Here is a 56,341-nt window from a genome sequence, read left to right as displayed (position 1 = left end):
CGGTGGTCATGCCGTCGGGCCAGCCCCAATCGTCCGGGAAGCGCAGGAACGGCCGCTTGCCCGAGAGCGTCCCGTCCGCGGCGAGGTCGAAGGCGTAGACCGTCCGGGCGGCGCTGTCGCTGTGGTAGAGGATCCGGCCGTCGAGGCTGAAGGTCGGCCCGTTGGCGACCCCGTATTCGCCGTCCACCCGCTGCCAGGTCAGGTCCGGGTCGAGCCGGTGCAGGGAGCCCGAGACCGCCGTCTCGGCCTGATGCATGCTCCCGGCCCAGATCCGGCCGGCGAAATCGACCTTGGCGTCGTTCAGCCGGTTGTCCGGGTAGTCCGGCTCGGGATCGCCGATCGGCACGATGATATCGGCCTCGAAGTCGTAGGTCGCGAATCCGCTCTTCAGCCCGACGATGAAGTCCCGCCGGCCGGCCCGGGGGATGATCCAGCCCAACGGCTCCGGGAAGGGCCGCCGGCCGGTCGCGCCGTCGGCGAGGTCGAGCCAGTTCAGGGCCGGGGCCTCGATGTCGACCCAGAACAGCGTGCCCCGCTCCGGCACCCAGATCGGGCCCTCGCCCAGCCGGTCGCGCCCCATTGGGGTTCCGGGACGGGTGACGATGCGGATCCCTGCATCCATGGCTTCGCCCTCCGGTCAGGCCGCGCGCGGGGCCCGGCAGCCCCACAGCGCGTAGAACAGCACGTAGAGTTCGCAGGCCACGGTGATCAGGAAGGAATGCTGCAGGCCGAACCGGTCCGCCGCCCAGCCCTGCACCACCACCAGGGAGCCGCCCGCGATCGCCATGATCAGCAGCCCCGCCCCCTTCTCGGTGAGCGGCCCGAGGCCGCGGATGCCGAGGGTGAAGATCGTCGGGAACATGATCGCGTGGAACAGCCCCACCGCGATCAGGGCCCACAGCGCCACGGCTCCGGTGGCGAAGGCCGCCACCAGCATCACCGCACCGGCGCCGATCGCCGCCCCGGCGAGCACCGCCTCGGCCGGGCGGCTCTGCATCAGGTAGCTGCCGACGAAGCGGCCGATCATCATCCCGCCCCAGAGCAGGAACAGGTAGCGCGCGGCCTGGGTGTGGGTCAGGTCGCCGATCTCGGGCTGCGACACGAAGCTGATGAACAGGTTCGACACCCCGATCTCGGCGATCAGGTAGATGAAGATCGCCGGCACGCCGAAGACGAGGTTGCGGTGGCGCCAGAGTGACCCGCCCGCGGGCGCGGCCCGTGCGGCCCGTGCGGCCGATGCGCCGCCGATCGCCGGCAGCGGGAACCGGGCGATCACCACGGCGAGCCCAATCAGCACCGCCGCCACGATCAGGTAGGGCAGCTGCACCGACTGCGCGTCGGCCAGCCGCTCGGCGGGCGTCAGGACGGTGCCCGCCGCGGCGTTGCCCGAGGTGGAGCGGCCGAGGATCAGGGTGCCGCCGAACAGCGGCGCCAGGGTGGCCCCCAGGGAGTTGAACGCCTGGACGAGGTTGAGCCGCGCCGAGGCGCTCTCGGCCGGGCCGATCACCGCCACGTAGGGGTTGGCGGCGACCTGCAGCAGGGTGATGCCGCTCGCGATCACGAACAGGGCCGACAGGGTGATCGCGTAGGAGACCTCCCGGGAGGCCAGCACCATCCCGAAGGTGCCGGCCGCCATGATGCCGAGGCCGATCACCAGGGCGCGCTGGTAGCCGACCCGGGCGATCAGCTTCGCCGCCGGGATCGAGGCCACGAAATACGCGATGAACCAGACCGACTCGATCAGCGTGGTCTGCGTGTAGTCGAGATCGAACACGCTGCGCAGGTGCGGCAGCAGCGTGTTGTTGATCACCGTGATGAAGCCCCACATGAAGAACAGGCTGGCGAGCAGCGACAGGGCCGGGCGGTAGTTGCCCCGCTCCTGCGCGCCGGCCGCGTCCGTCCGGTCCGCTGCCGGTCCGACGCTCGCGATCGGTGCTGCCATCGTGCGTTCCCTCTCCCGATCGGGTTAGATGTGGAGCCCGTGTTGCCCCTTTCATTTGTATGAGTATATACTAGATTCGCAGAGGTCAACCGCGGCCTCCCGCACGCGCTGGCGTATGTTCGGCACGTGCGAGGGACACATAGATGCGACGGTCGACACAGGCTTCGAGGCACGCGGCTGATGACGGAGCGCGACAGGCCCCCTCTCCCGTGCGGGAGAGGGTTGGGGTGAGGGATGCGACCTCTCCGGATGAGGCATGCCATCGCCCTGCGGTGACAGCGCGCCTTTTCCGGAACGGCCTGATCCCTCACCCTGTCCCTCTCCCGCACGGGAGAGGGGACCCGCGCCTTTTCAAGCTGGCGGGCAAGCCCGCCGAGACCTCAGGTCTGTGTCGCCCGTAGTACCCATGAAAGGAGAGGGAACGATGCGCGGCGTGGGACCTGTGACGCTCTGCGCCGGTGCGCTGATCCCGGCCCTGGCCCAGGCGGCCGAGCCGGTCCGGACCGTGTTCGGCACCTTGCCCGACGGCCGCACGGTCGAGGAGGTGACGCTGACCAACGGCCGCGGCGTCACGGCGCGGATCCTGTCCTGGGGCGCGCTCCTGCGGACCCTCGACGTGCCGGACCGGGCCGGCGCGACCGCGGATGTGGTGCTCGGCTACGGCGACCTCGCCGACTACCTCGCCAAGCCCAATTATTTCGGCGCGAGCATCGGCCGCTACGCCAACCGCATCCGGGCCGGCCGCTTCAGCCTCGACGGGCGGACCTACCGGCTGGCCACCAACGACGGGCCGAACGCCCTGCACGGCGGCGCGGCCGGCTTCGACAAGCGGCTCTGGACGATCACCGCCGTGACCGGCGGGGCCGCCCCGGCGGTGAGCCTGCGCTACGTCAGCCCGGACGCTGAGGCGGGCTATCCCGGCACGCTGACGGCGACCGCGACCTACCGGCTGGACGAGACCGGCGCGCTCACCGTCACCTACGAGGCGACCACCGACCGGCCGACCATCGTCAACCTGACCAACCACAGCTTCTTCAACCTCGCGGGCGAGGGCTCCGGCCGCTCGATCCTCGATCACGTCCTGACCATCCCGGCCGAGCGCTACACGCCGGTCGACGCCACCCTGATTCCGACCGGGGAGCACCGTCCGGTGGCGGGCACGCCCTTCGACTTCCGCACCCCCACCGCGATCGGCGCGCGCATCCGCGACGGGCGGGACGAACAGATCGTCCGCGGCCGCGGCTACGACCACAACTGGGTCGTGACCGACGCGCCCACGGCCGAGCCGCACCCCGTGGCGCGGGTCGAGGATCCGGAATCGGGCCGAATACTGGAGATTGCCAGCAACCAGCCGGGGGTGCAGTTTTACGCGGGCAACTTCCTCGATGCGACCGCGGTGGGTAAATCCGGCCTCGCCTACCGCCAGTCGGATGCCTTCGCGCTGGAGCCGGAGCTCTTCCCCGACACGCCGAACCAGCCGGCCTTCGGCTCCGCCCGCCTCGATCCCGGCCAGACCTACCGGAACGTGATCACCTACCGCTTCTCGACCAGCCCCGCCCATCGGACCGACAAATGACCGATTCCAAGACCGCCCGTCCCGAGACTGCCCGCCCGCTGCGCTCCCGCGCCTGGTTCGACAACCCCGACAATATCGACATGACGGCGCTCTATCTGGAGCGCTACCTGAATTTCGGCCTCAGCCTGGAGGAGCTGCGCTCGGGCAAGCCGATCATCGGCATCGCCCAGACCGGCTCCGACCTGTCGCCGTGCAACCGCCACCACCTCGTCCTGGCGGAGCGGATCCGCGAGGGCATCCGCGAGGCCGGCGGCATCGTGCTCGAATTCCCGGTCCACCCGATCCAGGAGACCGGCAAGCGGCCGACCGCAGGGCTCGACCGGAACCTCGCCTATCTCGGCCTCGTGGAGCTGCTCTACGGCTACCCGCTCGACGGGGTGGTGCTGACCACGGGCTGCGACAAGACCACCCCGGCCTGCCTGATGGCGGCCGCCACCGTGAACATCCCGGCCATCGCCCTCTCGGTGGGGCCGATGCTCAACGGCTGGTTCAAGGGCCAGCGCACCGGCTCGGGCACGATCGTCTGGAAGGCCCGCGAGATGCTGGCGGCGGGCGAGATCGACCATGACGGCTTCATCAAGCTCGTCACCTCGTCGGCGCCCTCGACCGGCTTCTGCAACACGATGGGCACGGCGACCACGATGAACACGCTGGCGGAGGCGCTCGGCATGATGCTGCCGGGCTCGGCGGCGATCCCGGCCCCCTACCGCGACCGGCAGGAGGTCGCCTACCGGACCGGCAAGCGCATCGTCGAGATGGTGGCGGAGGACCTGAAGCCCTCCGAGATCCTGACCCGCGACGCCTTCCTCAACGCCATCGTGGTCAACTCGGCGATCGGCGGCTCGACCAACGCGCCGATCCACCTCGCCGCCATCGCCCGGCACATGGGCGTCGAGCTCGACATCGCGGATTGGCAGACCTACGGGCTCGACGTGCCGCTGCTCGTCAACCTGCAGCCGGCCGGCGCCTATCTCGGCGAGGATTACTACCGCGCCGGCAGCCTGCCCGCCGTGGTGGCCCAGCTCATGAGCCGCGGCCTGATCCGCGAGGGCGCGCTGACGGTGAACGGCCGCACGATCGGCGACAATTGCCGGGCTGCGACCATCGAGGACGAGGACGTGATCCGGCCGATCGACAAGCCCCTGAAGGAGGCGGCCGGCTTCCTCGTGCTGCGCGGCAACCTGTTCGAGGCCGCGGTGATGAAGACCAGCGTGATCGGCGCGGAATTCCGCGACCGCTACCTGTCGAACCCCGAGGATCCGGACGCCTTCGAGGGCCCGGTCGTGGTGTTCGACGGGCCGGAGGATTACCACCACCGGATCGACGACCCGAGCCTCGGCATCACCGACGAGACCCTGCTGGTGATGCGGGGGGCCGGGCCGGTGGGCTATCCCGGCGCGGCCGAGGTGGTGAACATGCGCCCGCCCGCCGACCTGATCAAGGCGGGCGTGCACGCGCTGCCGTGCCTGGGCGACGGGCGGCAATCCGGCACCTCGGCCTCGCCCTCGATCCTCAACGCCTCGCCGGAGGCGGCGGCCGGCGGCGGCCTCGCGCTGCTGCGCACCGGCGACCGGGTGCGGGTCGACCTGCGCCGGGGCACCGCCGACATGCTGGTGGACGCGGACGAGCTGGAGCGCCGCCGGAAGGCCCTGGAGGCGGCGGGCGGCTACGCCTATCCGGCCTCGCAGACCCCCTGGCAGGCGATGCAGCGCGCCACCGTCGGGCAGATGCACACCGGCGCGATCCTGGAGGGGGCCGAGCGCTTCCAGCGCATCGCGCAGACCAGCGGCCTGCCGCGCGACAACCACTGATTGGATTCGAAAGGTCCGAGACCTTTCGCGGGTGCAGGGCGGAGCCCGCTGGGTTCGGCAAGGCCCGACATCGGGGCTCCGCCCCCGATACCCCCGCCAGAGGGCTCGCCCTCTGGACACCCGAATTCTCAGGGCCGCAGCGCCATCTCGGTGTCGGCCAGGGCGAGGCGGACCAGTTCGGTCATGGTCCGGCGGGCGGCCTCCGGATCGCCCGCCACGATCGCCTCGTAGAGGGCGCGGTGATCGGGCATCGGGTCCCGGGGCATGCCCTGGCGGCGGTGCTTGAAGATCGTCGTCCACGTGACGGCCGCCGCGACGGAACTCGACAGGGCGATCAGCGGGCCGTTGCGGGCGGCCTCCAGGATCGCGGTGTGAAACGCCTGATCGGCGGCCCGGCCGTCATCGGTGCTGAGGCCGTGGCGGCCCATCTCCTCCAGCGCATGGCCCATCCGGGCGAGGTCGAGGCCCGAGCGCCGCTCGGCCGCGAGCGCCGCCGCGGCCGGCTCCACGATCATCCGCAGCTCGAACAGGTCGCGGATGAAGGTCTCGCTCGGCTCCGATTCGAAGGTCCAGGCCAGGATGTCCGGATCGAGCAGGTTCCAGCGGCTGCGCTGGCTCACCCGCGTCCCGGTGCGCGGGCGACTCTCCACGAGTCCCTTGGCGCTCAGGATCCGAATCGCCTCGCGATAGGCCGTTCGGGAAACCTTGAGTTGCTCCGAGAACTCGATTTCCCCGGGCAGCACGTCGCCCGGCGCGTAGCGCCCCCCCAGGATCGCCACCCCCAGATCGCGCGCCACCGAGCCGTGGATGCGACGCGAGCCTGACGCAAGCGGGAGCCTGATATCCTCGTGTCCGCGATCCTGTCTCACCCACGACCTCCAGTCCGAGCCACGGGACGGGCCAGGATCCGAAGATCGTACCCGGAAGTTGTATGAGCGCAAGCACCAACACCCATAAGCGATCTGGATGAGGCGCTTGCGGCTTAGATCGAAACGATCTACCTTATTTGTATGAGTAAACAACTTCACGGCAATGCGGCAATCGGCGGCACCGCCCTGATCGGCGAAGCGGATGTGACCACGTCGGAGACGTTCCGGGCCGTCGATGCGGCGACCGGCGCGGCCCTGGATCCGGCCTTCGCCTCCGCGGGCGCCGGGGAGGTCGAGGCCGCCTGCGCGCTGGCGGAGGCGGCGTTCCCGGGCTTCTCGGAGACCGATCCCGAAACGCGGGCAGGCTTCCTCGAAGCGGCGGCCGCGGCCATCGCGGATCTCGGCCCGATCCTGATCGAGCGGGCGATGGCCGAGACCGGGCTGCCGCAGGCACGGCTGGAGGGCGAGCGCGGCCGGACGATCGGGCAGCTGCGCCTGTTCGCGAACCTCGTCCGCTCGGGCGCGTGGGTGCAGGCGACGATCGATCCGGCGCAGCACAAGCGCCAGCCGCTGCCCCGGCCGGACCTGCGCCGGCGCCACGTCGCCCTCGGCCCGGTGGCGGTGTTCGGGGCGTCCAACTTCCCGCTGGCCTTCTCGGTGGCGGGGGGCGACACCGCCTCGGCGCTGGCGGCGGGCTGCCCGGTGGTGGTGAAGGGGCACCCGGCCCATCCCGGCACCGGGGAGCTGGTGGCCCGGGCCGTGCGGTCCGCAGTCGCCGCGAGCGGCCTGCCCGCGGGCGTGTTCTCCTACCTGCCGGGGCCGTCGAACGAACTCGGCACCGCCCTGGTTGCGGATCCGCGGATCAAGGCCGTGAGCTTCACCGGATCCCGCGGCGGCGGGCTGGCGCTGATGCGCGTGGCGGCCGCCCGGCCCGAGCCGATCCCGGTCTACGCCGAGATGAGCGCGGTGAATCCCGTCCTGCTCCTGCCCACGGCCCTGCGGGCCCGGGGCGCGGCCCTGGCGGCGGGCTTCGTCCAGTCGCTGACGCTGGGGGCGGGGCAGTTCTGCACCAATCCGGGCCTGCTGATCGGGATCGCCGGCCCCGAACTCGACGCCTTCGCGGAGGCCGCCGGGGCGGCGATCCGCGAGAGCGCGCCGCACACGATGCTCACGGCCGAGATCCGCGCCCGGTTCGCGGGGGCCGTCGCCGCGATGGCGGAGCGCCCGGGGGTGACGGTGGCGGCCCGCGGCGACAAGGCCGGGCCGGGGGGCGCGCCCGCCGCGCTGCTGCGCACGGAGGCGCGCCACCTGCTGGCCGACCCGTCGCTGACCGAGGAGATGTTCGGCCCCGCGGGGATCCTGGTGGCGGCCGCCGACGCGGCGGAGGTCACCCGGGTGATCGCATCCCTCGGGGGGCAGCTCACCGCGACGCTGCACCTCGATCCGGAGGACGAGCCGCTAGCCGCCGAACTGGTGCCGCTGCTGGCGCGCAAGGCCGGCCGCGTCCTCGCCAACGGCTGGCCCACCGGCGTGGAGGTCTGCCCCGCGATGGTGCATGGCGGCCCGTTCCCGGCGACCTCGGACGGCCGCACCACCTCGGTCGGCACCCTGGCGATCGAGCGGTTCCTGCGCCCGGTCTGCTACCAGGACCTGCCCGAGGCGCTGCTGCCGCCGCCCCTGCGCCCGGACAATCCCTGGCATCTCGCGCGCCGGATCGACGGCATCCTCGAACCGCAATCCGGCCCCTGACGGGCCGCCGCGCGGCTCGCATCGGCCGCGCATCGGGACGGCCCGCAGAGGCCGCCCATGGGGGAACACACGATGGCACGATTGCTCCTACAAGTCGCGAGTCCGAACCGGGGACAGGGCTCCCGCAGCGTCTTCGAACCGGCCTGCGCGGTGCCCGTGGCGGGCGACGATTTGTCTGTCCTGACGGACCGCGCCGCGGCCGTCACGCGTGCCCCGGCGGTCGCCTCGGCCGCCGGCGTCGCCGCGCGGGGGGTCTGAGATGATGGCTCCGATCCGCATCGGGCTGGTGGGCGTCGGCAAGATCGCCCGGGACCAGCATCTGCCGGTGATCGGCGCCTCGCCGGACTACACCCTGGTGGCCGTGGCGAGCCGTCAGGGCGGGCACGCGGGCGTCCCCAATTACCGGACGCTGTCCGAGATGCTGGCGGGGCAGGGCGATCTCCAGGCGGTCGCCCTGTGCCAGCCGCCGCAGGCGCGGTTCGAGGCCGCCCTGGCGGCGATCGAGGCGGGGCTGCACGTCTTCCTGGAGAAGCCCCCGGGGGCGACCCTGGCCGAGGTCGGGCTGCTCACGGACGCCGCGCGCCGGCGGGCGGTGAGCCTGTTCGCGAGCTGGCATTCCCGGTTCGCCCCCGGGGTCGAGCCCGCGCGCAGCTGGCTGTCCACGCGCCGGATCCGGTCGGTCTCGATCGCCTGGATGGAGGACGTGCGGCACTGGCATCCCGGCCAGGACTGGATCTGGGAAGCCGGCGGGATGGGCGTGTTCGATCCGGGGATCAACGCCCTGTCGATCGCGACCCACATCCTGCCGCCCTTCTTCCTGACCGGCGCGACCCTGGAGGTTCCGGAGAACCGGCAGGCGCCGATCGCCGCCGACCTGCGCTTCACGGACGCCGCCGGCACCCCGATCCACGCCGTGTTCGACTGGCGCCAGACCGGTCCGCAGACCTGGGACATCCGCGTCGAGACCGAGGACGGGACCCTGGTCCTGTCCAAGGGCGGCGCGGTCCTGACCCTCGACGGTCGCGACCAGACGCTGCCGCCGGAGGCCGAGTATCGCGGCCTCTACGACCGATTCGCCGCCCTGGTCCGCTCCGGCGCCAGCGACGTCGACCTGAATCCACTGATCCACGCCGCCGACGCTTTCCTGCGCGGCGAGCGCCGCAGCGTGGCGGCCTTCACGGACTGACCGGGGAGGCCCCCTGCGGGACACGAACGCGACAGAGCCCGACAGGGCCGCGCGGTTAAGGGGGAGTCATCATGGCAAGGAAGCAGACTCGGTGGGCAGCGTTCGCGCTGTGCGCCGCAACGATGACGGCTGGCGTGAGCGCAGCCGAGGCTCAGGTCGCCGCCACGGCGCCGGACGGGGGGCCGAGCCTGGTCAATCCGGGTCCGAAGGCGAGCCCGGCCCGCAAGGCCCAGTACAAGGCGAACCGCGCCCGGCGGCGGACGATCCGTGAGGCCCGGAGCGCCGCGGGCGCGAGCAGCGCGGCGGCGTCGAGCATCGTGCAGGGCGTGACCGCGTCCGCGCCGTCGCTGCCGCCCGGTGCCCTCGACCTCGGCAACGGCGTCACCATGATGCTGAACTACACGGGCGAGTTCGCCACCAACCCGTCCGGCGGCCGGCGCCAGGGCTCGGCCTATGCCGGCCAGGTGTTCTTCGGCCTCGACGCCGATCTGGGCCGACTCGCCGGGATCGACGGCGGCTCGGTGCACACCATCGTGACCCAGCGCCACGGCCGCAACCTGTCGCAGGACTACATCGGCAGCACCACCAGCGTGCAGGAGATCTGGGGCGGCGGCCAGACGGCGCATCTCACGTCGGTGTCCTACGAGCAGAAGCTGTTCGACAACCGCCTCGACATCGAGGTCGGCCGGCTGCTCGCCAACCCGAACTTCCTGGCCTCGCCGTTCTACTGCAACTTCCAGAACAACGGCATCTGCGGGGCGCCGAAGGGCGCGTTCAAGATGACGAACATCACGTGGTGGCCGATCGCCACCTGGGGTGCCCACGCCAAGGCCTGGGTCACCGACAAGGTGTTCGTGCATGCCGGCGTCTACGAGGTGAATCCGCGCGATCAGCAGGACGACCAGAACGGAATCGACTGGTCGACCCGCGGCGCCACCGGCGTCGTGGTGCCGGTCGAGGTCGGCTATTCGACCAATTTCGGCAACGACCCGCTGCCGCGCAACTACGGCATCGGCGCGATCATCGATCGGTCGGACTACACGGATCCGGTGCAGGACGTCCGGCGGGGTTCCTACCTGCTCAGCGGCCTCGATCCGCTGACCCGGTTCGGCCGGTCGGCGATCTACGCCCGGTTCGACCAGATGGTGTGGCGTCCGGATCCGACCGGCGTGCAGGGCCTGACCCTGTTCGGGGCCTTCCTCGCCGGGACCGGCGGGCGGCAGTTCGAGGATTACTTCCTGAACGGCGGCGCCGTGCTCACCGGCACCTTCGCGGGCCGGCCCTACGACACGCTCGGCTTCGGCTTCTCGTGGGAGCACTTCTCGCCGCTGGGCACCGCCAACCTCCGGGCGGCGCGCGCCAAGGTCGGCCTGGGCTATGGCGGGGTCTCGTCGTCGCAGACCATCCTGGAGGTGAACTACGGCATCCAGCTGACCCCGGCGATCCGCCTGATGCCGAACCTGCAATACGTCATCACCCCGCAGCTGCAGGAGCGCTACTTCGCTCAGCCGAAGCGGGTGCCCGACGCCTTCGTGGTCGGCGCGAAGCTGTCGGTGGACCTGTTCACCCTGGCGGGCTTCGCCAAGGGACCCGGGAGCCTCTGAGGCATCAGCCTCCAGGCGGGCCGGCCGTCGTCGGCCCGCGGATCACCGGACGACACGGCCGCGCGGGTCTTCCGCGCGGCCGTGCGCGTTTCGGGCCGGCCGGCGCCGCGCACGAAAAGGGGCCAGCCGCGACGGCTGGCCCCTGGTCATTCGATCTCCGCTGCGACGCGGGGACTCCGGCGGGCCTTACTCGGCCGCGGTCATCTCGGCGGTGAAGTGGCCGCACCAGTCGCTCGTGGAGACCACCGGCCACAGGCCCTTGGACTCCGGCTCCGGCTGGCTGACCGGCGGATTGAACCGGCACAGGCCGGCATCGGCCTGGGGCGCCGCACCGTTGCCGGTGTGCTCGTCGAAGAACTTGCAGCTCTCGCAATGGGCGTTGGCCATGTCGCGTATCTCCCGATGACGATCGGCGCCGTGCCGCTCTGTTGCGAATTAGAACAGCTATAATCTGGAAGTCAAGACTGGTATCCGGCCGCGCATCCGGAAGCCCCCGCGACACGGCCGCGGCCGGTCGCAAGCGCGGCTCATTCGACCGCCCAGGCCATTCGACCGCCGAGCCCATTCGACCGCCGAGCCCATTCGACCGCCGAGCCCATTCGGCCGGGCCCAGGGTGCCCCCGCCGGGGACCATTCCCGAATCCAGCGCGATTCGTCCCCCGGCGCCGGCTTTCCAAGAACAATCAAACTCTGAGCCGCGCGATCTGGAGATTTCATCCGTCAAAGACGGGCCATTCCGGCACCGAATCCCGATCGCTGCGGATCAACGCGCTTCTCAGGGAGGACAGATCTTCACTGTCGATGCCCGGAAATGGAGAGAACGATTTTTCCGTCCCTCATGAATAAGGAAAAGCGTTTTATTGACCTGCGGCGGGAGGGTCATCAATTCTAGACCCCGTCGGGAGATCGGGCAGGGCGCCCGTCCGTTTCGACCCGCGTCCCAGCCCCCCGTGGCCTCCGAACAAGGCACCTGAAGCATGACACGACCGAGACTCGTCGGGCTGAGCGCGAACGTGCAGCGACCGTCCAAGACCCGCACCCTGGTCGATACGGTGCTGCGCGAGGCCAGCGCACGGGCCGCCCGCGACACCCGCCCGGATACCCATATCCTGGACACCCATATCCTGGACTTCGTCGATGCCGGCCCCGGCCTCGGCGCCGCCTGGACCCGCGACCAGCTCCCGCCGGCCGCCCGGGCGGTGCTCGACGCCATCGAGGCGGCGGACGGGCTCGTCGTCGGCTCGCCGGTCTACAAGGGCGCCTATACCGGCCTGTTCAAGCATCTGTTCGACCTCGTCGATCCGCAGGCGCTGGCCGGCAAGCCGGTGGCCATCGTGGCGACCGGCGGCGGGGCGCGGCACGCGCTCGTGGTGGAACACGCCTTCCGGCCGCTGTTCGGCTTCTTCGGCGCACTCCAGATCCCCACCGCGGTCTACGCCTCGGACGCGGATTTCCACGCGGGCGTGCTGGTCGCGGACGGCGTGCGCGCCCGGGCCGCGGAGGCGGGCGGGCAGATCTCCGCGCTGCTGGCCCATCGCGCGGCCCAGGCCGGGGCTGAAGACGCAGCTCCGGTCGCCCTCGCGGCCGCCGAGTAGGCCGCGATGCTCGACCGCCGCGCCCTGCTTGCCGCCCTGGCGGCCCTTCCGGCAACCCTCGCGGTCCGGAGTACCCACGCGGCCGAGCCGGGCCTCCTCCGGATCGGCTATCAGAAGAACGGCATCCTGGTCGTCGCCAAGCAGCAGGGGATCATCGAGCGCCGGCTGGAGCCCCTCGGCCACACGGTGCGCTGGATCGAGTTCTCGTTCGGGCCGCCGCTGCTCGAAGCCCTGTCGCTCGACGGGATCGATTTCGGGCAGACCGGCGACGCGCCGCCGATCTTCGCGCAGGCCGCGCGATCGAGCCTCCTCTATGCGGCCGCCCAGGAGGCGGGCGGGTCCGGCGCCGGGATCCTGCTGCCGAAGGGCTCGGGGATCCGCAGCCTCGCCGATCTCCGGGGCAAGCGCGTCGCCTTCGCCAAGGCGTCGAGCGCCCACAACCTGACCATCGCGGCCCTGGAGAAGGCCGGCCTGACCTACGCCGACATCGAGCCGGTGACCCTGGCGCCCGCCGACGCCGCGGCGGCCTTTTCCCGGGGCAGCATCGATGCCTGGACGATCTGGGACCCGTACTTCGCCATCGCGGAGGCGGGGGAGGGGGTGCGCGTCCTGGCCTCCGCCACCGAGATCGCCCCGCAGACCAACTTCTTCCTGGCGAGCCGCCCCTTCGCGGAGGGCCGGGCTGCCGTACTCGCCGCCACCATCGACGCCCTCGCCGAGGTGGCGGCGTGGTGCACGCAGAATCGTGGCGCGGTCGCCGAACTCCTGTCGCAGGGCACCGGCGTGCCGCTCCCCGCGACCCGCCGCGCGGTGGACCGGACCGAGTACGTGATCGGGCCGATGACCGAGCGGGTGATCGCCGCGCAGCAGCAGGTCGCCGACCGGTTCCACGCCCTGAAGCTGATCCCGAAGCCGGTCCGGATCGCCGACGCGGTCTGGGCAGCCCCCGCCCGCAACGGCTGAGCCGCATGACCGACCGAACGCCCCGCGCCCTGGCCCTGCCGTCCCCGGCCGGCCCCGCCCCGAACCGCCGGCTGCTCCTGTCGACCGGGCTCGGCCTCGCGGCCGCCGTGCTGCTGCGCCCCGCGCGCGCCGCAGGCAGCATCCGGATCGGCTATCAGAAATACGGCTCCCTCGTGCTGCTGAAGGGCCGCGGCACCCTGGAGACGGCGCTCCAGCCGCTGGGCACCACCGTCACGTGGTCGGAATTCCCGTCCGGGCCGCCGCTGATGGAGGCGCTCAACGCCGGCGCGGTCGATTTCGGCTCGGCCGGCGAGGCGCCGCCGATCTTCGCGCAAGGCGTGAGCGCGGAGCTGCGCTACGTCGCCACCGAGCCGCCAGCTCCCCGGGGCGAGGCGATCCTCGTGCCGAAGGACAGCCCGATCCGTAGCGTCGCCGAGCTGCGCGGCAGGACCATCGCGCTCAACAAGGGCTCGAATGTCCATTACCTGCTGGTCCGCGCCCTGGAGCAGGCCGGCATCCCGTATGACGCGGTGAAGCTCGCCTTCCTGGCCCCGGCCGATGCCAACGCCGCCTTCGTGCGCGGCTCCGTCGATGCCTGGGCGATCTGGGACCCGTTCCTGGCCGCCGCCGAGCGCGCCACCGGCGCCCGGCTCCTCACGGATGGGCAGGGCATCGCCCCCAACCGCCAGTTCTACCTGTCCCGGCGCGGCTTCACGGATGCGAGCCCGGAGGTGGTCTCGACCGTCCTGAAGGCGATCGGGGAGGTCGATGCCTGGGCCGCGGGCCATGCCGAATCCGCGGCGGCGGAACTCGCCCCCTCGGTCGGCATCCCCGCCCCGATCCTGAGCGTCGCGCTCGGCCGCCTGTCCTACGGCGTCGCGCCCCTCGACGCGACGGTGATCGCCGACCAGCAGAAGGTCGCGGACGCCTTCCACGGCCTCGGCCTCCTGCCGAAACCGATCCGGGTCGCCGACGCGGTCTGGACGCCGCCCGAGCGCCGGGCCGAGGCCCAGGGAGCCAACCGCTGATGCCCACATCCAAGTTCGACCGTTTGCGCGACACGGCAATCCCGTGGCTGCTGCCGGCCGCGATCCTCCTCGGCTGGCAGGCCGCGGTCTCGGCCGGCCTCGTGTCGAACCGGTTCATGCCGGCGCCCCTCGACGTGGCCCGGGCCGGTTGGGAGGCCGGGCGGACCGGGGAGCTCTGGACCAATCTCGGGGTCAGCACCCTGCGGGCCCTGGCGGGGTTCGTGATCGGCGGCGGCATCGGCTTCGCGCTGGGCCTCGCCAACGGCCTGTCGCGCCTGTCGGAGCGGCTGACCGACACCTCGGTGCAGATGGTGCGCAACGTGCCCCACCTGTCGCTGATCCCGCTGGTGATCCTGTGGTTCGGCATCGGCGAGGAGGCCAAGCTGTTCCTCGTGGCGCTCGGCGTGTTCTTCCCGATCTACGCCAACACCCTGCACGGCATCCGCTCGGTGGATCCGGGCCTCGTAGAGATGGGCCGGGTCTACGGCATGTCCCGCACGGAGCTGTTCACCCGGGTGGTGCTGCCCGGCGCCCTGCCGTCGATCTTCGTGGGCCTGCGCTACGCGCTCGGCATCATGTGGCTGACGCTGATCGTTGCCGAGACGATCTCGGCCTCGTCCGGGCTCGGCTACATGGCCATGCAGGCCCGCGAGTTCATGCTGGTCGACGTCGTGGTGCTGGCGATCCTGATCTACGCGGCGCTGGGCAAGCTCGCCGACGCCCTGACCCGCCAGCTCGAGCGCGCCTGCCTCGCCTGGAACCCCGCCTACAGGAGCGCCTGATGCTGCTCGACGCCGCCCGCCGCGAGGTTTTGTCCGACACGCGCCCCGAGTCCCGCGAGGCGGGCGCCGCGGCGAGCCCGCGTGCCCCCGCCGAGCCGGGCCAGCGCGGGGTCGCCGTCACAATCCGCGACCTGCACAAGAGCTTCGACGGCCACGCCGTCATCGAAGGCCTGAACCTGTTCCTGCCGGCCGGCGGCTTCACCGCGGTGGTCGGCCGGTCCGGCTGCGGCAAGAGCACCCTGCTGCGCCTGATCCTCGGCCTGGAGGCCCCGACCGGCGGCCAGATCGACCTGGACGGGACGGCCGGCAGCCCCCGCCGCTCCGAGCCGCCGCGGCGGATCATGTTCCAGGAGCCGCGGCTGCTGCCCTGGGCGCGGGTCGTCGACAACGTCGCGGTCGGCCTGTCGGGCCAGGGCAGCCGGGCCGCGCGCCGGGAGCGGGCGCTGGCCGCGCTCGCCGAGGTCGGGCTCGCCGACAAGGCGGGGCAATGGCCCGCGACGCTCTCGGGCGGCCAGCGCCAGCGGGTGGCGCTCGCCCGGGCGCTGGTGAGCCGGCCGGGCCTGCTCGCCCTCGACGAGCCCCTCGGGGCGCTGGACGCCCTGACCCGCATCGGCATGCAGGATCTGATCGAGCGGATCTGGCGGACCCAAGGGTTCACCGCGCTGCTCGTCACGCACGACGTCGCCGAGGCGGTGGCGCTCGCCGACCGGATCCTCGTGGTCGAGCAAGGCCGCATCGCCCTCGACCTGCGGGTCGACGTGCCCCGCCCGCGCCGGCGCGGGGACCCGGACCTCGCGCGCCTCGAAGGCCGCATCCTCGATCACCTGCTCGCCGGGTCCGAGACGCCGACATGACCGGGTTTCCAAAGGGCGAGCCCTTTGGCGGGTGCAGGGCGGAGCCCGCTGGGTTCGGGCGAAACCCGATGTCGGGGCTCCGCCCCGACACCCCGCAAAAGGCCTCGGCCTTTTGAAACCTGACCTTCGATCAGCAAGGACAACCCCGATGACTGCACCGCAAGATGGGCGCGCCGACGTCCTCTGGTTCCTGCCGACCCATGGCGACGGCCGCTATCTCGGCGCCCAGGAGGGCGCCCGAGAGGTCTCGCTCGATTATCTCCGGCAGATCGCGCAGGGCGCGGACGACCTCGGCTATTACGGCGTGCTGCTGCCGACCGGGCGCTCCTGCGAGGATTCCTGGATCGTCGCCTCGGCGCTCGCGCCGCTGACCAAGCGGCTGCGCTTCCTCGTGGCGGTCCGGCCGGGCCTGATGGAGCCCTCCGCGGCGGCCCGCATGACCGCGACCCTCGACCGGATCTCGAACGGGCGCCTGCTGATCAACGTCGTCACCGGCGGCGACCCGGTGGAGCTCGCCGGCGACGGCGTGTTCCTGTCCCACGACGAGCGCTACGCCGTCACCGACGAGTTCCTGACGATCTGGCGCGGCCTGCTCGCGGGCGAGACCGTGACCTTCGCGGGTAAGCACCTGCGCGCCGAGAACGGCCGGCTGATCTACCCGCCGGTGCAGAAGCCCTATCCGCCGCTCTACTTCGGCGGGTCGTCGGCGCCCGGCATCGCGGTGGCGGCCCAGCATTGCGACGTCTACCTCACCTGGGGCGAGCCCCCGGCCCAGGTCGCCGAGAAGATCGCCTCGGCCCGCCGCGCCGCGGAGGAACGGGGAAAGACCTTCTCGTACGGCATCCGCCTGCACGTGATCGCCCGGGAGACGGAGGCGCAAGCCTGGGAGGCGGCCGAGCGGCTGATCTCCAAGCTCGACGACGCCACCATCGCCAAGGCGCAGGAGACGTTGAAGCGGCAGGATTCCGTGGGCCAGAGCCGGATGATGGCGCTCCACGGCGGCCGCCGCGACAAGCTGGTAGTCTCGCCGAACCTCTGGGCCGGCGTCGGCCTCGTGCGCGGCGGGGCCGGGACGGCGCTCGTCGGCTCGGCCGATCAGGTCGCCGACCGGATGAAGGAGTATATCGACCTTGGGATCGACCGGTTCATCCTCTCGGGCTACCCGCACCTGGAGGAGGCCTACCGCTTCGCCGAGCTGGTCTTCCCGAAGCTGCCGCTGCGCGCCACCACGGGCCGCCCGGCGACGAACGCCCGCAACGACGGCCCGTTCGGTGAGATCATCGCCAACGACCTCGTGCCGGCCAAGCGCGTTGGGGCGCATTGAGGAGCAGATCGGTCTGTCCTCCAGTATTGGACATGGCTGATCTGCATTCGCGCCATCCGGCTGTCATGGTGACGCCATCCTTGGCGTCCATCCGCCCCGTCCATCGCCGCGCGCCGTACGCGCGCGGCCGGGACGCGTGAAGGATGTCCATGACTTCGACCAAGACGGCTCTGCTGGCTCTCGCCCTGTGCTTCGGCCCTGCCGCGGCCTTCGCGGAGCAATCCCCCGCCCGGGAAGCCCTCAAGCAGCACTGCACCGGCGATTACATGGATTACTGCAGCGCCTACGCGCCGGGCGGCCCGGAGGTCGAGGCCTGCTTCAAGGCCAACCTGAAGAAGCTCTCCGCGGGCTGCTCGGCGGCGATCACCGCCTACAAGAAGGAGCAGCGGGCGACCAAGCGGGTCAGCGAGGCGCGCTGAGCGCCCGGCCCGTCCGGCCTCTCCACCCGTGCGCCGCTCGGCGTACGGGCGTACCGATGCTCCTGTCGCTCTGGCCGCCGGAGCCTCAAAAAACCCCTTACGCGTCCGGCCCGACGATCTCCGCCAGCGCCGCCTCGACCCGGCCGCGGAAGAAATCCGCGTTGGGCATGTCGGCGGTCATCGCGGCGGCCCGGGCCGTGGCCTGCCGCAGGATCTCGGCACGGAGCGCCGGATCGGAACGCTCCATCATCTCCAGCATGATGCGCACCACGAGCTCGGTCGCGATCGACCGGGCCGGGTGGTCGTAAGTGGGCTTCGGTTCGTCCATCGGGGCTGTTCGCTCTCAGGAATGGATCGGCGCGTCGTGCCGGTGGAACGCGCGCACGCGCTGCCAGACCGCCGTGTCGTAGTTCGAGGGCGTCTCGACCTCGCCGGTGAGCCACTTGAACAGGTCGCGGTCCGGCACCTCGATCAGCGCCTCGAACTGGTCGAGCTCCGCCTCCGACAGATCGCCGATCTCGGCATCGGCGAATCGGCCCATGATCAGGTCCATCTCGCGGATGCCCCGGTGCCAGGCGCGATACAGGAGGCGACGGCGGCGCGGATCGAGATCGGCGCTCGTGCGGGTGGTGCCGGACATTTTTTTCAAGACTTCCGGTCGGAGGAATGGGCGGGCGTTCACGCCAAGATAGGCGGTTGGCTGCCCTGGATCCAGGATCCGCACGGTACACGACACAAGCTCGGCCAGTGTTGGACCGGCACTCCAACCCTTCACCTCAGGATGAGGTGGAGGATTGGATGCAATCGCGCGCCGTCGTGTCCTGTGCAGGATCCGACGCCGGAGGCAACCGAAGCGCGACCGTCGAAAAGAAAAAGAAATTGCCTCCGCCGGTCGCTCGGTTATTCCGAATGCCAACGCCCCGGGACGGGGCGGCAAGCGGGAGTCCAACGATGCCGAAGGCGATCCGGGTCTACGAGTACGGCGGCCCCGAGGTGATGCGCTTCGAGGATGTGCCCCTGGCCGAGCCCGGTCCCGGGCAGATCCGCGTGAAGCAGGCGGCGATCGGCGTCAACTTCATCGACATCTACTTCCGCACCGGCGCCTACAAGTCGCCGCACCTGCCCTACACCCCCGGCAAGGAGGGCGCCGGCACCGTCACGGCGGTCGGCGAGGGCGTGACCCAGTTCAAGCCCGGCGACCGGGTCGCCTACGGCTCGGTGGCGGATGGCTGCTACGCCGAGGAGCCGGTGATCCCGGCCGCCGCGGCCGTGCCGATCCCCGACGGCGTCGACGAGAAGACCGCCGCCGCCATGATGCTCAAGGGCCTGACCGCCGAGTACCTGCTGCACCGGACCTACGCGGTGAAGCCCGGCGACACGATCCTGTGGCACGCGGCGGCCGGCGGCGTCGGCCTGATCGCCTGCCAATGGGCCAAGTACCTCGGCGCCACGGTGATCGGCACCGCCGGCAGCCCCGAGAAGGCCGAGCTCGCCAAGCAGAACGGCTGCGACCACGTCATCCTCTACCGGGAGGAGGACGTCGCCAAGCGGGTCCGCGAGATCACCGGCGGCAAGGGCGTCCCGGTGGTCTATGACGGCGTCGGGCAGGCGACCCTGATGGGCTCGCTCGACAGCCTCGCGCCGATGGGGCTGCTGGCGAGCTTCGGCTCGGCCTCCGGGCCGATCACCGGCCTCGACCTGGGGCTGCTGGCGCCGCGCGGCTCGCTCTACGTGACCCGCCCGACGCTCGCGACCTTCTCGTCGAACCGCGCCACCCTGGAGGAGGCGGCCGCCCGCCTGTTCAAGGTGGTGCGCGACGGCGCGGTGAAGATCGCGGTGAACGCCACCTACCCGCTCGCCGAGGCGCAGCAGGTCCACCGCGACCTCGCGGGCCGGGAGACCACCGGCTCGATCGTGATGCTGCCGTGACGTCCACGCCGTGACACCGGGCGCCGCGGACCTGCTCCTCGTCATCGACGTGCAGGTCGACTTCCTTCCGGGCGGGGCGCTCCCCGTCCCGGGGGGCGACGCGGTGGTCGGGCCGGTCAACGCGCTGCAGGACCGCTTCCGCCATGTGGCCCTGACTCAGGACTGGCACCCGGCCGACCACGTCTCCTTCGCCGACACTCACGCCGGGCGGGCGCCCTTCGAGACCGTGGCGCTGCCCTATGGCGATCAGGTGCTGTGGCCCCGGCACTGCGTCCAGGGCCTCCCCGGGGCGGGTTTCGCGCCGGGGCTGGCCACCGACCGGGCTAGCCTCGTGATCCGCAAGGGGCTGAACCCGCGGGTCGACAGCTACTCGGCCTTCCTGGAGGCCGACCGGACCACCCGTACGGGGCTCGCCGGGGCGCTGCGGGAGCGCGGCATCACCCGGCTCGTCCTGTGCGGCCTCGCCACGGATTTCTGCGTCGCCTGGAGCGCCCTCGACGCCCGCGCGGCGGGCTTCGACGTCTGCGTGGCGGCGGATGCGGTGCGGGGGATCGACGTGGACGGATCGCTCGCGCAGGCCTGGGCGCGGATGGAGGCGGCGGGCGTGCGCCGGGTCGCGGCGGCCGAGATCGGCTGACCCGCGCTCGCACGACCCGGGAGGCGAACCGCCGCACGGCCAGCGGGAGACTGTCCCGGCTCCGACGCGTTGGCCCGGCTCCAGCATCCGACAGGAGCCAGCATGTCGAACAAGCATCCCAAGACCGAGACCCCCACGGATGCCGACCTCAAGGGCAATCCCGGGATCGGAACCTCGAAGGGCATGAGCGGCGCCGACCCCGCGGATCTGCAGGCCGATTCGACCTTCGAGGGCGACGTGGACAACGAGACGAAGCTCGACGGCGGCATCGACCCGAACCACCGCCCGCGCAAGAACGCCTGAGATCTGCCAACTTCACGTTGGCCCGGATGCCGCGTCGGCGCCCGGGCCGGCGGTTCCGTTCAGCGGACCGGGGTGCGGGCCGGCGCCTTCCGCCCATGCGGCTCCGGCACGGCGGTCGGGGCGGGGATGGCGCCGGTGACGATCCGCTCCTCGTCACCGGGGGTCGGCACGTAGAGGCGGCCGGGGCTCGCGGTGTAGCCCCTGAGCAGCGCCGTCTCGGAGGCGCCGAAGGCGGAATTGCCATCCGCGAGGGCGGCGCCGGCCGAGAGGGTCAGAGCCAGGGCGGAGGCGGCGGTCAGGAAAGCAGGCTTCGACATGCGGGCGGGTCCTTGTGCGCGACGGTTTCCGATCCGGCGGCGCCCGTGCGTTCGGTGCCGCATGCCGTATCGGCAATCTGGGGTGGCCCTGCCGGGCGGAAAGTGCGGCACCGCACAATAGGCGCCGCGTCGCAGCATAAGATTTCTAACCTAAAATTGATCTACCGATTAAAGCTCTAACCCGAGTTGCATCGGCCCCGTTTCTTCCCCCTGTGCGAAGCCCGACAACGACACCCCGACCAGCCGGGCGCTGCGCCGCAGGGGAAACAGGCCGGCGAGCAGATCGAGGCCGATTCGCTCCAGGCTCGCCCGGTCGGGCACGGGGGCCACGAGCGACTTCGCCCGGGTGACCTGGGCGAAATCCGAGAACTTGAGCTTCAAAGTCACGGTCCGGCCGCGCATGCCCTTGGCGGCGGCCCCGGCCCAGACCTTGTCGAACAGGGGCACGAGCCGCGCCGCCAAAACCTCGAAGGCGGCGGTGTCGTCCGAGAAGGTGGTCTCGGCGCCGATCGACTTGCGCACCCGGTGGGCGCGCACCGGCCGCGCGTCGATCCCGCGGGCGACGGCGTGGTAGTAGGCGCCGGCCGAGCCAAACGTGTCGCGCAGGCGGTCCGGCGTCCAGGCGCGCAGATCCGCCCCGGTGTGGATCCCGAGCCGCTTCATCTTGGCCTCGGTCACCGGGCCGACCCCGTGGAAACGGCCGATCGGCAGCTCTGCCACGAAGTCCGGCCCCATGGCGGGGGTGATGACGAACAGGGCGTTCGGCTTCCTGTGGTCGGACGCCACCTTGGCGAGGAACTTGTTGTACGAGACCCCGGCCGAGGCGATGAGCCCGGTGCGTTCCAGGATCTCGGCCCGGATCGCCTTGGCGACCGCGGTGGCGGTGGGCAGACCCAGATGATTCTCGGTGACGTCGAGATAAGCCTCGTCGAGGGCCACCGGCTCGATGACGTCGGTGTGCCGGGCGAAGACCGCGCGGATCTCTTCGGAAATCGACCGATAGACCTCGAAGCGCGGTTTCACGAACAGCAGGTCCGGGCAGAGCCGCCGCGCGGTCGCTGACGGCATGGCCGAGCGGACGCCGAATTTCCGGGCCTCGTAGCTCGCGGCCGCCACCACGCCCCGCTCCCGCGAGCCCCCCACGGCCAGGGGCTTGCCGCGCAGGGCCGGGTCGTCACGCTGCTCCACGGAGGCGTAGAACGCGTCCATGTCGATGTGGATGATTTTTCGGAGCGCGACCTCCGGATCCATCGCCGCCTCGGGGCCTGACCAAGGTTCCTGATCTGTTCTGAAAGACCTTGCTGGGCGGGCGCGGTCAAGCTGCGCCGGGCGCGGCGTCAACAGGGATATCCCACCCACTCCCCTCATCCTGAGGTGACCGCGAAGCGGGCCTCGAAGGAGCCCTCCGGCCAGCCGCGCGATTTCTGGAGGGCTCCTTCGAGGCCTCCGCTCCGCTGCGGCACCTCAGGATGAGGGCGCGGGTCGGAGGTTCTGTTCAACCGCCCGCGGCGGCGTCCCGCCTCAGGCCAAGCTGCCGTAGAGGTCGTAGGCCTCGGCCCGGTCGATCTTCACGGTGACGATGTCGCCGACCCGCACCGGGCGCCGGAAGGCGGCGTGGACATTGCCGTCGATCTCCGGCGCGTCGGCCTTGGACCGGCCCCGCGCGACCCCGCCCTCGACGGCATCGACGATGATGGGCAGCCGCTTGCCGACCTTGGCGCGCTGCAGCCGGAGCGCGATCCCGTTCTGGGTCTCCATGAACCGGCGCTTGCGCTCGGCCTTCACCGCGGGCGGGACGAGATCACCCAGCGCGTTGGCGGTGGCGCCCGCCACCGGCTCGTACTCGAAGCAGCCGACCCGATCGAGCTTGGCCTCCTGCAGCCACGCCAGCAGCTCCTCGAACTCGGCCTCGGTCTCGCCGGGGAAGCCGACGATGAAGGTCGAGCGGATCGCGAGGTCCGGGCAGATCTGCCGCCAGCTCCGGATCCGGTCGAGCTGGCGCTCCTGGTTGCCGGGGCGGCGCATCCGCTTGAGCACCGAGGGGCTCGCATGCTGGAGCGGCATGTCGAGATAGGGGAGCACCTTGCCCTCGGCCATCAGCGGGATGACCTCGTCCACGTGCGGGTAGGGGTAGACGTAGTGCAGCCGAACCCAGGCCCCGAGCTCGCCGAGTTCCTTGGTGAGGTCGTAGAACTTCGCCCGGACCTGCCGGTCACGCCACGGGCTCTCACTGTAGCGGATATCGACCCCGTAGGCGCTGGTGTCCTGGCTGACGACCAGAAGCTCCTTCACGCCGGCCTTCACCAGCTTCTCGGCCTCGCGCAGCACGTCGGCGGCGGGGCGGCTGACGAGGTTCCCGCGCAATGACGGGATGATGCAGAAGCTGCAGCGGTTGCTGCAGCCCTCCGAGATCTTCAGGTAGGCGTAATGGCGCGGGGTGAGCTTGATCCCCTGCGGCGGCACGAGGTCGAGGAACGGGTCGTGGGCCGGCGGCACCGCCTCGTGGACGGCCGCCACCACCGACTCGTAGGCCTGCGGCCCGGTCACCGCCAACAGGTCGGGATACTTCTCGCGGATCTCTTCGGGCTGCGCGCCCATGCAGCCGGTGACGATGACCCGGCCGTTCTCCGCCATGGCCTCGCCGATGGCCGAGAGCGACTCCGCCTTGGCGGAATCGAGGAAGCCGCAGGTGTTGACGATCACCACGTCGGCGCCGTCGTGCCGCCGGGCCAGCTCGTAGCCCTCGGCGCGCAGGTGCGTGAGGATCCGCTCGGAATCGACCAGGGCCTTCGGGCAGCCCAGCGACACGAACGAGATTTTCGGGGCCGAGGCCTTGAGGTCGGGAGCCTTGGGAGCCGGCGTGGCAGGGGCGGGCGTGGCGGTCATGGGCGCATTCGATGGGTCGGACGCCGCCCGCGCGTATGGCCGGTAAGTCAACCACACGGCGCGCGAGGACGAGAATTCGGGATCGCGCTCCTATAGCGGTTCCGGTCCGTCGGCGCGAGGCCGGCCGCCGCAGGGGTGGCCGGCCCCAGGCGCGAGGCTTCGCACGAGCGAAAAACTTGGCTGTTTGCCAGATACTTGCCGGCGGATCCTCAGGCCGCGCATGAGGCGGCGAGGCAACCGCCCTGCGCGTCGGACACGGCCCGTCCGCACCCAGCGGTGGTTCCTGCGTGGAACTGCCGCTTCCCCCGCGGCATCGCCTGTGCGACGGCAACAGATGACGCACAGCCAGAGGATAGCGGGCCCGAACCCGGTCATGTGGACCCGAGAGATTCCCTTCATCGATCCCGTCGCGGCCGCCGCCCGGCTGCGGTCCCTGCCGGGGCTCGCCTTCCTCGACAGCGCCATGCGGCACGACCCGCTCGGGCGGCACTCGATCGTGGCCGCCGACCCGTTCGCGCGCTTCCGCTTCCGCGATGGTCTGGCAACCCTGAACGGCACTTCCGTTCCGGGCGGCCCGTTCGCAGCCCTGCGCGCCTGCCTCGCCCCCTACCGGATCGCGCCCGACCCCGAAAACCCCTTCCCGGGCGGGGCGATCGGCTATCTCGCCTACGATCTCGGCGCGGCCCTGGAGCGGGTCGCGGCGCCGGCCCGGCGGGCGGGGCTGACCGACGACATCGCCCTGAACCTCTACGACACGGCCCTGGTGATCGACCACGCCGCCGGGACGGCCCGGCTCGTCGCCACCGGCTTCCCAGCCCTTGAGCCCGCCGCCCGGCAGGCCCGCGCGGAGGCGCGGCTGGCTGCCTTCGCCGACCGCCTCGGCACCGAACCGGCCGAGCCCCCAGGCCAACCCGGAAACGAATTCACGTGGCGCTCGAACTTCGACCGGCAAAGCTATGAGAACGCTGTCGAAAGGGTCCGCGCCTATATTCGCGCCGGCGACATCTACCAAGCCAACATCGCCCAGCGCTTCATCACCGACCTGCCGGCGGATTTCGATCCGTTCGCCCTCTACCGGCGCCTGCGCGCCACCAATCCGGCGACCTTCGGGGCCTATCTGGAGTGGGAGGGGCTGAGCGTCGCCTCGTCCTCGCCCGAGCGCTTCATTCGCCTCGACGGCCGGCACGTGGAGACGCGCCCGATCAAGGGCACCGCCCGCCGCCTCGACGACCCGGAGGCCGACCGCGTGGTCGCCGAAGCGCTCCAGGCCAACGTCAAGGAGCGGGCCGAGAACGTGATGATCGTCGACCTGCTGCGCAACGACCTGTCGCGGGTCTGCAAGCCCGGCAGCGTCGCCGTGCCCACCCTCTGCGGCCTGGAGACCTACGCCAACGTCCACCATCTGGTGTCGGTGGTGACCGGACAACTCCGCGACGGGCTCGACGCCCTCGACCTCCTGGAAGGGACCTTTCCGGGCGGCTCGATCACGGGCGCTCCGAAGATCCGCGCCATGGACATCATCACGGAGATCGAGGGCGACGCGCGGGAACTCTATTGCGGCGCCATCGGCCGGATCGGTTTCGACGGGGCGATGGACACCTCGATCGCGATCCGCACCGTGTTCATGGACGACCGGCAGGCGGTCCTGCAGGCCGGGGGCGGGGTGACCCTGCTGTCGGAGCCGGGCCCGGAATACGACGAGACCCTGGCCAAGGCCGCCCGCGTGTTCGAGGCCTTCGCATGATCCTCGTCCTCGACAACTACGATTCCTTCGTCTTCAACGTCGTCCGCTACTTCGAGGAGCTGGGTGAGGACGTCCGGGTCGTGCGCAACGACGCCCTGGACGTCCCCGGCATCCGGGCGCTCGAGCCGGAGGCCCTGGTGGTGTCGCCCGGCCCCTGCACCCCCGCGGAGGCCGGAATCTCGCTGCCGGCGATCCGGGATCTGTCCGGCACGGTGCCGATCCTCGGGGTCTGCCTCGGCCATCAGGCGATCGGCGCGGCCTTCGGCGGCACGGTCGCGCGGGCGCAGCGCCCGCTCCACGGGCAGATGACGCCGATCGCCCATACCGGCGCGCGCCTGTTCTCCGGCCTGCCGGCGCCGATGCCGGTCGGGCGCTATCACTCGCTCGTGGTGAATCCCGGCCCCGACATGGAACAACACCTCTCCGTCGACGCGGTCTCGCAGGAGGGCGAGGTGATGGCGCTCTCGCACCGGACCCACCCGACCTACGGCATCCAGTTCCATCCGGAATCCGTGCTGACCGAGGGCGGCCACGCCCTGTTCGCCAACTTTCTGGGATTGGCCCGCGCGTGGCGGGAGCGGCGTGATGCACCGGAAGGACGCCGCGATGCTGTGGCGTGACGGGGCGCTCGCCCCCGGGACCACGGCCCCCCTCGACCACACCGACCGCGGCCTGACGCTCGGCGACGGCCTGTTCGATACGGCGCTGGCGCTCGGCGGCCGCGTCGCCTTCGAGGAGGCCCACATCGCCCGCCTCGTGGCCTCCGCGGCGACCCTTGGCATCCCGGCCGAGCCGGAGCGGATCCGCGCCGCCCTGCGGAGCCTCGCAGGGCAGGGAGATCGGCTCGCGATCCGCACCACCCTGACCCGCGGCTCCGGCCCCCGGGGCCTAAAGCCGCCGGAGGACCCGCACCCGACGCTGTTCGCCACCGCGGCGCCGAGCACCCGGGCCGTGGCCTTCGCGCCCCTGCGCCTGTGGCCGACCGCCATCGCCCGCAACGACACCTCCCCCGCCAGCTGCCTGAAGACGCTGGGCTATGGCGACGGTGTGCTGGCCGCCCGGGAGGCCGCTGCCGCGGGCTTCGACGAGGCGCTGTTCTGCAACACGCGGGGGCGGGTCGCCTGCGCGGGCACCGGCAACCTCTTCGCCCTGTTCGGCACGACCCTGGTGACGCCGCCCCTGGCGGACGGCGTGCTCGCCGGGATCGTGCGGGCGGAGATCTTTGCGGGGCTCGCCGCCGGATGCGGGCTGCGGGCCGAGGAACGCTCGCTCGGCCTGTCCGAGTTCCTGGGCGCGGAGGCCGTATTCCTGACCAACTCCCTGCGGCTCCTGGCCCCCGTGACCGCCATCGGCGACAAGGGCTTCCCGGGCGCCGGCCACCCGGCGGTGGCCGGCCTCATGGCGGCTCTGCGGGCTCGCGTGGCCCAATCCTGCGGCGTGGCCGAGGAGGTGGTCGCGTGACCGATCAGGGACTCGAGACCGGGCGGCGCCGGCTGCGCTACGCGCTCGCGGCGATCTACCTGTTCATCGGCGTGGTCCACCTCGTGGCGACCGACGCGATGCTGCCGCTCATGCCCGATTGGGTGCCGGAACCGCGCCTCGTCATCCAGGCCACCGGCCTGTGCGAGATCGCCGGCGCGGTCGGCCTCCTCACCGGACGGTTCCGCCGGGCCGCCGCGATCGGCCTCGCGCTCTATGCGGTCTGCGTCTACCCGGCGAACCTCAAGCACGCCTTCGCGCACATCCACGTCGACGGCATTCCGGATTCCTGGTGGTATCACGGGCCGCGCCTCGCCTTTCAGCCGGTCTTCGTCTGGGCGGCGCTCTGGGCCGGCGGGCTGATCGACTGGCCGTTCCGCCGTGCCGGCCGATCGACTCGGATCCCGTGATCCAGGGATCACGGCATCCCAGGATCCCGGCACCCCAGGATCCCGGAGACGCGGGATCACAGGATCAAAGGCCACCGCCCCGGCACGCGGGCTTAATGCGCTTCCCGGACAGGTGGAGCAAAGCGGAACCTGATTCGGGATCCAGCACAAAAAGCGCCACGCCGGCGGCACGGGTCGATTGAGAACGTCGCCGAGCGGGGTCCTGCGCCGGATCCCGGGTCGCATTCCGCGGTCGCCGCATGCGCCCCGGACAGGGGCCGTGCCGACCGGCGCGATGCCGTCTCCCCGGATCTCCGTTCAAGACCGCAAGAGCGCTTGTTCCTCCCCAGGGTGAAAAGATCGGCCGGATACGCCCGGCGGGAGCGGCGTTCCCCGTCCGGAAGCCGCGCCCCCCGGCGCGGCGTCCTCGCACCGGAGACAGACCGCCATGGCCAAGCAGAAGACGCTGCACGACGCCTTCTACGAGACCCTGAAGGACGTCTACTACGCCGAGAAGCAATCCGTGAAAGCGCTCAAGAAGTCCGCCAAGGCGGCCGAGCACGACGAACTCCGCCAGGCGTTCGAGACCCATGCCGAGGAGAGCGCCCAGCAGGTCGAGCGCCTGACCCAGGTGTTCGAGATCATCGGCAAGCCGGCCCGGGCCAAGACCTGCGAGGCGATGCAGGGCATCGTCTCCGAGATGGAGGAGGATCTGGAGGATTTCGAGGACAGCCCGGCCGCCGACGCGGTGCTGGCCGCCTGCGCCCAGGCGGTGGAGCATTACGAGATCGCCCGCTACGGCACCCTGAAGACCTGGGCGGCCCAGCTCGGCTACGCGGAGGCCGCCCAGCTCCTCGACGAGACCCTGCAGGAGGAGAAGAAGACCGACGCGCTGCTGTCCAAGATCGCCGAATCGATCAACACCGCCGGCACCCCCGAGGATGCCGAGCCGTCGAAGGGCAAGGGCAAGAAGGCCGCCTGAGCGCGCGGACCCGGCGCCGTCACGGCGGCGCCGGGTCTTCCGTTCGCGACGTCCCGCACCAGTGCGCGAAGACGGGTATCCGGCCCGAATTCTACAGGCCGGCATGCCGCTCAATAACGTACCGACGCATGTTGATCTTGATACTTGAAACAACTGCTCTTAGAATTATCATCACTTCCGGGCACTGATCTCACGAAAAATTCGAGACATTGAACACTACATCATGATGTGATAAGCCCCGTCGATCGTCATCAGGTCGGTCGAAAGATAATTTCTTTCTGACAATACCTGACTTGAAGATAACTTCGGGTGGTATTGCCATTGAAGATCCTATCTCGCGTCAAGATACTGACGAAGATTATCGCTCCACTGGTAATCGTAGCGCTGATCAGCGCCGTCACCGCGCGATCCGCGATCGGCACACTGGATTCGATCCAGGCGCGCAGCAGCTTCGTGGCGGATTACCTGATGGTCCGGCTGATGGGCCTGCAGGACGTCAAGATCGCCCTCGGCGACGCCGCCCTCATGAACCGCAACATCCTCGTCGGCGAGCCGAAGGCCGACCTCGCGGATTACAGGAACCGCTACGGCGCGTCCGTCCGGACCACGCTCGCCACCCTCGACCGGCTCATCGCCGCGTCGCGCTCCGAATCCGACCGGGCGAAGGTCGCGGCGATCCGCGGGATCACCGCGCCGCTGTTCGACATCGTGGCGCGCAGCAACGCGGCGGCCCTGGCGGGCGACCTGGACGGGGCGCTCCGGATCTCCCTCCAGGAGGCGCTCGCGGGCCGCAAGGCGTTCCACGCGGCCATGGGGGCTCACATCGCGGAGCTGGAACGGCAGATCGAGGACGGCAAGCACGCGACGCGGGACGAGGTCGAGCACGCGACCCGCGTCCTGATCGTCACCACCGTGGCGGGGCTGCTCGCGGCGCTGGGCGTGGCCGGTGGGATCGCGGTGATCGGGATCACGCGCCCCCTCGACAGGCTGGTCGTCGCCCTGGAGCGGATGGCCGGCGGGGCGAGCGACGTCACCCTCGAGGCGGCGGGCCGCCGGGACGAGATCGGCGCGGTCGGCCGCGCCGTGGAGGGCATCAAGACCATGGTGGCCCGCAACGCGGCCGCGGAGGCGGAGCGCCGGCACGCGGACGAGGCCGCCGCGGCGGCCGAGCGCAAGCGCGCCATGATGGGCTTGGCCGACACCTTCGAGCAGGCGGTGGCTCGCATCGTCGGAATGGTCTCGAACGCGGCCGCCACCCTTCAGGACACCGCCAGCCGGATGTCGTCCTCCGCCCGGGAGACCGCCAGCCAGTCCACGGCCGTGGCGGCTGCCGCCGAACAGGCCGCCGCCAACGTCAACACCGTGGCGGCGGCCACCGAGGAGCTCAGCAGCTCCATCCAGGAGATCGGCCGGCAGGTGACGGGCTCGACCGACCTCGCCCGGCGGGCCGTCGGCGAGGCCGATCAGACCGCCGCCCAGGTCTCCGCCCTGAGCGCGGCGGCGACCCGGGTCGGCGACGTGGTGCAGCTGATCGCGACCATCGCGGCCCAGACCAACCTCCTGGCGCTCAACGCCACGATCGAGGCGGCGCGCGCTGGCGAGGCGGGCCGGGGCTTCGCCGTGGTGGCGGCCGAGGTGAAGGAACTGGCGAACCAGACTGCGAAGGCCACCGAGGAGATCGCCGGCCAGATGGCCCGGATCCAGGGCGCGACGGGCGAGACGGTGGGCGCCATCGGCACGATCACCGGCCGCATCCACGAGATCAACGCCGTCGCGGCGACCATCGCGGCGGCGGTGGAGCAGCAGGGGGCGGCCACGCAGGAGATCGTGCGCAACATCGGTCAGGCGACGGCCGGCACCCAACAGGTCACCGACAACATCACCGGCGTGGCCGAGGCCTCGGAGCAGACCGGCCGGGCGGCCGACCAAGTGCTCACGGCGGCGACCGACCTGTCGCGCCAGTCCGAGCAGCTCGCGGCCGAGGTCGACCGGTTCCTCAGCACCGTGCGGGCGGCGTGAGGGCCGCCGTCAGTTCGGCTTCTCGATCGCGCTGAGCGGCGTCCAGTAGCAGCGGTCCTGCCCGGCCGCCGGGGCGATGCAGCCGTAGCTCATCGTCCGGGATTCGAGCCGAACCTCCTCGCCGGGCTTCCAGTTCCGGCACTCGCCGCTCGCGAGACTGCCCTGCAGGAGCTGCCCGAACCCCGACTCGTCGCCGGCCATGACCAGCTTGAACAGGCGGTCGGTGACCTCCTGCGTGTGACAGCCGAACCGCCCCTGCAGGATGGTCTCGGCACTGGCGGGCCGGGGCAGGGCGGTGGCGGCCAGGACGGCGAGGACCGGCAGGGTGAGGGCGGGGAGGATGCAGCGCATGGGCGGCAACATATCCGCGGGTTGAGGCCTGTCGAGCCCTCGGGACGCGCCGCGCCCCGCGCAGGATCGTCGCGCCGGCCTATCCGGCCCGCTCCGCCTCGTCGCGCTTCACCGCCTGCCACGCGGCCTCCATGGCGGCGAGGTCCGAGCGGCCGAGTTCGCCCCCGGCCGCCGCCAGATGCGCCGCCATGGCGGCGAAGCGGCGCTCGAACTTGGCGGTGCCGTCGCGCAATGCCGCCTCCGGGTCGATCCCGGCATGCCGGGCGAGGTTGGCCACCGAGAACAGCAGGTCGCCGATCTCGTCCGCCACCGCCTGCCGGTCGCCCGCCGCCAGGGCCTCGGCGACCTCGTCGGTCTCCTCGCGGACCTTGTCGATCACCTGGGCGGCGTCGTCCCAGTCGAAGCCGTAGCCGGCCGCCCGCCGGGAGATCTTTTCGGCGCGGGCCAGCGCCGGCAATGCGCGGGCGACCCCGCCGAGCGGATCCGGTGCGGATTCTGCGCCCCCGCGCGCCGCCCGTTCCTGCGCCTTGATCGCCGCCCATTGCGCCTCGACCTGCGCCGGGTCGCGTGAGGGCGAGCCCTCCGGCAGGAGCGTCCCGTCCGGGGCGAAGACGTGCGGATGGCGGCGGACCAGCTTGTCGCCGATAGCGCGGGCCACGTCGTCGAACGCGAAGGCGCCCTGCTCCTCGGCCATCCGGGCCTGGAACACCACCTGCAGGAGCAGGTCGCCGAGTTCGTCGCGCAGGTCGGCGAGGTCGCCCCGCGCCACCGCGTCGGCGACCTCGTAGGCCTCCTCGATCGTGTAGGGGACGATGGTGGCGGGTGTCTGCGCCACGTCCCAGGCGCAGCCGCGGACGGGATCGCGCAACGCCGCCATCAGGCGCAGGAGCCGGCCCAGTTCCGTCCCCGCCGACCCGTCGCCCGACTCGTGTGTCTCGCTCATGCCGATGGGGTTAGAGCCGTTCCCGGCCGCGTGGCAACAGGTCCCGGGTTTCCAAAGGGCACGCCCTTTCGAAACCTGGATTCTCACCTCACCACTTGTAGCTGACCTTCGCCAGCACCCGCCGGGCGTCGCCGTAGAAGCACGACACGTTCGACTGGCAGGAGGCGACGTAGCGGCGGTCGCCGATGTTCGAGGCGTTCACCTGGAAACGCCAGTTCTCGACATCGTAGTGCACCTGCGCGTCGAACAGCACGTAATCGGGCACCCGCAGGGTGTTGGCGACGTCCGCGAAGGAGCTGCCGACGTAGCGCACGCCGCCGCCGAAGCCGAAGCCGCGCCACGGCCCGACCGGGATGGTGTAGTCGGCAAACAGCGACGCGAGCGTCTGCGGGATGTTGACCGGCGTCTTGCCGACCCGCACCGGATCGGCATCCCGAATGGTGCTGAAGTCGAACTTGGTGAAGGACGCCACGAGGTTGAGCCCGTCGGCGATGTTGGCGACCAGCTGCGCCTCGAAGCCGGTGGAGCGCACTGCGCCGACCTGCGTCTGGAAGATCGTGTTCACCGGGTTGGGGGTGAGCACGTTGTTGCGGTGGATGTCGAAGCCGGCGAGCGTCAGGAAGTAGCCCTGGCCGGGCGGCTCGAACTTGACGCCGCCCTCGACCTGATCGCCCGTATCGGGCCGGAAGGTCCGGTTGTTGATGTCCACGCCGATCTGCGGCTGGAACGAGGTCGCGTACATGATGTAGGGCGCGAGGCCGAAGTCGAGATTGTAGATCGCCGCCGCCCGGTAGGTGAAGGCGCTGTCGTTGCGGCCGTTGGTGTTCGACGGCGTCAGGCGGTCGTAGACGGTGTTCTGGACGAAGTCCTGGCGCCCGCCGAGGATCAGGGTCAGCTCCGGCGTGAGCTTGATCTGATCCTGGAAGTAGAGCCCGACCTGCTGGAACGCGTTGGCGTTGATCAGGTAGGGCGAGGCCGAGACCGCCTGCGGGCCGTAAGCCGGCGCGAGGATGTTCAGGTCCGGGCCGGGGAAGCCCGAGGCCTGGTTGTCGTGGATCTGGAAGTTCCGGTACTCCACGCCCATCAGGAAGTCGTGGCGGAAGAACCCGTCCGAGAACTTGGCCTCGGCCTGCGTGTCGACGTCGAGCTGGGCGATCTTGGCGCTGTCCCGGAACAGGTAGCGGCCGAGCTGGGTCTGCAGCGGGTCGGTGTAGCCGAGCTGGCCGATATACGAGTTCTGGAAGCTCTGCGTGTAGGCGTAACGGGCGTTCTGGCGGACCGCCCAGGTGTCGTCGAAGACGTGCTCGAACTCGTAGCCGATGAAGGCCTGGTCGCGCTGGAAGGTGTTGAAGCCGGCATCGCCCACGTTGAGGGAGCGCGGGATACGCAGGCCGAGCACGGTCGGCCGCGCCGTGCCGTAATAGGGCAGGAAGTTCGCTGTCACCGCCGTGTTGTCGTGCTGGAAGCTCGACAGCACCGTGAACTTGGTCGATCCGTCCGGCTTATAGGTGAAGGCCGGGGCGATGTAGTAGCTGTCGTCCGGCGCGCCCTGGACCTGCGTGCCGCCGTTGCGGGCATAGCCGGTGAGCCGGGTGAACCAGTGGCCTTCCCGGTCGGCCGGGCCGCCGACGTCGAAGGCGGCGTAGCGCTGGTCGAACGAGCCGCCGCCGACCTCGATAAGCCCGAACGGATTCTCGGTCGGGCGCTTGCTGATCTGGTTGATCAGGCCGCCGGGATTGCCGGCGCCGAACAGCACGGCGGAGGGGCCGCGCAGCACCTCGATCCGCTCCAGCCCGAACGTGTCCACCCGGCTGTAGGCGAAGCCGTAGTTCAGGAGCTGCAGGCCGTTGAGATAGAGGCCGTAATCGCTGACCACGAAGCCGCGCAGCTGGAAGAAGTCGAGGCGCGTGTCGGCGCCGAAGGTGCCCGCATAGGTGCCGGCGACATACTGGGTCGCCTGCGTCAGGGTCTGGGCGTTCTGGGTGTCGAGCTGCTGGCGGCCGACCACGGTGATCGATTGCGGCGTCTCGATCAGCGGGGTGTTGGTCTTGGTGGCGGTGGCCGAGCGCCGGGCCACGTAGCCGTCGATCGGGCCGGTCGGGCTCTCCACCGCCCGCGCACCGGCGCCGGCCCGGGCCACGACGGGGCCGCCCCCCTGGCTCTCGACGCTCAGCTCATCGAGCTGCACGCTGCCCCCGGCCGGGGGGTTGGCGCCGGCCCCGCGGCGCGGCGGCGTCGCGTCCTGCGCGAGCGCCGGGCTCGCGGCCTGGGCCAGGACGGCGAGCGAGGCGCCGGTCAGGAGGGCGCGCAGGGCGGCGCCACGGGTCTTCGGGTGGGGGTAAGCGACGCGCATGGGACCTGGCCGTGTCGGACGAAGCGGGCAGCCGACCGCGATCGCCGGAACGGGCTCCAGCGTTGCTGTCGGGTTGTTTAGAATTGTGCTAAACTACTGTTTAAATTGCGTTTTCTTACGCCCGGAGTACGCGTGGCCAGGCTTGGCCGCAAGCCATCCTCGCGCGTCTGGCGACGGCTGTTGCCGTGGCGACACGCTTGGGTGGTGGGGCTGCGGAGAGGCGGATCGTCGTCGGGTCGGTCTGACGGGCGGCCGCGGGTCTCCCTCGCCTCTCTGCGGGGGAGGGTGGGCCGGGCGTCAGGCCGGGTCGGGTCGAAGTCCCGCAAGGAGGGAGCTCGGGCAGCCCTTTGAAGGTGTTTGGCCGAGCGTGCATCGCGGGCACCGCGCGCCCTTTCCCGGACAGGTGGAGCGCCAGCGGAACCTGATCCGGATCCCGCATGAGACGTGCCGCGCCAGCGGCACAGGTCGATCCCGATCGACGCTTCGCGACGTCGTGCGCTGGGTCCCGGGTCGCATTCCGCTGACGCTGCATGCGCCCGGGAAAAGGGCGATGCATCCGATCAGACCGCCAAACCCCTTAAAAGGGCTGGGCCCGGCGCCTACTTCACCCGCCCCGCGAGCCAGTCGGCCAGCAGGTCCGCCACGGCGTCGCTGTTGGTCTCCAGCATCATCATGTGGCCGTTGCCGCGCAGGCCCCGGTCGGCCAGCTGGATCACGTCGGGCTTGGCGCCGGCCTGGGTCAGGAAGGCGGCCGTGCAGGCATCGTAGGTGGCGTGGAACGACGCCTCGGCGGTCACCAGCACCGTCGGAACCTTCGCGAGGTTCGGCAGGGTCCGGGCGGGCTCGCCCTGGAGCCAGCAGCGCACGTGCCCGTCCGCTCCCTTGCTCTCCGCCCCCTTGCCCTCCGCCCCCTTGCTCTCCACTCCCTTGGCCTCCTGCACGACCACCAGATCCTCGGGCGCCTTGACGGCCGGCGCGAAGGTCAGCGGCATGCGGGTCAGCCCGTAGGCGCGGGCGCGCCCGTCGCCCGCCTTCTCCCAGAAATCCTTGCCGCCCCGGAACTGCACGTCGAAGAACGGCGGCCCGCTCGGCTCGACCGCCAAATGCGCCTTCACGAGGTCGGGCCGGGCATCCGAGGCCGCCCAGCCGAACAGGGCCGCCTGGCCGTGGGTGAGCAGGACCGCCGGCCCGATCTTCTCGAGGAGCCCGACCAGCGCGGGGTCGACCCATTCCTCGGTCTGCTGGCTGTTGGCCAGGAACGGCACCTGGCTCGCGAAGAACTGGTCGAAGGCGACGTTGCCCTGCACGCCGGGCCCCCCGGGCCAGCGGGTGTGGAGCTTGGCCTGCGGATACAGGTCGTAGACCTCCGGGGCCGTGTGGGTCCGCTCCAGGCTGCGGGTCCCGAGGCGGTCGTAGGGTCCGTAGACCTCGGGATTGGTACCCGAGCGCCCGCGCCCGACCTGATCGACCACGTAGACCTGAAACCCCTTCTCGACGAAGCGCTGGACCCAACCCGGGCGCCCGTCCGCGGTGGCCAGGAAGTTCACGCCGGTCTGGGCGAGCCCGTGCACCATCACCACGGGGTAGGGCTGGGTGACCCGGGCCGGGGTCCGCGACTGCACGAACATCTGGCCGACCATCACGGTCTTGTCGCCAAGCTTCTGGTAGCGGCCGCCGATGTAGAAATAGCCCGCGCGGGTCACCGGCTCGGCCGGGGCCGGACCGGTGGATGACGCCGGGGGCGGGGCGGCCGGCGCGGGTGCCGGACCCTGAGCCGGCCCTTGAGCCGGCCCTTGCGCAGACCGCTGCACCGGCACGTCGGCCGGCACCGTCCCCTGCGCGTGGGCAGCCCCCGCGGCCACGGCCCATACCTGAACGGCGAGCAGCGCCGCGCGGGCGCCGTTCGCGATGCCGTTGCCGGCCATGCCGTTTCTCCCGGGTGCGCCCTTGCCCCGCGCGGGCGCTTATTGCGGGAAACGCAACGCTCGGCCACCGCAGAAAGCTGCACATCAGCCGGTTGCGCGGCCCGAGATCTCTGTTGTGTCACGACGTCTTGTAACGAGCCGGTCACCACGCTCGCAAAGCGCGCTCAAGCCGCACGCGTCACGGCACAGGTCAGAGGGCGATGCCCGAACCCAGGCGCATGCCAGATGCGACCTTGGCGGTGCTGGCGCCACGGCGCCCGCGCGCCCACCTTCCGTTCGTGCCGACGCCGTGCTCGCCGGCCGCTCGCCCGGATCCACCCGCGGATCCCTCGGGCGAGACCGAAGTTAAGGACCTCCATCGTGGACCCCGCAACCGCCAAGACCCTGGTCTCCGCCGCCCTGGTCGCCTCCATCACGCTGTTCAGCCTGGTGTCGTTCCAGGCGTTCTTCGCCCAGATCGCGGCCGACCTCCGGGCCGTGCGCGTCCCGGTGCGCGCCGACCGTCGCGATCCGCCGCAGGACTGATCGAAGTCCGGGGTTCCCCAAGGGCGAGCCCTTGGGCGGGTGCTCAGGGTGGAACCCTGAGATCGGACGAAGTCCGGCCCCACACGAAGTCTTGCCCCAGACGAAGTCCGGCACCAGGGCTCCGCCCTGGACCCGCGAAAGGGCGTGCCCCAGCCCTTTTAAGGTGTTTGAAGCTGTACTATCGCGTAGGAGCGCTGCCCCCCAGGCGCAGCGCTCTACCCGAAAACACTTTCTCGTGCAGTGGCTTGGTCGCTCCTCGACGATGCTGTTTCGGAGCGCGCCGTCCGGGATCAGCCGCTCGGGCGTAGAACGGCCGCGCTAAAGGCTCAGCCGCGCGCGTTGAAGCAGGCAAGAGAGAAGGGCCTGATTTCGTTCACAAGAAGCGCTCGCCCCTGCCCCGACTAAACACCTTAAAAGGGCTGGGGCAAGCCCTTTCGAAACCGGAACTTTGTCGGCGGGCCGGGCAGGGCCTCAGGTCTCGTTCTGACGGGCCCGTTCGCGCAGGATGAACTTCTGCACCTTGCCGGTGGAGGTCTTCGGCAATTCGCCGAACACCACGTGGCGGGGCAGCTTGTAGGATGCGAGCCGGCCCCGGCACCATTGGATCAGCTCGTCGGCGCTGGGCGAGGCCCCGGGCTTCAGCTCCACGAAGGCGCAGGGGGTCTCGCCCCACTTGGCGTCGGGCTTGGCCACCACGGCGGCGCCCGCCACCGCCGGGTGCTTGAACAGGGCGTCCTCGACCTCGATCGACGAGATGTTCTCGCCCCCTGAGATGATGATGTCCTTCGAGCGGTCCTTGAGCTGGACGTAGCCGTCCGGGTGCTTCACCCCGAGGTCGCCGGTGCGGAACCAGCCGCCCTTGAAGGCGGCCTGCGTGGCGGCCGGGTTCTTGAGGTAGCCGCGCATCACCACGTTGCCGCGCATCATCACCTCGCCGATCGTCGCCCCGTCGGCGGGCACCGGCTCCAGCGTGTCGGGATCGCGCACGTCGAGGGCCTCCAGCACCGGATAGCGCACGCCCTGGCGGGCCTTCCTGGCTGCCCGCTGGTCGGCCGCCAGCGCGTCCCAGTCGGCATGCCACGCGTTGACCACCGCCGGGCCGTAGCTCTCGGTCAGCCCGTAGAGGTGGGTCACGTCGAACCCCGCCTCCGACATGCCGGCGAGCACCGCCTCGGGGGGCGGCGCGGCCGCGGTGAAGAAGGCGACGCGCCGGGCCAGCTCCCGGCGCTCGGCATCGGGGGCGTTGATCAGCATCTGCATCACGATCGGCGCGCCGCAGAGATGCGTGACCCCGTGCTCGGCCATCAGCCGGTACATCGCGTCGGCCCGCACCTGCCGCAGGCAGACATGGGTGCCGGCCACGATCGACAGGGTCCAGGGGAAGCACCAGCCGTTGCAGTGGAACATCGGCAGGGTCCAGAGATAGACCGGGTGCTGCCCGAGCCCGCCCGTCACCACGTTGCCGAGCGCCAGCAGCGCCGCGCCGCGGTGGTGGTAGACCACGCCCTTCGGGTCGCCCGTGGTGCCCGAGGTGTAGTTCAGCGTGATCGCGTCCCACTCGTCCCCGGGCAGGGACCCCTCGTGCTCCGGGTCGCCGCCGGCGAGGAACGTCTCGTAATCGGTCGCGCCGAGCCGGTCGCCGGGGCCGTCATAGACCGGATCGTCGACGTCGATCACGAACGGCTTGGTGGCCAATCCCTCCAGCGCCGCGGCGGCGGTGCGGGAAAACTCCCGGTCGGTGATCAGCACCTGCGCCTCGCCGTGCTCCAGGCAGAAGCGGATCGCGGCGGCGTCGAGGCGGGTGTTGAGGGTGTTGAGCACGGCCCCGGTCATCGGCACGCCGTAGTGGCACTCGATCATCTCGGGGGTGTTGGCGAGGAGCGCCGCCACCGTGTCGCCGCGGCCGATCCCCCGGGCCGCCAGCGCCGACGCGAGGCGGCGGGCGCGGGCGTAGAGGTCCCGGTAGAGCCGCCGCAGGGTGCCGTGGATCACCGCGACGTGGTCGGGAAACACCCGCGCGGCCCGGTCGAGGTAGAGCAGGGGGGTCAGCGGCTGGTAATTGGCCGGCCCGCGATCGAGGTCGCGGTCGTAGATCGTATCGCGGGCCATCCCGTCCCTCCCGGCAAGTCTTTGCCGGGACAGTAGCTTGCCGGCGCGGACGGCTCCAGTCGTGGTTTCGAAAGGGCTGAGCCCTTTGGAAACCCGGCTCTAATGGCGCGATTCGTCCTCGGGCTCCGGCAGGAAGCGGGCGAGCTCGAAGCCGATCTCGATCATCAGGTGCTCGATCCGGTCCGTGAGCGCCGGCCGGTGCAGGGCGCGGGCGAGCTCGCGCAGGGCGATGATGTGCTCCGCCATCCGGTTCACCACGCGCTCGCTCTGCAGGAGGTTGACCGCCTGCTCCTCGGTCCGGTCGATCGCGATGCCGCGCCCCCGCGTGGCCCGGCCGTCCGGATCGCGCTCGATCCGGCCGCGCATCAGCAGCGTGCGGATGCCGGCGCGGCTGTCCCGGGTCCGGAACTCCGCCTCCATCGAACCGCCGATCGCCGCGGCCGCGTGGAGGTAGCTCTCGATCCGGACGCGATCGTCGGGATGCGTGCGGTCGAGGAAGGTTTCGAGGGAGACGCCGCTCGCGGCCGCCTCCGGGTCGAGACCGAGCAGCCCCGCCAAGGACGCCGAGAGGGCCAGCTGCCCGGCCCAGTAATCGTGGACCCACGTGCCGACCACCCCGGAGGCGTCGAGGACGGATTGCGGGATCGGGGCTTCGGCCATGCCATTCCTTGCAGGAGCGTCCGGAATTTTTAAACTTGAGGTTTTCAACCTCCACCGCCCCTCACTGTCAGCGCAGATAAGTTAGAGTATCGCCACGCTCATGGAAAGTCTCTTGACACATTTCAGGACAAATATCTTAACCTAAAGTTGAGCAATCGGGGGCGATACCCGATCAGCTGGTACAGCCCGGGCCGCGCCCGATCTTAACGAGCCGTTAACCATAACCGACACACCGTGGGTCGGGGCGTCCAGGGGCTCGTGATCGCAGACAGGTGCGACTCGATCACCTGAGGTTGACCCCGACGGCGCAGTGACCAGGAGTCGCACGCGCCCGGACGGATGCGCGGGGCCTTCTGGAGGACGCCCAGGATGAAAGCGATCACCTTCGTCACGCAGAAGGGCGGCAGCGGCAAGAGCACGCTGTGCATCTCCCTGGCGGTGGCCGCCCGGGAGGCGGGGCACACGGTCTGCATCCTGGAGATGGACCGGCAGGCCACGATCTCGGACTGGCTCGACCACCGCACCGTCGACGGCCCGGAGGTGGCGCAGATCGACGCCACGCAGATCGACGCCGTGATGGAGCGCCTGCGCGAATCCGCCTACGACTACGTGTTCATCGATACGCCCGGGGTCGATTCCACCGGCACGCTCTCGGCGATTCGCGCGGCCGATCTCTGCATCATCCCGTGCCGGCCGACCCCCGCGGACCTGCGGGCGTTCAAGCCGACGCTGGCGGCGGTCTACCGGCTGGAGAAGAAGTTCGCCTTCGTGCTGAACCAGACGCCGCCGCGCTCCTACCGGGTCCGCGACGCCGCGGACGGGCTCGCCGTGCTCGGCATCCTGCCCGACGTGAACATCGTCGCCCGCACCGACCACCAGGACGCGATCGGCCTCGGCCAGGGCGTCACCGAGTTCAACCCCAAGGGTCAGGCCGCCGGGGAGGTCCGCCGCCTCTGGTCCTGGATCGAGCGCCGCACGCAGTCCCTGAGGACGGGCCAGCATGTCCAAGCCGCCTAAGCTCAGCCTCGCGGCGATCGTCGCCTCGGCGAGCCCGCCGGTGAAGCCCCTCGCCCGATCCGCCCCGGCGCCCCGGCCGCAGGGTGCCGAGATCGTCGCGCTGGCCCTGGCACCCCCGGCGCCGAAGCCGGCGGCCACGCTGAAGCAGCGGGCCCGGCAGATGTCGGTGTATCTGGAACCGCCGGTCTACGACCAGCTCCGGGACCTCGCCTTCGCCGAGCGGACCAAGATGCACGCCCTGATGCTGGAGGGCCTGGACCTCCTGTTCAAGCAGCGCGGCGCCCGCTCGATCACGCAGCTGACCGAGACGCAGGGCCGCTGAGGCCGCCCCCCCGGGCCGACGGCCCGCCGAACGGTACGACGCCATGGGCCGCTTACCCGATCATCCGGGTGAGCGGCCCATGGCGTCATGCCGTCTGAACGACGGGCTTCGCGCGGGCGACCCCGGATTACCAGGGGCAGCGCCCCCGACGGCCCGACGGCGCCCTGCCTCAAGCGTGCGATCGGTTCGTCCGTCCGCGAGCCGCCGCATCGCCCCCCCCCGGACCGGCACGGCTCGATCGGCCCGGCCGCGCGGACGCCAGGGCCCGAATGCGCCTCAAATCAATATGACATTCTATAATTCCATCCTCATTCCAAAAAACTCTGTCGACTTGCCGGTCGAGACAGTATTAATTCGCGAACTCCGGGCGACTTGATTTTCCTTATGTTTTGCTGAATCAGGATCGATCAGCACAACATCATGTCAGTCGATCGCGAGTCCTTCCTTTGAACGAGCGCGCCCTGAATCCAGTGTTTCCCCGCGCCGCTCTGCGCTCCGGCATCGGATTGTCCGGGCGTGCGACGCTGATCGTCCTGGCGATCGTCTGCGCATCCTTCGTCGCCTGCGCGAGCTACATCTACGCCACGCAATCCGCGACCGTGCGGGCGAGCCTCGACACGAACATGGCGAACCTGAGCGCCGCATCGGCGAAGAGCGTCGGCAACTGGTTGCACGGCAAGGTGCAACTGATCCAGATCATGGCGCAACAGATCGCGCGCGCGGGCGTCGGGCCGCAGGCGGACGAGACCCTCGGCCTCGCGGTCCCGCGCGAGACCTTCATCAGCACCTATGTGGGGAGTCCGGACGGCGCCTACCGCGAAGTGCCGGCGACACCGACCCCCGACGGCTACGATCCGCGCACGCGCCCCTGGTACACGGATGCGCTGTCGGCAGGCGGGGCGATCCTGACCGAGCCCTACCGGTCGGTGGGCGAGACGGCCGATAAGGACAGCATCACCATTACGGCGGCGGCACCGATCCTGGACGCGACGCGCGCGCTGCGCGGCGTGATCGGCGGCGATTTCGACATCGCCGGCCTGGCGCGGATGATCGAGGAGGCCGAGGAATCCGGCACCGGCAGCTACAGCTACCTCGTGTCGGGTGCGGGCACGGTGCTGATTCACCCGCGCACGGATCTGGTCGGCAAGCCGATCACGGATCTGATCGCCGGGCCGCGCCCCAGGATCGCGCCCGGCCTCGTGACCGAGACGCGCGAGGGGGATCGGGCGACCTACACGGCCTTCGCCCGCGTCCCGAACCTGCCCCCGTCCCTCGACTGGTACGTCGCACTCTCGGTCGACCGCGCCCAGGCGGTCGCGCCGATCACGCGCATGGCCCGGGACATGGCGCTGTCGACCCTGATCGCCTTGGGCGTGGTCGCCCTCGTGGTCAGCCAGATGATGTCCCGCATCGTGGCGCGTCCGCTGAGCAGGCTGGTCGGCGGGCTGCAGCGGATGAGCGCGGGCGCGGTCGACGCCACGATCGCCGAGGCCCAGCGCCGGGACGAGATCGGGCAGGTCGGTCGGGCGGTGGAGGGCATCCGGGCGCTGGTGGCGCATAAGGCGCAGGAGCAGGCCGAGGCCCGGCATCACGCCGCCGAGGCGGCGGCGGCCGAGCGCCGGAGCGCGATGCTCGCCCTGGCCGACGGGTTCGAGCGGGCGGTGGGCGCGGTCACCCGCACGGTGGCGGCCGCGGTCGCGGCGCTGCAGGAGACTGCGCGGACGCTGAGCGCCAGCGCGGACGAGGCGGCCCTGCAATCGGCGGGGGTGGCCGCCGCGGCCGGGCAGGCCGCCGCCAACGTCCGGATGGTGGCGGCGGCCGCCGAGCAGCTCGGCGCGAGCGTGCAGGAGATCGCCGGGCAGGTGGAGGGCTCGTCGCGGCTCGCCCAGGCGGCGGTCGGCGAGGCGGACCGGACGGGCGGCCTGATGCAGGATCTGTCCGAGGCCGTGTCCCGGATCGGCGAGGCCGCCGGGCTGATCGCCTCGATCGCCGGCCAGACCAACCTGCTGGCGCTCAACGCCACGATCGAGGCGGCCCGGGCCGGCGAGGCGGGCCGGGGCTTCGCGGTGGTCGCCGCCGAGGTCAAGGCGCTGGCGGGCCAGACGGCGCGGGCCACCGAGGCGATCACCGGGCACATCGCGCGCATCCAGGGCTCGACCGGGCAGGCCGGCGCGGCGATCGGCGGCGTCGTCGAGCGCATCCGGGACCTCAACGCCGTGACGGGCTCGGTGGCGGCGGCGGTGGAGCAGCAGGGCGCGGCCACGCAGGAGATCGTGCGCAACGTCAGCCAGGCCGCGATCGGCACCGACGCGGTCACGGCCAACATCGCCGGCGTCGCCGATGCGGCCGGGCAGACCGGCACGGCCGCCCAGCAGGTCCTGGCCTCCGCGACCGAACTCGCCCGGCAATCCGACCGGCTCGGCCAGGAGGTCGCCCGCTTCCTCGAGACCGTCCGCGCGGCCTGACCGGCCCGTTGAGCCCCTGTCCTGAACCGGGGCCGCCGATAGCGTTCAGGCTTCCTTTACGCGACCGATACAAGTGTGGGTGGACCCGGCCGGTGCCTCTTCGCACGGCCGGCTCCGGTCCGCCGGACCCCGGTCACGCGTAGAGTTTGGTGATCCCCACGATGGTGCGCACGACGCTCCCCCGGCCTGCGCGCCTCGCCCTGCGGCTCCTGGCCGTCTCGGGCGTGGCCCTGGCCACGGCCAACTGCGCCACCCAGCCCCAGCAGAAGCTCGCCGGCGGCGGCAACGGCATCGATCCGAAATACGGGGTCAAGGCGAGCCCGCGCCTCTACAACGAGGGCGACGTCATCCCGAAGGGCGGCGGACGCCGCTACACCGGCAAGCCCTACGTGGTCGCCGGCCAGACCTACGTGCCCAAGGAGGACCCGCGGGGCTACGTACGGGAGGGCCTCGCCTCCTGGTACGGCTCCGCCTTCCACGGCCGCATGACCGCCAACGGCGAGGTGTTCGACCGCCACTCGATCGCGGCCGCCCATCCGACCCTGCCGCTGCCGAGCTACGCCCGGGTGACCAACCTCGACAACGGCTACTCGATGGTGGTGCGCGTCAACGACCGCGGCCCCTACCATGCCGGCCGGGTGATGGACGTCTCCGAGGAGGCGGCCGGCGCCCTCGGCTTCCACCGCCAGGGCACCGCGCATGTGCGCGTCGAGTATGTCGGCAAGGCCTCGGTCGCCGGCAGCGACGACCGCAAGCTGCTGGCGAGCCTCCGGACCGACGGCCGTCCGGCCGGACGCTCGGCCGTGATGGTGGCCGATCTCGGCCCCTCGGACGAGACCGAGCGCTACGAACGCTCCGCCCCCGCGCCCCTCGCCTTCAAGCCCGCCGAGGCGCGCGCCCAGGAGCGTGCGGAGCCCGAGACGGCGCCGGCGCCGCGGCCCGCGCCGATGCGCGCGCCGATCGTGCTGGCCTCGGCCGCCGTGACGGTCCCGGCGGCGGTACAGCCCACCGCCCCGCGGGTGCGGGAGTTCCGCCCGGCGCCGGTCGCCGCCGGCGCCAGCCTGAAGGTCGCCGGCCTGAACCCGGCCGCCATCGGCGCCGCGCCGGCGGCCGGCCACGGTTCGGCCGCGAAGGGTGCCGCGGCAAACCGCCTCGCCCTGGCGGAGGCCGGCCGGCGTCCGGCTTCGGCGCGCCTCGCCCAGGCACCCGCGCCGCTGCCGGGTTCGGCCAAGCTGGCCATGGCGCGCCTCGCCTCGGCGCCGGCCGCCGGAGGCCCCTCGGACAAGGGTCCCGCCAGGGGCGCGCCGCCGCGGCCTTCGCTGCATGCGGCCGCACCGCAGACGAGCCCGGCGACGGTCGCGGCGAGCGCCAAGGCGCCCAGAACGGCCCCCACCCAGACGGCGATGGCCAAGGCGGTGTTGGGCAAGGATGGGCCCGGCAAGGATGGGCCCGGCAAGGGCGCTCCGAAGGCGGCCCCGACCAAGACGGCGGCGGCCGGCGCGCGCCCGTCGCGCCTGGCCGGGATCTACTGACGCTCCGGCCTGCGGCACGGGTTCGGCCGCCGCTGAGACATTTCGCGTTCGATCCGTCGCCGAAACTGGAATATGGTCACGCTTGTTATTGGGATACGGCCGGCCCCCACCGGTCGAATGACAGGCGCGGGACGGAGCGGCGATGCGCAGGACTCTTCTCACCCTTCTCGCGGCCGCCTGCGCGCTGGGCGCCGGCCTCGCCGATGCCGCCGCGCAGGGCTTCCAGACCGCGGCGCCGCACGCGATCCTGATCGACGCCGATTCCGGCTCGGTCCTGTTCGAGAAGGCCGCCGACGAGCGCTTCTCCCCGGCCAGCATGGCCAAGCTGATGACCACCGACATCGTGTTCGAGGCGCTGAAATCCGGCCGCCTCTCCATGGACACGGAGTTCACCGTCACCGAGGACGCGTGGAAGCGGGGCGGGGCCGGGGGCGGCGGCTCGTCGATGTTCGCGCAGGTCAACAGCCGCATCAAGATGTCGGACCTGCTGCGCGGCCTGATCGTCCAGTCGGGCAACGACGCGGCGATCACCATCGCGGAGAACATGGCCGGGTCCGAGGAGGCCTTCGCCGCGCTGATGAACCAGCGCGCCAAAGAGATCGGGCTGACCAACTCGACCTTCCGCAACGCCACCGGCTACTCGGCGCCCGACCAGAAGGTCACGGCCCGGGACATGGCCAAGCTCGCCCTGCACATCATCGACACCTACCCGGATTACTACAAGATCTTCTCCGAGAAGGAGTTCACCTGGAACAAGATCCGCCAGCAGAACCGCAACCCGTTGCTCGCCCTCGATATCGGCGCGGACGGGCTCAAGACCGGTTATCTCGAGGAATCCGGCTACGCGCTGACCGGCTCGGCGGTGCAGAACGGCCAGCGGCTGGTGCTGGTGGTCTCGGGGCTGAAGACCGCCCGCGACCGCGCCTCCGAGGCGCGCAAGCTGATGGAATGGGGATTCCGCGCCTTCGAGCCCCGGCAGGTCTTCGCGCCCGGCGAGACCGTGGCCGAGGCCTCGGTGTTCGGCGGCCAGTCGGGCTCGGTGCCGCTGGTGGCCAAGAAGCCGGTGCGGGTGCTGCTGCCCCGCGGCTCCAGCGACCGGGTGAGCGCCAAGGCGATCTATACCGGCCCGCTCGTCGCCCCCGTGGAGGAGGGCCAGCGGGTCGGCGTGCTGCGCGTCCAGCGCGGCGACACGATCGCCCTCGATCAGCCGCTCTATGCCGGCGCCGCGGTGGAGCCCGGCACCCTGCCGCAGCGGGCGATGGATGCGGCGCTGGAATTCGGCACCGGCCTCGTGCGCAAGGCCCTCGACCGGGCCGGCAAGGGGGGCGACAAGGGGGGCGACAAGGCCGTGGCCGGGGCCGCCAACCCGTCGTGACCGTGCTGCCGTGACCCTGCCACGCATCGGAGGCTCCGCGGGCGCGCGGGGCGCCTTCATCAGCTTCGAGGGCGGGGAGGGGGCCGGCAAGTCGACCCAGATCGCCCGCCTCGCCGCGACCCTGCGGGCGCGCTCCGGACACGGCGTGTGCGTGACCCGCGAGCCCGGCGGCTCGCCGCGGGCGGAGGAGATCCGGACGGCGCTGCTCGGCGGGGTCGCCAAGCCCTACGGCCCCTTCGCCGAGGCCCTGCTGTTCAGCGCCGCGCGGATCGACCACCTCGACCGGCTGATCCGCCCGGCGCTCGGCCGGGGCGAGACCGTCCTGTGCGACCGCTTCATCGATTCGACCCGGGCCTACCAGGGGGCGGCCGGGGGCCTCGATGCCGCCGTGCTGGACGCCCTGGAGCGGGTCGTGGTCGGCCCGACCCGGCCCGACCTCACCCTGATCCTCGACCTCGACCCCGCGGCCGGCCTCGCCCGCGCGGCCGGCCGCGGCGCCCGGACGGGGCAGGGGGCCGACCGGTTCGAGGCGGAAAAGCTCGATTTCCACATCCGCCTGCGGGAGGCCTTCCTGGCGATCGCCCGGGCCGAGCCGGAGCGCTGCGCGGTGATCGATGCGAGCCGCGACCCCGATTCGGTCGAGGCCGCGATCCGCGACGCGGTGGCGGCGCGGCTGCCGGATCTGCTGCCGGGGGAGGGCGCGCGGGGGGATGCGGCGTGACCGGGCCGTACGGTTTGCGGCGCGTTCCGTCTGCGCTATCTTCGGGAGTGGGACCGGCGGGGGCTACCGCCGGTCCCTGGCATTCACCCGTTAAGGTGTAGCCAACTCAAGATCATGGGATGAATGGCGAGGCGGAGCTGTACACTCCACTCGCCATTCGCTTTCCTGGAGAATGCCAGAGAGAGAACCATTCTCTACACTCCCGGCCGCATCGGGCCGCGTGCGGCCGTCGCGGAGTGGGTTGGTGAGGCCCACCGTGCGAGGCCGATGCGCGACCGACCCCGAGGCGCTGGGCGCCGCCCGTCCACGTTTGTAAGCGGAGCCGTAGCGGGGTCGCCAGAGGGGCGGGACCCGCAGGGACGAGATTTCGGGACGCGCCATGAAGCCCATCGACCGCGCCGCCGACGACGTCGAGCCCGGCGACCTGCCCGGCATCCCGCGTCCGCGCGAGACCCTCACGCTCGTCGGCCACGCGGCCGCGGCGGAGTCCTTCGCGGCGTCGATCGCGGCGGGCCGCCTGCACCATGCGTGGCTGATCGCGGGCGCCCCCGGCATCGGCAAGGCGACGCTGGCCTACCGGGTCGCCCGCCGCCTGCTCGCCCATCCCGGAGGCGGGGGGCCGGCCGGGCTCGACGTGGCGCCGAACGACCCCGTCACCGGCAAGGTCGCGGGCCTGTCGCACCCGAACCTCGTGGCCCTGCGCCGCCACCGGGTGGCGGGCGCCAAGGCGCTGCCGACCAAGATCGCGGTCGACATGGTCCGCCGGGCGCTCGACTTGTTCGCGTCGACGGCCACCGATTCCGGCTGGCGGGTCTGCATCCTCGACAGCGCCGATGAGCTCAACGCCAACGCCGCCAACGCCCTGCTCAAGGTGCTGGAGGAGCCCCCGCCCCGGGCGCTGTTCCTGATCCTGTCGCACCAGCCCGGCCGGCTGCTCCCGACGATCCGCTCCCGCTGCCGGGCGCTGATGCTGCGCCCGCTGGCGCCGGAGGAGGTCGCCCGGGTGGTGCGCGCCCTGCCCGAGCCGTTCCCGCAGCCCGACGATTTGGCGCTCGCCCGGGCGGTGGCGCTGAGCGAGGGCTCGGTCGCCCGGGCGCTGGCGATGCTCGATCCGGTGACCGCCGGCCTCGTGGCGGAGGTGGAGACCCTGCTGGCGCGGGCGCGCAATCCCGATTGGGGCCGGGTGCTGAAGCTCGCCGAGACCCTGGCGGGGCGCGACGCGGAGGCGCGGTTCGAGGCCGCCCAGGACGCGGTGCTGCGCTTCGTCTCGGCCGAGCTCGACCGCCGCCGCGACGAGCCGCCGGTGCGCCTCGCGGCCCTGGTGGAGGTCGCCGAGCGGTTCGGCCGCGCCGCCCGGGAGGCGGCGATCTACAACCTCGACCGGCGCCCGGTGGTGCTGTCGCTGTTCGGGGACCTGGCGGAGGTGGCGTAGGGCGGTTCGTCGCGATCCCGCGCGTTCGCATCACCCCCGCGAAACTTTCCCGCCGCCGGGCCCGTAAGGACGCGCGCTGCCCCGCTCGTCGGGGCTCGGACGGAAGGAAACACGATGCCCACCCAGAACACCGGCCGCCGCACCGCCAAGGTGCTCGCCCTGACCCTCGCGCTCGGCCTCGGCGCCAGCGGCGCGGCCTACGCCAAGAACCCGATGGTCGGCGGCGCGCCGATGTACGCCCAGAAGACCATCGTGGAGAACGCGGTCAACTCGAAGGACCACACCACCCTGGTCGCCGCCGTGAAGGCCGCCGGCCTCGTCGACACGCTGAACGGCCCGGGCCCGTTCACGGTGTTCGCGCCCACCAATGCCGCCTTCGCCAAGCTGCCGCCGGGCACGGTGGAGAACCTCGTGCAGCCGCAGAACAAGGCGACGCTGACGAAGATCCTGACCTATCACGTCGTCCCGGGCGTCTACACCGCCAAGGACCTGATGGCGCTGGCCAAGAAGGGCGGCGGACAGGGCGTGCTGACCACCGTCGAGGGCGAGCCGCTCGCCGTCGAGGTGCAGGGCAAGAAGGTCCTGGTGACCGACCAGAAGGGCAACACCGCCACGGTGACCATCCCGAACGTCATGCAGTCGAACGGCGTCATCCACGTCATCAACGCCGTGCTGATGCCGTAAGGCGTAAAGGCCCGCGGCCCGCGAGGGCTGCGGGCCTCCGGTCATTCGGCGATCAGTTTGCCGGTGTAGATCACGGGACCCGTGGGCTGGCCGCTGGGCGAGCCTCCCGGCGGCTCGACCGAGACGGCGATCACCCCGTCCGGCGCCGCGCCGTGGGGCAGCCGCACCTGGCTGGGGACCCCGCCGACGAGGCCGAGGGGCTTCGGGCCTTCGGCGCCGACGTACCACAGTTCCAGGCTCCGCCCCGCGGGCGCATCGGCCCCGACCGGCCGGACCTGCGCGAGGCCGGTCCGCGTATCGACCCGCACGATCAGCGCCGGCACCGCCCCGCCCCCCTGCACGACGGCCAGATAGCGCCCGCCCGCCGGGCTCCGGGCGGGGCCGATCGCCACGAACAGCGCGAGGCCGGCGGCGAGCAGGCCGGATCCCGCCGCCGCGACCTGCCAGCGCCGCAGCCGGCGCCGCAGGTGGCGGAGCTGGTCCCCGGCCCCATCGGCCCCGTCGGGCAGCGCGCGCAGCAGCGCCGCGCGGACCCGCGGCGGCGGCGCCACGGGCGGCACGGCCCCCATCAGCGGCGCCAGACGCCGCTCCCAGGCGTGGATGCGGCCGGCCGTCTCGGGGTCGCCGGCCGCATCGCGCTCCAGGGCCGCCCGCTCCTGGGCGTCGAGCGTCCCGAGGGCGTATTCGGCCGCCCGCAGCTCGGGATCGGGCATCGGCCCCGGGCCGGGCGCACCGCCGCCGCTCACGAGACCGCCTCCAGGCAGGTCTTGAGGCCGGCGAGCGACCGGTGCAGCCAGGTCTTGATCGTGTTGACCGGCCTGTCGAAGTGCCGGGCGAGGTCCTCCCGCGATTGCCCCTCGCAATAGGCCAGCACCACGCAGTCCCGGTGCAGGGGATCGAGCCGGCCGAGGCAGGCCAGGAGGGCGCTCCGGTCTAGGAACGCCGCCCCCCCGTCATGCGGATCGATCAGCCGCGCCACCCAATCCTCGCCATCGTCCAGGTCCGGCCCCTGATGTTCGACAACCCGCCGCACGCTGTCGATGGCGCGGTTGCGGGCGATGGTGCAGAGCCAGGGCAGCGGCGGCCCGGCCTCCGGCCTATAGGTGCCCGCCGCCTGCCAGATGCGCATGTAGACGTCCTGCAGCACGTCCTCGGCCGAGGCCCGATCGCGCTGGATACGCAGGATCAGGCCATAGAGTTTCGGGCTCGTGCGATCGTAGAGTTCGGCCAGCCGGTCCGCCTCTCCGCGGGCGATCCCCGCAAGCAGCCGCCGCAGCGTGGCGTCGTCGGCCAAGGTCGCTCCCCACAGATGTCGAGACGCCTTCGATCGGACGCCCATCCGGATCCTGCTTTAGACCAAGCTTCGGCGTCGTGACGAGACTTTTGGTGGGGTGATCGGGTCGCGGGATTGGATTTTCGGACGTCGAGTCCATGGCTCTCTGCCGGTGCAGAGTGGATTGGCGCGGAATCACCCGCACCGGATGTCCCGCGCAGGGTCCAGGCATTGATGCGGCGTGCAGAACGGATGCGATCACACCATGCGCGCTCGGCGACCCCGTTGAGGTTGCCGAGCGGTTCGGCCCGGCCGCCCGAGAGGCGGCCATCTGTAACCTCAAACGGCAGCCGGTGGTGCTGTCGCTGTTCGGGGATCTGATGGAGTCGGGGTAGGGGCGGGCTGGGATCGACCCAAACCGTCTGTGCAATCGATCCGGGCGTTCCCGAAAGCGGGCAGGCGTCGGCAGATTGGTAAGTTCGGCTCTGGGTGGATTTTTGTCGTTCCGCTTTTGGGCGACGGATCTATTAAAGCAGACGTAGAAACAGAGTTTGTTTACGATCTTTTTTCGAGCCGAGGAAAACTTAAGCAATTCGACTTCGTTTTATCCTATCTCAGCGTCGAAATTGCCGCTCATGAATTGCATAATCATTATCCTCAAACGCGAATGCCGAAGAACGATATGTTTGGCACTTTTTATGCTCACCAATTAGAAGGTCGTTGATGAAGCACGTCTCCGTAACATAGTCGAACGGCTTTATTTGACGCCCCGTCACTGCCGCTTCAAGCTGTTTCGGTGCCTTACGCCCGCAGTCCATAAATCCGAGGTCTTCAGCAGCGATCCGTACCTCCTTGTGATACGACCCGTCCGCGAACGTGGCTTTTGTCAGTCGATTAAGGTCGCCATCATTACTCATGGGGTAGACTTTTGGGCGCTCCTCGCTCCACTTAGGTGTATCTGGCCGCATGAAGATGCCGTCGCCTACGTCCTTTGTGGGGATCTCACTGAAGATCGCGGCCGGCAGGCTGTCTTCGAGGTGCCAGTACTTTGCCGATCCTGTCGGTCGCCATTTGGATAATTCATCACGCACGACGGGGGGCACTGGCACCCGGACAACACCCCGGCAGACGAGCGAACCACTTCTGCGCCAAGCTTTCGTCGGATCCGCAACCATCTCAGGAGTGGCATCGCTGGTGATTGCCATGCGCTCCGTTAGCTTCTGATCAAGGAGGTAAGGCGGGATCAGATTGTCTGGGCCTCGCATCTTGAATGCCCTGTACTCCGACGCGGTGGCTCGATTGATCCGAGCACCATGGAAGACGATCTGCGCACGCGGGCTGACGTAGGCATCCTGGGTGACGTAGGCGAGGCCGTGCGAGAGGCTGCTTGCGTCGTCGTACCAAATCACGAACGGTAGCCAGTCCCGAGCGATCCTCCCGTTATCCGTGGTGCCTCCATGACAAGCGGAATACATATCACTGCCAGGGAAAGTCTCCATGGACAAGGCATGGCCATCTGGAATTGCCCAAGCATATTGAACGGGGTCAATGGACCTGCCTCTGTTTCCTAAACCGCCGCCGATGATGTAGCCACGGCGCCCGTTGCAACCGACAACAACATCAATGCCGACGGGACGACCCATTTTATCGGAAATATCTACGGTCAAGCGATAATAAAACTCGTACGGATCGCGTCTTAGCTGCTCCCACTCGTACCATGACCAGGCGCCGATGCTGGTGATTACCCCCACGCAGATTAGGGCGACGATTTTACCGGGAGGCTCGCTTTTAGCAGCCCCTTCGATGTTTGGTTTGTGAGTTGGCCAATTAGTCGCTACAAATAAACCTATTACTACAGCCCCGGCTATCAGTGGAAAATATAATATAAAAAGCAATTCGCCCATTATTTCACTATCCAGATGAAATTCGTATGAGGTAACCTTAGCTGGACGATGGACAGATAGAATTTTCTGGTCAAGGGCGGTAAATTACCCTGCGTTGAGAATGCTGGACCGCTGACGGATGTCCGCTTTTGAGAAGTGCCGCCCCTTCGTCCACGCGGCTGGGTTGGGTCGGAAGCGGAATGGCGGCTTGGGGTAGAACTACGCCGGACCACTGCAGCCCTTGACAATGTTCCTATTTTGTGCTCATTAGCCGCCACCTGTCCGCGGCACTCCGGGAGCAATCCCGGGGCGTCCTTCGGGGGCCTGCCCGGTGGCTGACCGGGCGGGTCTGCGGATGGGGCGGTGCCCGCGTCGGTGGCTCTCAGCCGCCATCGCCCCGGGCGGCGGAACCGGTACAGGGCGTGCTCGGATGCGGGGCGTGAGAAACAACGCTGAACCCGGCGGGGGGAGGAAATGACCCCCGCGCCGACCCCCTTCTGGGCCGACCCCACGTGACCTGCGGACCCGTCCACTACGAGGCGGGTAAACGGCTGGAAGGCCACAGCGCATTGCGGGTTCCGGCGGTGCCAGCACCGCGTCCGAGACCGTCTGCCGGCGAGTCGCAGGACCGGGCCGTCGCGAAGACACCGCGACGAGAAAGACGGCACCGGCCGGGGACCATGCCCGGTCGATGCCGCGGGCGCCGCGGGGACCGGATCCCGCGCGTTTTTGGCCGACACCTGGGTTCCCGCGGCGTCCCGCGTCCCTCGGGTTGTAGGTTCTTGGGCCATGCCCCCGGCACCGCAGGCGGGTGGGGACGATGACGCATGTCCGGATGGGGCCGTATCCGGGTCGTGCCGGGCGGGCCTTGCACCGGTTGCGTCCCGGCCGCTGCCGCGCGACAACGCGGGCAGCTTTTCGCGATGATCCGGAACACCACAGACGTGACGTCCAACGCCCCGGCGCAGCCCCAAAAGACCTTCGGCCTCTCGACCGCGATCTCCTATCCCAACGGCGCGCCCCATATCGGCCACGCCTACGAGGTGATCGCCGCCGACGCGATCGCGCGCTTCCACCGGCTCGACGGCTACGACGTGCTGTTCTCCACCGGCACGGACGAGCACGGCCTCAAGATCCAGCAGGCCGCGACCCGGGCCGGCACCACCCCGCGCGCCTACGTCGACGGCACGGCCGCCCGGTTCCAGGCCATGGCCGACCGGATGGACTGCGCCTACGACCGCTTCATCCGCACCACCGAGCCCGGCCATTACGAAGCCGCCCAGGCAATCTGGCGGCGGATGGAGGCCAAGGGCGACATCTACCTCGACAAGTATGCCGGCTGGTACTCGGTCCGCGACGAGGCCTATTACGACGAAGCCGAGACCCGCCTCCTGGAGGACGGCAGCCGCCGCAGCCTCGCCACCGACACGCCGGTCGTGTGGATGGAGGAGGAGAATTTTCTGTTCCGGCTCTCCGCCTACCAGGACCGGCTGCTGAAACTCTATGAAGACCAGCCCGGCTTCATCGGGCCGGAAACCCGGAAGAACGAGGTGGCGAGCTTCGTGCGCTCCGGCCTCAAGGACCTCTCGGTCAGCCGCACCAATTTCGACTGGGGCGTGCCGGTGCCGGGGCATCCGAACCACGTGATGTACGTGTGGGTCGATGCGCTGACCAACTATCTGACGGTGACGGGCTTCCCCGACCCGGAGAACCCCCAAAAAAGATTCTGGCCGATGGATCTGCACATCATCGGCAAGGACATCGTGCGGTTCCACGCGGTGTACTGGCCGGCCTTCCTGATGTCGGCCGGGCTGCCCCTGCCCAAGCGCGTCTTCGGCCACGGCTTCCTGCTCTCCAAGGGCGAGAAGATGTCGAAGTCGCTCGGCAACGTCCTCGATCCGTTCGAGCTCGCCGACACCTACGGGGTCGACCCGGTGCGCTACTTCGTGCTGCGCGAGGTGCCGTTCGGCGGCGACGGCAGCTACAGCCATGAGGCGATCATCGGCCGGATCAACGCCGACCTCGCCAACGATCTCGGCAACCTCGCCCAGCGCTCGCTCTCGATGGTGGCCAAGAACTGCGACGGCGCGGTGCCGGATCCGGGCGCCCTCGACGCGGCCGACACGGCACTCCTGGCGCAGGCCGATGCCCTGCCGGAGCGGGCCCGCACCCTGATGGGCGATCTGGCGCTGCACAGCATCCTGGCCGAGATCTGGGCGGTGGTGGCCGAGGCGAACCGCTACTTCGCGGCGCAGGAGCCGTGGAAGTTGCGCAAGTCCGACCCGGCGCGGATGAACGCGGTGCTCTACACGACGCTGGAGAGCTTGCGCGTCTTCGGCATCCTGACCCAGCCCTTCGTGCCGGGGGCGGCGGCCAAACTCCTCGACCTGCTGGCGGTGCCGGTTGACCGGCGCCAGCTCGCCGATGTGGGGGAGGGGGGACGCCTCGTGCCCGGCACGGCGCTCCCGGCCCCCGCGCCGATCTTCCCGCGCTTCGAGCGCCCCGAAGCCCCTGCTGCCTGAGTCCCTTGCCGCCTGACGACCCGATGCTCATCGACAGCCACTGCCACCTCGACTTCCCGGACTTCTCCGCCGACCTGCCCGGCGTGATCGCCCGCGCCAGGGCGGCTGGCGTGACCGGCATGCTCACGATCTCGACCCGGGTCGCCCGGGCCGACACCTACCGGGCGATCGCCGAGGCCCACGGGGAAGTCTGGCACACGGTCGGCACCCATCCGGACGGCGCCGCCGAGGAGCCGGACGTGCCCGCTGAGACGATCGCGGCGCTCGCCAAGGGCAGCCCGCGCTGCGTCGGGATCGGCGAGGCGGGGCTCGACTACCACTACCCCGACGCCGCCCCCGAGGCCGTGCAGGAGCGGGTGCTGCGCGCCCATATCGAGGCCTCCCGCCAGACCGGCCTGCCGCTGGTGATCCACGCCCGCGACGCCGACGACCACATGGAGCGGGTGCTGACCGACGAGATGGCCCGCGCCCCGTTCCGGGCGGTGCTGCACTGCTTCTCCTCCGGCCCCCGGCTGGCGGAGGCCGGGGTGGCGCTGGGGCTGTACGTGTCGTTCTCCGGAATCGTCACCTTCCGGCGCTCGCACGACCTGCGCGCCATCGCCCGATCGGTGCCCCTCGACCGGATCCTGGTGGAGACCGACGCGCCGTTCCTCGCCCCCGAACCCCATCGCGGGCGGACCAACGAGCCGGCCTACACCGCCGACACCGCCCGGTCCCTGGCCGGGACCCTGGGGCTCGCCCCGGAGGAGCTGGCCCGGATCACCACGGCGAACTTTTTCGCATTGTTCGACAAGGCCGCCGGACCACGTCCGGATGCCGCGTGACGGGTTAGGAGCAGGAGATCCGGATGGCGAGCCTGACCCTGCGCATCCTCGGCTGCGGTTCGTCGGGCGGCGTCCCGCGGGTCGGCAGCGGCTGGGGTGCCTGCGATCCGGAGGACCCGCGCAACCGCCGGCGGCGCTGCTCGATCCTGGTGGAGCGCGTGTCGGGGGCCGGGCGGACGACGCTGCTGGTCGACACCTCGCCCGACCTGCGCGAGCAGCTCCTCGATGCCGACGTGCGGCGCCTGGATGCCGTCCTGTATACCCACGCCCACGCCGACCACACCCACGGGATCGACGACCTGCGCCCGCTGGTCATCGCCATGCGGGGCCGCATCCCGGTCTACGCCGATGCCCTGACCCGGTCGCTGCTCACCGCCCGGTTCGGCTATTGCTTCGAGACGCCCCCCGGGAGCGCCTATCCGCCGATCCTCGACCTGCGCGAACTGGCCGCCGACAGCGACCTGTCGCTGCCGGGGGAGGGCGGCTCGATCACGGTGGAGGCGCTTCCCGTCGAGCACGGCAACGAGGCCGCCCTGGGCTTCCGCTTCGGCAACGCGGCCTACATGCCCGATGTCAGCCTGATCCCGGACGCCAGTTTGGCCCGGCTCCACGGGCTCGACCTGCTGATCATCGATGCCCTGCGCGACACGCCGCATCCGACGCATTTCTCAGTCTCGGACGCACTGGACCTGATCGCCGAGGTGAAGCCGCGGCGGGCCGTGCTGACCAACCTGCACACCGATCTCGATTACGCGACCCTGGCGGCGCGCCTGCCGGAAAGCATCGTGCCGGCCTATGACGGCATGAACCTCAGCCTCGACGCCTGACCCTATCAATCGAAGGGCGAATCGGGCGTCACACGCCCGTCGTCGGCCGAGTCCAAGAAAATCGGCTTTCCCGCCAAGAAGCCTGTTGACGGGTCGGGATGGTGGATCTATACCCCGGTTCATCGGCGCCGGCCGCGGAAGTGGACCGGGCGCTGAGCCATCTTCTGACAAGCGGCGGGACTGGCCGGCGAAGTAGCCGGGCGGGCCTCTG

The 56,341-nt window shown here is 70.8% G+C and carries 52 protein-coding genes (1 of these 52 cut by a window edge); 34 read left to right on the top strand and 18 right to left on the bottom strand.

The window, feature by feature from the left end; genetic code table 11:
• Together AAHG09_RS27240 and AAHG09_RS27235 are read right to left on the bottom strand one after the other, a co-directional pair.
• Positions 1-622, bottom strand: the 5' portion of a protein-coding gene (locus AAHG09_RS27240; protein WP_342110701.1) for an SMP-30/gluconolactonase/LRE family protein. Its footprint begins 254 nt before the window's first position; 622 of the gene's 876 nt are visible here — the first part of the coding sequence; its start codon is at positions 620-622; its stop codon lies off the left edge, out of view.
• A gap of 15 nt (positions 623-637) precedes the next feature.
• Positions 638-1,942 carry a sugar MFS transporter gene (locus AAHG09_RS27235; protein ID WP_342110699.1) on the bottom strand — a complete coding sequence of 435 codons (1,305 nt, stop codon included), beginning with the start codon at positions 1,940-1,942 and terminating at the stop codon, positions 638-640.
• 424 nt (positions 1,943-2,366) lie between these two features.
• Here AAHG09_RS27235 and AAHG09_RS27230 point away from each other — a divergent pair, with 424 nt between their 5' ends.
• A complete protein-coding gene (locus tag AAHG09_RS27230; RefSeq protein ID WP_342110697.1) occupies positions 2,367-3,518 on the top strand; it encodes an aldose epimerase family protein in 1,152 nt (383 codons plus the stop codon).
• Entirely contained in the window at positions 3,515-5,329 is a 1,815-nt protein-coding gene (locus AAHG09_RS27225) for an IlvD/Edd family dehydratase (protein ID WP_342110695.1), read from the top strand. Before AAHG09_RS27230 ends, AAHG09_RS27225 begins: the two co-directional genes overlap by 4 nt.
• 128 nt (positions 5,330-5,457) lie before the next feature.
• On the opposite strand, the gene AAHG09_RS27220 is transcribed toward AAHG09_RS27225, so the two are convergent.
• Positions 5,458-6,126 (bottom strand): FadR/GntR family transcriptional regulator, encoded by a 669-nt coding sequence (locus AAHG09_RS27220; protein ID WP_342110692.1) that lies wholly within the window; start codon positions 6,124-6,126, stop codon positions 5,458-5,460.
• 213 nt (positions 6,127-6,339) lie between these two features.
• On the opposite strand from AAHG09_RS27220, the gene AAHG09_RS27215 reads away from it, so the two are divergent.
• The 4 genes from AAHG09_RS27215 to AAHG09_RS27200 all read left to right on the top strand — a co-directional run bounded on the left by AAHG09_RS27215 (position 6,340) and on the right by AAHG09_RS27200 (position 10,737).
• The gene (locus AAHG09_RS27215; RefSeq protein ID WP_342110690.1) at positions 6,340-7,947 is read left to right on the top strand and encodes an aldehyde dehydrogenase (NADP(+)); all 1,608 of its coding nucleotides are present in this window, start codon (positions 6,340-6,342) and stop codon (positions 7,945-7,947) included.
• 72 nt (positions 7,948-8,019) lie between these two features.
• Positions 8,020-8,205, top strand: a complete 186-nt coding sequence (locus AAHG09_RS27210; RefSeq protein WP_342110688.1) for a hypothetical protein — start codon at positions 8,020-8,022, stop codon at positions 8,203-8,205.
• A 4-nt stretch (positions 8,206-8,209) separates the two neighbouring features.
• Positions 8,210-9,133 (top strand): Gfo/Idh/MocA family protein, encoded by a 924-nt coding sequence (locus AAHG09_RS27205; protein ID WP_342110729.1) that lies wholly within the window; start codon positions 8,210-8,212, stop codon positions 9,131-9,133.
• 71 nt (positions 9,134-9,204) lie between these two features.
• A complete protein-coding gene (locus AAHG09_RS27200; protein ID WP_342110686.1) occupies positions 9,205-10,737 on the top strand; it encodes a carbohydrate porin in 1,533 nt (510 codons plus the stop codon).
• A 186-nt stretch (positions 10,738-10,923) separates the two neighbouring features.
• Here AAHG09_RS27200 and AAHG09_RS27195 read toward each other — a convergent pair whose 3' ends face one another.
• Positions 10,924-11,124, bottom strand: a complete 201-nt coding sequence (locus AAHG09_RS27195; RefSeq protein WP_091717880.1) for a hypothetical protein — start codon at positions 11,122-11,124, stop codon at positions 10,924-10,926.
• Between the two features lie 590 nt (positions 11,125-11,714).
• Between AAHG09_RS27195 and AAHG09_RS27190 the strand changes: the two genes are divergently transcribed.
• The 7 genes from AAHG09_RS27190 to AAHG09_RS27160 all read left to right on the top strand — a co-directional run bounded on the left by AAHG09_RS27190 (position 11,715) and on the right by AAHG09_RS27160 (position 17,702).
• Complete coding sequence (locus tag AAHG09_RS27190; RefSeq protein ID WP_342110684.1) at positions 11,715-12,332, top strand: NAD(P)H-dependent oxidoreductase; 618 nt, start codon at positions 11,715-11,717, stop codon at positions 12,330-12,332.
• A gap of 6 nt (positions 12,333-12,338) precedes the next feature.
• Positions 12,339-13,295, top strand: coding sequence for an aliphatic sulfonate ABC transporter substrate-binding protein (locus AAHG09_RS27185; protein ID WP_342110682.1), 957 nt, complete (start codon positions 12,339-12,341; stop codon positions 13,293-13,295).
• A gap of 5 nt (positions 13,296-13,300) precedes the next feature.
• The gene (locus tag AAHG09_RS27180) at positions 13,301-14,323 is read left to right on the top strand and encodes a sulfonate ABC transporter substrate-binding protein (RefSeq protein ID WP_342110680.1); all 1,023 of its coding nucleotides are present in this window, start codon (positions 13,301-13,303) and stop codon (positions 14,321-14,323) included.
• Complete coding sequence (ssuC, locus tag AAHG09_RS27175) at positions 14,323-15,105, top strand: aliphatic sulfonate ABC transporter permease SsuC (RefSeq protein ID WP_342110678.1); 783 nt, start codon at positions 14,323-14,325, stop codon at positions 15,103-15,105. Before AAHG09_RS27180 ends, ssuC begins: the two co-directional genes overlap by 1 nt.
• On the top strand, positions 15,105-15,959 hold the full coding sequence (locus AAHG09_RS27170; protein WP_342110675.1) for an ATP-binding cassette domain-containing protein: 855 nt from the start codon (positions 15,105-15,107) through the stop codon (positions 15,957-15,959). The genes ssuC and AAHG09_RS27170 overlap by 1 nt, the downstream gene beginning before the upstream one ends.
• 148 nt (positions 15,960-16,107) lie before the next feature.
• Positions 16,108-17,283 (top strand): FMNH2-dependent alkanesulfonate monooxygenase, encoded by a 1,176-nt coding sequence (ssuD, locus tag AAHG09_RS27165; RefSeq protein WP_342110673.1) that lies wholly within the window; start codon positions 16,108-16,110, stop codon positions 17,281-17,283.
• A gap of 149 nt (positions 17,284-17,432) precedes the next feature.
• Complete coding sequence (locus AAHG09_RS27160; RefSeq protein WP_342110671.1) at positions 17,433-17,702, top strand: hypothetical protein; 270 nt, start codon at positions 17,433-17,435, stop codon at positions 17,700-17,702.
• Positions 17,703-17,799: 97 nt separating this feature from the next.
• On the opposite strand, the gene AAHG09_RS27155 is transcribed toward AAHG09_RS27160, so the two are convergent.
• Together AAHG09_RS27155 and AAHG09_RS27150 are read right to left on the bottom strand one after the other, a co-directional pair.
• Positions 17,800-18,030, bottom strand: a complete 231-nt coding sequence (locus AAHG09_RS27155; protein WP_342110669.1) for a hypothetical protein — start codon at positions 18,028-18,030, stop codon at positions 17,800-17,802.
• 15 nt (positions 18,031-18,045) lie between these two features.
• Positions 18,046-18,342: an FAD assembly factor SdhE gene (locus AAHG09_RS27150; protein ID WP_160536320.1), complete on the bottom strand. Its 297-nt coding sequence runs from the start codon at positions 18,340-18,342 to the stop codon at positions 18,046-18,048.
• A gap of 311 nt (positions 18,343-18,653) precedes the next feature.
• On the opposite strand from AAHG09_RS27150, the gene AAHG09_RS27145 reads away from it, so the two are divergent.
• The 3 genes from AAHG09_RS27145 (at position 18,654) to AAHG09_RS27135 (ending at position 20,571) form a co-directional block, all read left to right on the top strand.
• On the top strand, positions 18,654-19,631 hold the full coding sequence (locus tag AAHG09_RS27145) for a quinone oxidoreductase family protein (RefSeq protein WP_342110664.1): 978 nt from the start codon (positions 18,654-18,656) through the stop codon (positions 19,629-19,631).
• A 10-nt stretch (positions 19,632-19,641) separates the two neighbouring features.
• Positions 19,642-20,268 (top strand): bifunctional nicotinamidase/pyrazinamidase, encoded by a 627-nt coding sequence (pncA, locus tag AAHG09_RS27140; RefSeq protein ID WP_342110663.1) that lies wholly within the window; start codon positions 19,642-19,644, stop codon positions 20,266-20,268.
• Between the two features lie 102 nt (positions 20,269-20,370).
• The gene (locus tag AAHG09_RS27135) at positions 20,371-20,571 is read left to right on the top strand and encodes a hypothetical protein (RefSeq protein ID WP_091719786.1); all 201 of its coding nucleotides are present in this window, start codon (positions 20,371-20,373) and stop codon (positions 20,569-20,571) included.
• A gap of 59 nt (positions 20,572-20,630) precedes the next feature.
• Here AAHG09_RS27135 and AAHG09_RS27130 read toward each other — a convergent pair whose 3' ends face one another.
• From AAHG09_RS27130 to rimO, 3 genes are all read right to left on the bottom strand, one after another.
• On the bottom strand, positions 20,631-20,888 hold the full coding sequence (locus tag AAHG09_RS27130; RefSeq protein ID WP_342110662.1) for a hypothetical protein: 258 nt from the start codon (positions 20,886-20,888) through the stop codon (positions 20,631-20,633).
• A gap of 168 nt (positions 20,889-21,056) precedes the next feature.
• A complete protein-coding gene (dinB, locus tag AAHG09_RS27125; protein ID WP_342110661.1) occupies positions 21,057-22,139 on the bottom strand; it encodes a DNA polymerase IV in 1,083 nt (360 codons plus the stop codon).
• Positions 22,140-22,409: 270 nt separating this feature from the next.
• Positions 22,410-23,774 (bottom strand): 30S ribosomal protein S12 methylthiotransferase RimO, encoded by a 1,365-nt coding sequence (gene rimO, locus AAHG09_RS27120; RefSeq protein WP_342110660.1) that lies wholly within the window; start codon positions 23,772-23,774, stop codon positions 22,410-22,412.
• Positions 23,775-24,147: 373 nt separating this feature from the next.
• Here rimO and pabB point away from each other — a divergent pair, with 373 nt between their 5' ends.
• The 6 genes from pabB to AAHG09_RS27090 all read left to right on the top strand — a co-directional run bounded on the left by pabB (position 24,148) and on the right by AAHG09_RS27090 (position 30,387).
• On the top strand, positions 24,148-25,518 hold the full coding sequence (pabB, locus tag AAHG09_RS27115; RefSeq protein WP_342110658.1) for an aminodeoxychorismate synthase component I: 1,371 nt from the start codon (positions 24,148-24,150) through the stop codon (positions 25,516-25,518).
• Entirely contained in the window at positions 25,515-26,138 is a 624-nt protein-coding gene (locus AAHG09_RS27110) for an anthranilate synthase component II (protein WP_342110657.1), read from the top strand. The genes pabB and AAHG09_RS27110 overlap by 4 nt, the downstream gene beginning before the upstream one ends.
• Positions 26,125-26,979 carry an aminotransferase class IV gene (locus AAHG09_RS27105; RefSeq protein ID WP_342110727.1) on the top strand — a complete coding sequence of 285 codons (855 nt, stop codon included), beginning with the start codon at positions 26,125-26,127 and terminating at the stop codon, positions 26,977-26,979. The genes AAHG09_RS27110 and AAHG09_RS27105 overlap by 14 nt, the downstream gene beginning before the upstream one ends.
• Positions 26,976-27,407: a DoxX family protein gene (locus AAHG09_RS27100; RefSeq protein ID WP_342110656.1), complete on the top strand. Its 432-nt coding sequence runs from the start codon at positions 26,976-26,978 to the stop codon at positions 27,405-27,407. Before AAHG09_RS27105 ends, AAHG09_RS27100 begins: the two co-directional genes overlap by 4 nt.
• A 427-nt stretch (positions 27,408-27,834) precedes the next feature.
• Positions 27,835-28,368, top strand: coding sequence for a YciE/YciF ferroxidase family protein (locus tag AAHG09_RS27095; RefSeq protein WP_342110655.1), 534 nt, complete (start codon positions 27,835-27,837; stop codon positions 28,366-28,368).
• Between the two features lie 321 nt (positions 28,369-28,689).
• Positions 28,690-30,387: a methyl-accepting chemotaxis protein gene (locus AAHG09_RS27090; RefSeq protein WP_412760097.1), complete on the top strand. Its 1,698-nt coding sequence runs from the start codon at positions 28,690-28,692 to the stop codon at positions 30,385-30,387.
• Positions 30,388-30,396: 9 nt separating this feature from the next.
• On the opposite strand, the gene AAHG09_RS27085 is transcribed toward AAHG09_RS27090, so the two are convergent.
• From AAHG09_RS27085 to AAHG09_RS27070, 4 genes are all read right to left on the bottom strand, one after another.
• Positions 30,397-30,738 carry a hypothetical protein gene (locus AAHG09_RS27085; RefSeq protein ID WP_342110651.1) on the bottom strand — a complete coding sequence of 114 codons (342 nt, stop codon included), beginning with the start codon at positions 30,736-30,738 and terminating at the stop codon, positions 30,397-30,399.
• Between the two features lie 79 nt (positions 30,739-30,817).
• Positions 30,818-31,681: a nucleoside triphosphate pyrophosphohydrolase gene (gene mazG, locus AAHG09_RS27080; RefSeq protein ID WP_342110650.1), complete on the bottom strand. Its 864-nt coding sequence runs from the start codon at positions 31,679-31,681 to the stop codon at positions 30,818-30,820.
• Positions 31,682-31,769: 88 nt separating this feature from the next.
• Positions 31,770-34,034 carry a TonB-dependent siderophore receptor gene (locus AAHG09_RS27075; protein WP_342110648.1) on the bottom strand — a complete coding sequence of 755 codons (2,265 nt, stop codon included), beginning with the start codon at positions 34,032-34,034 and terminating at the stop codon, positions 31,770-31,772.
• Between the two features lie 599 nt (positions 34,035-34,633).
• Positions 34,634-35,959 (bottom strand): alpha/beta hydrolase, encoded by a 1,326-nt coding sequence (locus AAHG09_RS27070; RefSeq protein WP_342110646.1) that lies wholly within the window; start codon positions 35,957-35,959, stop codon positions 34,634-34,636.
• A 360-nt stretch (positions 35,960-36,319) separates the two neighbouring features.
• On the opposite strand from AAHG09_RS27070, the gene AAHG09_RS27065 reads away from it, so the two are divergent.
• The gene (locus tag AAHG09_RS27065) at positions 36,320-36,484 is read left to right on the top strand and encodes a hypothetical protein (protein ID WP_342110645.1); all 165 of its coding nucleotides are present in this window, start codon (positions 36,320-36,322) and stop codon (positions 36,482-36,484) included.
• A gap of 471 nt (positions 36,485-36,955) precedes the next feature.
• Here AAHG09_RS27065 and AAHG09_RS27060 read toward each other — a convergent pair whose 3' ends face one another.
• Complete coding sequence (locus AAHG09_RS27060; protein ID WP_342110644.1) at positions 36,956-38,593, bottom strand: acyl-CoA synthetase; 1,638 nt, start codon at positions 38,591-38,593, stop codon at positions 36,956-36,958.
• 99 nt (positions 38,594-38,692) lie between these two features.
• Entirely contained in the window at positions 38,693-39,253 is a 561-nt protein-coding gene (locus AAHG09_RS27055) for a PAS domain-containing protein (protein ID WP_342110643.1), read from the bottom strand.
• Positions 39,254-39,622: 369 nt separating this feature from the next.
• Here AAHG09_RS27055 and AAHG09_RS27050 point away from each other — a divergent pair, with 369 nt between their 5' ends.
• From AAHG09_RS27050 to AAHG09_RS27015, 8 genes are all read left to right on the top strand, one after another.
• Positions 39,623-40,270, top strand: a complete 648-nt coding sequence (locus AAHG09_RS27050) for a ParA family protein (RefSeq protein WP_342110641.1) — start codon at positions 39,623-39,625, stop codon at positions 40,268-40,270.
• Positions 40,254-40,592 (top strand): ribbon-helix-helix domain-containing protein, encoded by a 339-nt coding sequence (locus AAHG09_RS27045; RefSeq protein WP_342110639.1) that lies wholly within the window; start codon positions 40,254-40,256, stop codon positions 40,590-40,592. The genes AAHG09_RS27050 and AAHG09_RS27045 overlap by 17 nt, the downstream gene beginning before the upstream one ends.
• A 446-nt stretch (positions 40,593-41,038) precedes the next feature.
• A complete protein-coding gene (locus tag AAHG09_RS27040; RefSeq protein WP_342110637.1) occupies positions 41,039-43,057 on the top strand; it encodes a methyl-accepting chemotaxis protein in 2,019 nt (672 codons plus the stop codon).
• A gap of 161 nt (positions 43,058-43,218) precedes the next feature.
• Positions 43,219-44,589 (top strand): septal ring lytic transglycosylase RlpA family protein, encoded by a 1,371-nt coding sequence (locus tag AAHG09_RS27035; protein WP_342110635.1) that lies wholly within the window; start codon positions 43,219-43,221, stop codon positions 44,587-44,589.
• 142 nt (positions 44,590-44,731) lie between these two features.
• On the top strand, positions 44,732-45,964 hold the full coding sequence (locus AAHG09_RS27030; protein WP_342110633.1) for a D-alanyl-D-alanine carboxypeptidase family protein: 1,233 nt from the start codon (positions 44,732-44,734) through the stop codon (positions 45,962-45,964).
• A 10-nt stretch (positions 45,965-45,974) separates the two neighbouring features.
• Entirely contained in the window at positions 45,975-46,685 is a 711-nt protein-coding gene (gene tmk / locus AAHG09_RS27025; RefSeq protein ID WP_342110631.1) for a dTMP kinase, read from the top strand.
• Positions 46,686-47,064: 379 nt separating this feature from the next.
• Positions 47,065-48,117, top strand: a complete 1,053-nt coding sequence (locus tag AAHG09_RS27020) for a DNA polymerase III subunit delta' (RefSeq protein WP_342110629.1) — start codon at positions 47,065-47,067, stop codon at positions 48,115-48,117.
• A gap of 114 nt (positions 48,118-48,231) precedes the next feature.
• Positions 48,232-48,801: a fasciclin domain-containing protein gene (locus AAHG09_RS27015; protein WP_342110627.1), complete on the top strand. Its 570-nt coding sequence runs from the start codon at positions 48,232-48,234 to the stop codon at positions 48,799-48,801.
• A 41-nt stretch (positions 48,802-48,842) separates the two neighbouring features.
• Here the strand turns inward: AAHG09_RS27015 and AAHG09_RS27010 are convergent, their stop codons facing one another.
• The 3 genes from AAHG09_RS27010 to AAHG09_RS27000 form a co-directional block, all read right to left on the bottom strand.
• The gene (locus tag AAHG09_RS27010) at positions 48,843-49,547 is read right to left on the bottom strand and encodes an anti-sigma factor (RefSeq protein ID WP_342110626.1); all 705 of its coding nucleotides are present in this window, start codon (positions 49,545-49,547) and stop codon (positions 48,843-48,845) included.
• Positions 49,544-50,095, bottom strand: a complete 552-nt coding sequence (locus tag AAHG09_RS27005; RefSeq protein WP_342110625.1) for a sigma-70 family RNA polymerase sigma factor — start codon at positions 50,093-50,095, stop codon at positions 49,544-49,546. Before AAHG09_RS27005 ends, AAHG09_RS27010 begins: the two co-directional genes overlap by 4 nt.
• Positions 50,096-50,688: 593 nt before the next feature.
• Entirely contained in the window at positions 50,689-51,978 is a 1,290-nt protein-coding gene (locus AAHG09_RS27000; RefSeq protein ID WP_342110624.1) for a hypothetical protein, read from the bottom strand.
• 923 nt (positions 51,979-52,901) lie between these two features.
• Here AAHG09_RS27000 and metG point away from each other — a divergent pair.
• Genes metG through AAHG09_RS26985 form a run of 3 tightly spaced genes read left to right on the top strand, consistent with a single transcriptional unit; the run spans position 52,902 to position 56,130 of the window.
• Complete coding sequence (gene metG / locus AAHG09_RS26995; RefSeq protein WP_342110622.1) at positions 52,902-54,479, top strand: methionine--tRNA ligase; 1,578 nt, start codon at positions 52,902-52,904, stop codon at positions 54,477-54,479.
• A 23-nt stretch (positions 54,480-54,502) separates the two neighbouring features.
• Entirely contained in the window at positions 54,503-55,303 is an 801-nt protein-coding gene (locus AAHG09_RS26990) for a TatD family hydrolase (RefSeq protein WP_342110620.1), read from the top strand.
• Positions 55,304-55,326: 23 nt separating this feature from the next.
• Positions 55,327-56,130: an MBL fold metallo-hydrolase gene (locus AAHG09_RS26985; RefSeq protein WP_342110619.1), complete on the top strand. Its 804-nt coding sequence runs from the start codon at positions 55,327-55,329 to the stop codon at positions 56,128-56,130.
• The last annotated feature ends 211 nt before the right edge of the window (positions 56,131-56,341 follow it).

The sequence above is a fragment of the Methylobacterium guangdongense genome (genome assembly GCF_038442355.1).
GTDB classification, from domain to species: Bacteria; Pseudomonadota; Alphaproteobacteria; order Rhizobiales; family Beijerinckiaceae; genus Methylobacterium; species Methylobacterium guangdongense.
Note: the sequence above shows the minus strand (reverse complement) of the source record. Positions and strands in the feature narration are given on the sequence as shown.

Coding starts and splice junctions, on each gene's coding strand:
- AAHG09_RS27235 (WP_342110699.1), bottom strand. CDS start 1,942: ATGGCAGCACCGATCGCGAGCGTCGGACCGGCAGCGGACCGGACGGAC.
- AAHG09_RS27230 (WP_342110697.1), top strand. CDS start 2,367: ATGCGCGGCGTGGGACCTGTGACGCTCTGCGCCGGTGCGCTGATCCCG.
- AAHG09_RS27225 (WP_342110695.1), top strand. CDS start 3,515: ATGACCGATTCCAAGACCGCCCGTCCCGAGACTGCCCGCCCGCTGCGC.
- AAHG09_RS27215 (WP_342110690.1), top strand. CDS start 6,340: ATGAGTAAACAACTTCACGGCAATGCGGCAATCGGCGGCACCGCCCTG.
- AAHG09_RS27210 (WP_342110688.1), top strand. CDS start 8,020: ATGGCACGATTGCTCCTACAAGTCGCGAGTCCGAACCGGGGACAGGGC.
- AAHG09_RS27205 (WP_342110729.1), top strand. CDS start 8,210: ATGGCTCCGATCCGCATCGGGCTGGTGGGCGTCGGCAAGATCGCCCGG.
- AAHG09_RS27200 (WP_342110686.1), top strand. CDS start 9,205: ATGGCAAGGAAGCAGACTCGGTGGGCAGCGTTCGCGCTGTGCGCCGCA.
- AAHG09_RS27195 (WP_091717880.1), bottom strand. CDS start 11,124: ATGGCCAACGCCCATTGCGAGAGCTGCAAGTTCTTCGACGAGCACACC.
- AAHG09_RS27190 (WP_342110684.1), top strand. CDS start 11,715: ATGACACGACCGAGACTCGTCGGGCTGAGCGCGAACGTGCAGCGACCG.
- AAHG09_RS27185 (WP_342110682.1), top strand. CDS start 12,339: ATGCTCGACCGCCGCGCCCTGCTTGCCGCCCTGGCGGCCCTTCCGGCA.
- AAHG09_RS27180 (WP_342110680.1), top strand. CDS start 13,301: ATGACCGACCGAACGCCCCGCGCCCTGGCCCTGCCGTCCCCGGCCGGC.
- ssuC (WP_342110678.1), top strand. CDS start 14,323: ATGCCCACATCCAAGTTCGACCGTTTGCGCGACACGGCAATCCCGTGG.
- AAHG09_RS27170 (WP_342110675.1), top strand. CDS start 15,105: ATGCTGCTCGACGCCGCCCGCCGCGAGGTTTTGTCCGACACGCGCCCC.
- ssuD (WP_342110673.1), top strand. CDS start 16,108: ATGACTGCACCGCAAGATGGGCGCGCCGACGTCCTCTGGTTCCTGCCG.
- AAHG09_RS27160 (WP_342110671.1), top strand. CDS start 17,433: ATGACTTCGACCAAGACGGCTCTGCTGGCTCTCGCCCTGTGCTTCGGC.
- AAHG09_RS27155 (WP_342110669.1), bottom strand. CDS start 18,030: ATGGACGAACCGAAGCCCACTTACGACCACCCGGCCCGGTCGATCGCG.
- AAHG09_RS27150 (WP_160536320.1), bottom strand. CDS start 18,342: ATGTCCGGCACCACCCGCACGAGCGCCGATCTCGATCCGCGCCGCCGT.
- AAHG09_RS27145 (WP_342110664.1), top strand. CDS start 18,654: ATGCCGAAGGCGATCCGGGTCTACGAGTACGGCGGCCCCGAGGTGATG.
- AAHG09_RS27135 (WP_091719786.1), top strand. CDS start 20,371: ATGTCGAACAAGCATCCCAAGACCGAGACCCCCACGGATGCCGACCTC.
- AAHG09_RS27130 (WP_342110662.1), bottom strand. CDS start 20,888: ATGTCGAAGCCTGCTTTCCTGACCGCCGCCTCCGCCCTGGCTCTGACC.
- dinB (WP_342110661.1), bottom strand. CDS start 22,139: ATGGATCCGGAGGTCGCGCTCCGAAAAATCATCCACATCGACATGGAC.
- rimO (WP_342110660.1), bottom strand. CDS start 23,774: ATGACCGCCACGCCCGCCCCTGCCACGCCGGCTCCCAAGGCTCCCGAC.
- pabB (WP_342110658.1), top strand. CDS start 24,148: ATGTGGACCCGAGAGATTCCCTTCATCGATCCCGTCGCGGCCGCCGCC.
- AAHG09_RS27110 (WP_342110657.1), top strand. CDS start 25,515: ATGATCCTCGTCCTCGACAACTACGATTCCTTCGTCTTCAACGTCGTC.
- AAHG09_RS27105 (WP_342110727.1), top strand. CDS start 26,125: ATGCTGTGGCGTGACGGGGCGCTCGCCCCCGGGACCACGGCCCCCCTC.
- AAHG09_RS27095 (WP_342110655.1), top strand. CDS start 27,835: ATGGCCAAGCAGAAGACGCTGCACGACGCCTTCTACGAGACCCTGAAG.
- AAHG09_RS27085 (WP_342110651.1), bottom strand. CDS start 30,738: ATGCGCTGCATCCTCCCCGCCCTCACCCTGCCGGTCCTCGCCGTCCTG.
- mazG (WP_342110650.1), bottom strand. CDS start 31,681: ATGAGCGAGACACACGAGTCGGGCGACGGGTCGGCGGGGACGGAACTG.
- AAHG09_RS27075 (WP_342110648.1), bottom strand. CDS start 34,034: ATGCGCGTCGCTTACCCCCACCCGAAGACCCGTGGCGCCGCCCTGCGC.
- AAHG09_RS27070 (WP_342110646.1), bottom strand. CDS start 35,959: ATGGCCGGCAACGGCATCGCGAACGGCGCCCGCGCGGCGCTGCTCGCC.
- AAHG09_RS27060 (WP_342110644.1), bottom strand. CDS start 38,593: ATGGCCCGCGATACGATCTACGACCGCGACCTCGATCGCGGGCCGGCC.
- AAHG09_RS27055 (WP_342110643.1), bottom strand. CDS start 39,253: ATGGCCGAAGCCCCGATCCCGCAATCCGTCCTCGACGCCTCCGGGGTG.
- AAHG09_RS27050 (WP_342110641.1), top strand. CDS start 39,623: ATGAAAGCGATCACCTTCGTCACGCAGAAGGGCGGCAGCGGCAAGAGC.
- AAHG09_RS27045 (WP_342110639.1), top strand. CDS start 40,254: ATGTCCAAGCCGCCTAAGCTCAGCCTCGCGGCGATCGTCGCCTCGGCG.
- AAHG09_RS27035 (WP_342110635.1), top strand. CDS start 43,219: ATGGTGCGCACGACGCTCCCCCGGCCTGCGCGCCTCGCCCTGCGGCTC.
- AAHG09_RS27030 (WP_342110633.1), top strand. CDS start 44,732: ATGCGCAGGACTCTTCTCACCCTTCTCGCGGCCGCCTGCGCGCTGGGC.
- AAHG09_RS27020 (WP_342110629.1), top strand. CDS start 47,065: ATGAAGCCCATCGACCGCGCCGCCGACGACGTCGAGCCCGGCGACCTG.
- AAHG09_RS27015 (WP_342110627.1), top strand. CDS start 48,232: ATGCCCACCCAGAACACCGGCCGCCGCACCGCCAAGGTGCTCGCCCTG.
- AAHG09_RS27000 (WP_342110624.1), bottom strand. CDS start 51,978: ATGGGCGAATTGCTTTTTATATTATATTTTCCACTGATAGCCGGGGCT.
- AAHG09_RS26990 (WP_342110620.1), top strand. CDS start 54,503: ATGCTCATCGACAGCCACTGCCACCTCGACTTCCCGGACTTCTCCGCC.
- AAHG09_RS26985 (WP_342110619.1), top strand. CDS start 55,327: ATGGCGAGCCTGACCCTGCGCATCCTCGGCTGCGGTTCGTCGGGCGGC.